Below are 48111 nucleotides of genomic sequence, written 5' to 3'. Positions count from 1 at the left end.
AATATTCATTAAATTTTGAAGTAGTTAAAGAAGTAAAAAAAGAAAAGAAGCAATATATTCCACCGATGAGTCATCCATGGAAACATGCTTCGTTTCAAAATTATTTACTAACGATGAAGCATCACAATGACTGTACTAATGTTTAACTATTTTTGAGACATTTTCAAAAACGGTTGACACTATGATGATTTACACCACTAGTTGTATATTATCTAGCTTTTTAAAGCATCTGCTGATTTTTTAGGAAAGGTATAGCTATCTTTTATATAACCTTCCTCACTAAGTTTTTTCAAGATTCTATTGTAGTTTTTATTAAACTGCGATGAAAAATGGATATTAGCAAATACATCTGCAATTTGCACAAAACGACAATTTTCCGATTGATAATACGTGGCTGTAATACGTTTATATAAACCTGCGCCTGTTGCTAGCTCTGTATTTAAATATTCTTCTAGCAAATAAATTGTATTTGTTCTAACATTTCTATTATCTAAATGTAAATTGATTTCATTTTCACATATCAGTTTTTCAGTTGCATACTTTTGTAATCCCAATTTCAATAAAAAAATTAAATGCTCTCGCTGTATTATCAAATAAATTCTCTGTCGCAGCGTTGTTATCTACTTTTATCAAATAGACTTCTATGCAATTACTAGAACACATATATCGTACAAATTTTTCTTTCAATTCAAAAGTCAATGCACTACCTTTTAGTTCTTTGAATTTCCCATTTATGAACATTTTATTTTCAACATCGATTTTCTTTAACTCCTCGATATTTTTAGAAATGAATCTTTTAAACCTTTTTTTAGCTATCTCTGATTTATTAACTTTTACCAAAGCAATAAAGAAATAATTGTTCTTTTTATTAATCGGATTTATACACATTGATCCTGATTCATCTATATAAATATTTGCCATCCTCATTAGATTGCTATTTAATATGATTGTACCACCTAAAGTAATTATTTCCAACATAAAAAAGAGGAAATATCTATAGAAATCCCTATAGTTTCAACCTCTTTTTTATTACCTAAATCAAATCCGCTAATTCACCGATATCTTGAATTATTATATCGGGTTTTATTTCACTTTTTTTAATGTCATCTTCTTGTGTTTCACCACTTAATACTAGAACACTAGTCACTTCACTGCCGTTCGCAACCGCAATATCCGTGTAAAGTCGATCGCCGATGATTGCGATTTGTTCTGGCTCATATCCGGTTTCTTCGATGATATATTCCAATGTTTTTGGACTTGGTTTCCCGAAGAATTCCGGATACTTTCCAGTACTAGCCTCAATCAGTTTTGCCATACTTCCACAATCTGGAATAAATGTGTTGTGTTCCATAGGGCAGTTCAAATCTGGATTGATGCCATAATACAGGGCACCTTCACGTATAAAAGTACAGGCTTTTGAAAGTTTCTCATAGGTTAGTGTTGTATCAAAACCTAAAATAACAATCTGTGGTTGTTCCTCATCTAACACCCAACCATGTGCTTCAAATTCCTTACGCAATGCAGGTGTCCCAACGACATACACGCGTTTTCCTTTATGATGTTTTTCTAACCAACGAAGTATCACATGTGTGGATACCATCATTTGATTACGTTCGATATGTATACCCATATGATCTAACTTTGTTATATAGGCATCTATATCACGAGAGGAATTATTGGTAAAGAAATAATAGTTCCTCTTTGTTTCCATTACCGTATTTAAGAAGCGATGGGTATATGGAAATAAATCTTTCCCTAAATATATCGTTCCATCCATATCAAGTACGAATACTTTTATAGATTTCATTCTTTCTCTAATCTTATCTTTTTCTATCATCATATCCCTAATTCCTATATGTTTTCATAGTAATCTACAAAGTAATCACTATACTCTTCCAATAGTCCTAAATCCCACAGTAACTGTAGTAATCCATAACGTACACGTACTTCTTTCGCCAATAATAGGCTATCTTTTACCATTTCCTTATCAATACCTACTTGATCAGGACGATAAGGGGCTTCTACAGATTTCAAGATTTCTACTACTTTATCTGGTTGTGGAAGTTCTTGTTCGATAAGTGTTTGAATGTCCTTCCAACGAGATGCGATAACATCCAAACGTTTACATGCCTCTTCGATGTTGTTTTTTCCTGCTTTTTTCTCTAACGCAAGAACACCCTCACTTGCGCCTTCAAAACAAGAGGTAACCTTTTCTTCCCAACGTGTATAATCAAATGCTTGTATACGTTTTTTACATGCTTCAAAATCAAGATCTTCCTGGATTAATTTTTTCCATAACGCAAGAATACCAGGTGTAGCTAAACCCACTTTAGCGCCATGAAATATCGGAGGTTTATGAGCGAATAGAAACTTCATTTCCCAATAGTGTGATACATGATGTTCACTACCAGAAGCTGGACGAGAATTTCCTACAAAACCCATTGCCATACCAGTTTCAATAAGTGCTTCACTGATTGCTTTTACCGCTTTTTTATCTCGTTTTAATACACCATCCGCGTTATCCACAACTTCTTGAATGGATTTGTACACCATATCAATAATTGTTTGACATACATATTCATCATTGATAATATTTGCTACTTTCCAATCGATTAAGCAATTGTATTTTCCTACAATATCACCTAATCCTGCTTTGATCATATCCAAAGGTGCATTTGCTAGTACATCCAAATCTCCAAAGATTGCCGTTGGCACATGACAATCAAACGTTGTTTTTAAATCATCAATGATAAGTGCAGATCCAATGGATGCATATCCATCCATACTTGGCGCAGTCGCAACAATTGCATAATCTAACACTAGTTTATAGGATACAAACTTACATAAATCATTTAAGGTTCCTGCACCAACACCGACTATAAAATCATATTTCTTCTGCATACCTGATAGTATTTTAAACACTGCTATTTCATCAGGAACAACATCTTTTTCTAATACAACATGATCACATACAATTCCACTCTTTGTAAGATATTCTTCTAGTAACTTTCCATAGGCAACGTATGTATTTTCATCTTCTACTATATAAATGCATTGATATTTATATTGGTTTAAATACATAAGAACATCTTTTTCAACATCCTCACATATAACCACTTTTTCAAGTCTTGTCGTATGTTCTCTATGACAATCACAATCAAATGTATGTCCTAGATAATCATTGATTTCAAAACTGTCTACCTTCATTTTCATAGGCGTTACCTAATCCATATTCGCAAAGCAACGCATTGCAGCTTCGATATCTTTCTGCATAGCATCTTGACCAGCTTTTGCCGCATCATGGAAGAATTTGAATGGTGCAGCTGCACTTACTCCTTCTCCCCCTGCTTTGTCCATATACGTGAAATAATTGATTTTACGTACCCCATTTGCGATTACTTTCTTATAGTCTTCATGAGAAACACCACTACCTCCATGCATTACGATAGGAAGACCTGTTGCCTCATGCAATTCTTTCACAAGTTCAAAATCAATGTTTGGTTCTGCGAAGTATTCTCCATGTACAGTACCAAAAGAACATGCCAAACAATCTACACCTGTTTTTTCTACGAAGTCTTTAGCTTCGAAAGGGTCTGTGTAATTCTTACGATCGCTTGCACGATTTTCTGTAACACCTTCGTTGTTTAGCGTAAGACCTGCCATTTTTCCAATCTCTGCCTCAATTGTAACACCATGTGCATGTGCCATATCTACAGCAATTTTTGTCTGTCGTACGTTTTCTTCATAAGATAAAGCAGAACCATCAAACATAACGGAGGTAAATCCCATTTCGATAGATCTTTCAATATACTCCAATTGCACACCATGATCTAGATGAACTACAACAGGTACTTTTGCACGTTGTGCCATCAGTACCATAACAGGCCCTATGGTATCTAAATCCATTACGTTGTTTTCTTCATGGGTTTGTGCAAACTCCATGATTACAGGTACATTTAATTTCTCAGCGCTCTCAATGACAGCTAAGATATTTTCAAAGTTTACGATATTAAACGCTCCAATCGCAATCTTCTTTTCATTTGCTATTTTATATACATCATTTAAATTTGCTAACATCTTTGTTTTCCTCCTTATTTAGAAAAACGTAACATAACTTTATACGTATCTGGACGACTTGCACACTCCATTGCTTCTACAACATCTGTGTAATCGTACACTTTTTCAATCAACGCTCTTACGTCAATAATGCCTTTTGAAATACAATCAATTGCTTGGGCAAATGTTTCAATGGTTCCATTTTGTGTTCCAGTCACAACAATTTCTTGAGAGTGTAAACGTCCCGCATCCACTAGGATTGCTTCATTTGGATGAATGGAACTAAACATATTACATAATCCACTCTTTGCGGTCATTTCAATTGCTTGAGCCGCAACTGCAGGAATAGCTGTTGTATTTTCCACAACGTTTGCTCCACGTCCTCCAGTAAGCTTCTTCACTTGTTCTACTGGATCAGATTCCAAAGGATCAATCGCATAATCTGCGCCTAATTTTAAACCAAATTCACGACGTTTTGCATCTGTTTCACTAAGGATAACACGCGCTCCTTGTTTCTTTGCACACAATACATGAAGGAGCCCCATTACACCTCCGCCGATGACAACTACATCATCTCCCATTTTGATATGGGAACGATTGATGCTATTTAATACACAAGCGAGTGGTTCTGCAAATGCTGCTTCTTCATCTGATGTTTCCTTTGAATACACATACAAATGACGTGCTTTTACTGCTGCATACTCACTAAAACCATAGAACCCAGAATAACCATCTGTATTATAGTAAGCAGTTCCTTTGGTAAAGTTAGCACAAATATTTTCATGATGATGTTTACAATCTGGACAGACTCCACAATCATCAATGATAAAGTTAATGACTTTATCTCCTACTTTAAACAGCTCTGGATCTACATCTTTTCCAAGTTTTTCTACGACTGCGCTATATTCATGCCCACCAATACGTGGATATGACCATTTACATCCTTGATAATCTCTTACATCATTCACGCAAATCCCCGATGTTAATATACGTACTAGTACTTCATCATCTTTTACTTCAGGAATATCAATATCTTTGATGTGATAATCCTTTGGCCCTTGTAATACACATGCTTTCATTGTGATTTCCTCCTATATTCACTCACCTTTAGAAATAAGAGACCAGTCGTAAGCTACTGGTCTCTTTGTTTTATGATACTAAGCTAAGACTCCAGTTAATCCACCGATAATACCAATCACTACAATCAATAGAATGATTCTGATGGATGTCCATCTTTTTTTCATTAACCAGTAAACTAACATGGTAAATCCGAATGGTAAGATACCCGGCATTACCGCATCAAATAATTGAGTCTGTACATTGAATTCAGAACCAGATGTAATAATCTGTAAACCACAGGCTACTTTTACATAGTTAGCGATAAGTCCACCCATAACCATACACCCCATGACTTGAGCACCTACCAATAACTTATCAAGCAGCCCCTTCTCGAGGAAGTCCATAATGGCTTCCGAACCTTGTTGGTATCCAAAGAAGAAGTTCACGAAACTAAATACATAACTGATAACTAACATTAAGACAAGATATACAACAGCACCCCAAACAGTTCCGGTAAGTGTGATGTCGATACAAATTGCTAATAGGATAGGGATCAATACACCCTGATAAATCGTATCACCAATACCTGCTAAAGGTCCCATTAAGGAAGTCTTTAAGGATGTAATGAATTCACCTGGAATTGGTTCTCCTAATGATCTTTGTTCCTCTAAAGCGATTGCCATACCAAGAATACAAGAACCAAACTCGATATGAACATTGAAGAATTCCATTTCTCGTTGCATGACTTCTTTACGTTTTGCAGCTCCATCTGGATCATCTTTATATAAATCATTGATAATCGGTACGAATGTGTGTCCACAAGCCATACCCATCATACGTTCATAGTTATAACAGCACTGTACCCAAGTCTCCCAGTTAAACGCTGCGTGGTACAGATGTTTCTTAGGAATGACGTGCTTTGCTTTTTGTTCTGCCATATTAGAAATCCTCCTCTAACTCAGCTTCTACAGAGATATTACCTTTACCACTACCCTCTCTGAAACGTACTTGTACATATACAATCGCAAACAATAACGCTAATACACCAAGAGGTAATAAGGCAAGTCCTGAATATACTGCAATTACAAATCCAATGAATAAGAATACACGACTTTCACCCTTGAAGATGTATTGTAAAGTGATCGCAATTCCTAGTGCAGGCATCAATCCACCAATAATCTGGAATATTTTCAATGGTGTTCCAGATAACATTTCAATGAAACCTTCGATATACGTTGCCCCAAAATAAGCCGCTAATGAACATGGAATGATACAAATGATAGCTGCCATAATCTGTGGACATAATACGTTTGAAATCCAAATTTTATTGTATTGTTCTTTTTCTACAAATCGATCTCCCATATGTACAAATATGGAGTCGAAGGTCATACGACAATACCAAATCAATGTTCCCAATAATCCAATCGGTACAGATAATGCTAAGGCTGTTTCTGCATCCAATTTCCCAGTAATCGCAAATGCAGCTCCTAGTGTTCCAGCTAATGCCATATCGGCTGGCATAGAACCTCCCGCAGAAATGAATCCAAGATAAACCAAGTTGATACTTGCACCAACCATGGCACCTTTCAATGGATCTCCTAAAATGATACCTGCTATCCACCCACAAACCAATGGTCTTTGAATCGTCCACAAACCAACAAATGGTAAGTTTGCTTCTCCAATCCAATACAGGATCCCCAATAGAATCGCTTGTACTAATGACATAAATTTTCTCCTCTCTTTTAAGTTTTATGTCTCAACAGAATCTGTCGCTATAACAAATTTGAAATATCGACTACCTTCTGTTCAGGTACTAATTGATAATACACATGTACGCCTTTTTCATTTTTCATGCGACGAATGGAATCTACTTCCGCAGGACTTGCGGATACGTTGTTCACAAATGGTTTACGATCTCCACGAATTCCCATTCCACCAAGACATACTTCGTTAATTTCTACTCCACCATCAACCAATTGTTCAAATACGATTGGTGTTTTCGTTAATACGATAACTCTTTCATTTCCTGGATCTGGTTTTAATAATGCTTTGGTTGCTCCTTCTACAGAAAGTACCGCAACCTTTGTTCCTTGTGGTGCTAATGCCATCAAGACACGACGATTGAAATTATCTGCCGCAACTTGATCATCCACAATTACAATTCGATTGGCGCTTAAACTTGGTGTCCAAGCGGTTACTACTTCGCCGTGGATCAAACGATCATCCACTCGTGCTAAAACGATGTTTCGCATTTTTCATCCTCCTCATTATCAAGTAAATCTGCTAGGTATTTCTTTACATCCTGTACGGTACTGCCAGCTAGCTTCATTGCTTCATCGCAAATTTCTGCAGCACTTTTTCCATTCCCTCTCATCAATAGAATTTCCATTAACAGTGGAACATTAATACCTGTTAAGTGATATACATCATAGGTATTCATTAGCTGTACAACTGCATTGAATGGACTTCCATAGAATAAATCGGTAAGCACCAGGATTTCTTCTCCTACTTCTGCTTTTTTAAACTCTATTTCAATATTTTCTATGAGGATATCCACTCCTTGATGTGGATATAATCCTACATATGATAAATCTTGCTGTTCACCCAATACCATTTCCATAGTTTCAAACAATCCTTTGGAAAAAGAACCATGAGATACTAAGATAACTTTCATAATATCTTCCTTTCTACATTCCCTCTGTGAGGAAGCACCTCTTTGGAAGCGTTTCCATCATCTGGTTATAGTTTACAATGTTTTGTTCGCGTGTTTTTATTTTAATCTTCGTAATGATTACGTAACCTAGACTCTACACAAGTTCATAATGATTACGAAATTCATCACATCATCCCTATTTATCGCTTATTTTAATGGTTCATTTTCCATGATTTCTTTCAAAGCCCCATACATACGCTGATATTTTCGGTATTGTTTTTCGTATATGTTTACTTGATTGTCACAAGGAACATATACCTTTCCTGTTGTCTTTTGTGATTCTTTTTTTTCTATCCCATCTACTTTCCCTGCCAGTAGTGCTACACCATATCCGGGAGAAGCATTCATGCTTACTTCCTCTAGTTCACAGTGTAAAATATTTGCCATGATGTTCATCCAAACATCACTTCTTGTACCTCCACCATTGATTTGCATACGCTTAGGCCACGCTTTCAAATGCATGTTTTCCATCACTTCCCGAAGTGCATATCCAACGCCTTCAAACACAGCCTGTAACATATCCTCTCGTTTGCTATTGGCACTTAATCCAATAAAAGCTCCTCTTGTATTAATATCCTGATAAATCATTTTATCCCCTGTGATATGTGGAAAGAATAAGATGTGATGTTCTTTCCCACAAGCATTCCTTAATCGATCTTGGTCAATTCCCATATCACTGCTTTCTACTATATTTTCCACCCACCATTTATGTGTGCCACCAGCAGAACGCACTGTTCCCTGTACAACATTTACAAAACGATCATGCTGCGCATTGAATACTACATTCTTTCCTAATCCTTCAAAATCCTTATCTTCTTTAGCCAAGATAATAACTCCGCTAGTTCCTAAAGATAGGACGGGTTGTTGTTGGTCCAATACACCCATTGCTACTGCATTGGCTGGATTATCCCCAGTACCAGCAATGACTTTGATGCGTTTATTTATACGCAACTGTTCACATAGCTCTTCACGAAGAGTCCCCACAACATCACAACTTGCGTAAATAGGACCTAAATAGTGATCATCAATTCCCAAGATATCCAACATATATCCAGACCATTGTTTCGACACAATATCGTACATGGAACTCGTAGACGCATCACAATAATCCGCACTATATTCTCCTGTTAAACGATATACGATATAGTCATAGGCAGTCATGATTTTACGAACTTTAAGAAATACTTCAGGCTCTTGTTCTTTTACCCAAAGCGTATTCATTGCGGGACTTCCAGTAGATAAAATCTTCGCAATATATTTGGTATCCTCTCGCTTCGCTAATCTCTCTTTTAAAGGAGCGACCATATCACTACTACGCAAGTCATTCCACATAATGGCCTTTCGAACACTTTTTCCTTGTGCATCTAGAAAGACCGTCGTATGCATTTGACCAGTTACTCCAATGGTAGAAATATTGGTACCATCAAATTTTTCATGGATATCTTGTAACGCATGCAGTACTGCTTGAAACCAAACATCTGGATCTATTTCTCGATATCCTTCCCTTGGTTCATCAAAGGCATAGGAATATCCATGTTCATATACAATATCGCAAGCCGTATCTATCACAACACATTTTAAAGAGGAAGTTCCAATATCAAGTCCTACATAATACACAAGATGCCTCCCTTCTGTCTTTTTATTTTAGACCATTGATAATTTGTACTAAATCACTTGCTGTTTTACTCACATTTTCAACTGCTTTCATACTCAATCCATAAAGGTTTGCTTCCATATGATTCACTTCATAGGCTTCTCCAAATGTCTGAATAAATGCTTTACGTAAATCAGATCCATAATTGATTTTAATCATATTGTATTTACGCATTTCTTGAATTTGTTCAAATGGAATGCCAGATCCCCCATGAAGTACAAGTGGCACTGGAGATACTTCCGCAATCTTTTTCAACAATTCTAAATCTACTTTTGGAGTCACATCCAATCCATGAACATTTCCAATAGAAACCGCAAGGATATCACATCCAGAACGTTCCACAAATTCTTTTACTTTCGCAGGATCCGTTTTACAATCTGCTTCACTTACATCATCATCTTCTTTTCCCATAATGGCACCAAGTTCTGCTTCTACTGGAACATTGTGCAAATGACAGTATTCCACCGTTCTTCTTACCTCTTTGATATTTCCTTCAAAATCTTGATCAGATGCATCCACCATAATAGAGGTGAATCCAGCATCTACACATGCTTTCACATCTTCAAAACTTTTCCCATGATCTAAATGAAGACCAATCGGTGTATCTGTATCCTTTAAAAAAGCACGCATCAAGTCAGCAATTACTTGTGGATCTGAAAGATGTAAGTTATTAGAAGAAATTTGTACCATTCCTGGAAGGTGTACATCATTTAATCCTTTGATAATCGCCTTTGTCATTTCTAGGTTTGTTGTATTAAATGCAGGTAATATCAATCCTCTTTCTTTTGCATACGCTATCAGATCATATCCATTTACTATTCTCATCCTTTTTCCTCCTTAATTTATTTTGAAAATCTGAGCATTACTTTAAATGTTTCAGGGCGCATTGCGACATCCATCGCATCGCTGATTTCCTGATAGTCGAATACTTTTTCAATCAATGGTGTTACATCGATAATTCCCTTCGCAATACAATCCACGGATTGCGCAAAAGATTCTACGGTTGGACTCACCGTCCCAGTGACTTTAATTTCTTGTGAATGAAGTCTACCCGCATCCACTAAGATTGGTTCATTGGGATGGATGGAACTAAACATATTGACCAAGCCGCTCTTCGCTGTCATTTCGATTGCTTGTCTTGCAACTGCAGGAATTGCGGTTGTGTTGTATACCACATGAGCGCCTCTACCATTAGTTAATTCTTTTACTTTTTCGACTACATCACCATCCATCGGATTGATGACTTCATCAGCCCCCATCTTCAAGGCAATGTCGCGACGTTCAGCACTGGTTTCACTTACAATGATATGAGCACCACGTTTTTTCGCACACAATACATGCAAGAGCCCCATAACGCCTCCACCGATGATAACCACTTCATCTCCCATACGAATATTGGTTTTGTTAATACTATTGATGACACATGCAAGAGGCTCCGCAAACGCTGCCAATTCATCCGGTGTATCATCTGGGAAGATATGTAAATGACGAGCCTTTACCGCAATATATTGTGCAAATCCAAAATATCCAGAAATACCTCCTTCGTTATAGAACGTCTTTCCTTGTTCTGCACTATCACAGATATTTTCATTTCCATGTTTACAGCTATAGCACACACCACACTCATCAATGATATAGTTCACTACCTTCTGCCCTACATGGAATAATCTAGGATCTACTTGACTTCCCAACTTCTCAATAATCCCAGCATACTCATGTCCACCTACTCTTGGATACGTATACTTAGATCCTTTATAATCCCTAATATCATTGGTACAAATCCCTGCAACTGTAATACGTAGTAATACTTCATCTTCCTTTGGTTCTGGCATTGGAAGATCTCTAATGCTGTACTCCATTGGTTTTTCTATTACGCAAGCTTTCATATTTCCTCCTTCGATTGATTGTGTTTTTCTATCAAACAAGCAATCTGTTATCCATTTTCATTATAGTAAAATTTCAATTGTGTATTTTCGAAGAATTGCACATTCATTATGAAGTAAACCTACCAATGTTCTTGCGTATCAATTACGAAAAAGTCAATTTTTTTCATAATTGATTTAAGATATGATATATGTGCATATGAATTAAAATAGTACGAACTTATGTTAAAATTAGATTCATATTTTTATTTTTACAAGACAAGAAAGGGGTAAATGAAATTCTTATTAATGGTAGAATTTCATAGGTAAAAAAGTATGCTCACAAAGAGACAATCAAGTATATTTTTAGAGTTATGCGAGAAAATCGGAGAGTATTATAAAGCAAATTATTTCTCTGATAAATTTAATGTAAGTTTGCGAACGATTCAAAACGATATTAAGGCAATTAAAGATGATACAGCTTCTTTATCAGATATCTTTGATATCGATTCAAAAGTACCTTTTGGGACTCGTATAAAAGTATTAGACAGTGATCGATTTGCCCAATATTTAGGTGAAATGAAGCTTCAAAGTGATGAGTTTAATATCAATTATCGCGATGATCGTATTTATAAGTTATTAAATTTTTTATTAAGTCAAAGAAAAAGCATTTCCTTAACGAAGTGCGCAGATTATATTTTCGTTTCAAAATCAACGTTAACAAGTGATTTAAAAGAGTTAGAAAAAATATTAAGCAAATTCTCTTTACGTTTGATTCAAACAAAAGGTTACATCTGGATTGATGGATTAGAAAGAGATAAAAGAACATGCTTAATGGATAATAGCTTTGCTATTCTTCCGATGATTTCTAGTAAGCTTATGGCAGATACTGAAGCAGTCCATGTGGAATTTATACGTAAGACTTTAATGAAAGAATTACTAGAACGTCAATATCCTATTTCTGATGTAGAATTTCAAAACATTATCATTTGGTTAAATGTTTCCATTAAACGAATTATGAATTTCTTCTATTTAAACGATGAAGATATTACGAGTGATGGACAATATGATGCGGAAATCCAAATAGCTGCGGATATATTTGAACGCATTGAAACCAAATACTTCATTCGTGTTCCACAAACAGAAATTAACTTTTTAGCAATGTATATCAACAACCATAGCAATTTTAGTAATACTGACTATATATCCGAAGACTTAAATACCTTTATTTTAGAAGCTTTAGAAAAGATACGTGAGTCTTATCCAACAGATTTCACACACGATGTAGACCTTCGTATTTCTTTGGCATTACACTGTGTTCCTTTGATTTCTAGAGCACGTAACAATGTACAAATAAAAAATGAAATGTTGGATTATATCAAACAAAGTTTCCCTTATGCCTTTGATATCGCAACGTTCTTCTCTTATTTATTATCGGAGCGCTATAAATGTAAAATCAAAGAGAGTGAAACTGCGTTTCTAGCAATTTACTTTAACAAAAGTATCAATGAATATTCCGTACTAAAAGGAAATAAACGCATTTGTATTATCACGAATCTAAAACGTTCCGAATACTTCCTTTTAGAACAATTCTTATATGATAAGTTTCAAAAATATATCGTTTCTATTACCTTTGTGACTGGAAATGATTTGGATACTTTAGACCTTGATCAATTTGACTTATTCTTCTCAACAGAAGACAATCGAGCAACAGAATCTGGTTTAGCAACCAAGTTTACGTTCTTCCCTGATTCTAAAGAACTAGAAAAGATTAAAGTTCGAATTGAAGGCTTCAAGAATGTAAAAGATATCATGAAGTTATTTGATCCAAAATTATTCTTCGTGAAGGACTTTACGAAAAAAGAAGAAATTCAAAAATGTTTAGTTGATGCGGCTTCACAACTGTATCAAGTAAGTAACCTTTCAGAAGAAATCGAACTGCGAGAAGAATTTGGTAGTACTTACTTTGGAAATAGCGTAGCGATTCTTCACCCGATGCATTTAATATCCGATGATTCCTTTATTGGAGAAATCATCTTAAAGAAACCTGCCGTTTGGGATAACGAAGGGAATCATGTAAATCTAATTTTCCTAGTATGTATCCAGAAAAACAACCTAGAAGCATTTAGAGCGTGGGATTATTTATCTCCACTATTATTCAATAATCAATTCAAACAAGAAATTTTATCAGTAGAAGATTATGATGATTTTAAGAGAGTCTGTGAAGAAAATCTGAAATCCCATATCTTATAAATAAAGGAGCGAACACCATATGACATTAACTGTGATTATAGTATCCCTTGCGATTATTATTTTGATTATTCTTCCACAAATCGCGAAACGTATAACGTATAAAAAACTTACGACGCATTTAGGAAAAAGAGAGTACGAACAGTTTGAAACGTTATTGGATGGATTTATATGTACCTTCTCCTTTCGACCTTATAATCGAGAATTCATGAGATTGAATGCGTACTTTATGCAAGCCGACACAAAAAAGATTGAGGCACAATTAGATACCATGTTTACTCGTCTAAAAATGAAAGAAGAACAAAAAGCAGCTGTCGCAAAACAGGGGTTCTATTTCTATCTTGAAAATAAGGATTATACGAAAGCTGAAAAGATGTTAAAGATTTGTAGAAAAGATGCGAAGAATGAAAATGAAGTACATGTTATGGATATGATGTACGATATTCTAGCTCTACAAAAAAGTGATCATATCCAAGAAATCAAAAGTCGTTTAGATTCTATAAAGAAACACCCTAACCTTGCGAACAATCCAGCGCAGCGTGTTCGCCTTGGTATCTTTGAATACCTATTAGGATTACAATACGCATATCAAAACAATAAGAAAACAAGTAAGAATTATTTAGAATCCGCATTAAAAAACTGTGTACATACTCCATATGAACCCCATATTCTTGCGTTGTTGAAACAAAAAGGATAAGTATGGAACTAGATACAACCAAGATATATGTGAATGCTTCATTATCTTGTATCGACTTAGGTCACATAGAAGAAGCAATGCATCAAATCAATCAAAGTACCATTCACAGTTTACATTATGATGTCGTGGATGGAACTTTCAACTCGTGCTTTATCTTTGGAGATATTATGTTAAAGGTATTTCGCAAGTATACAAGTCTACCAATCACAGCACACCTAGCGTGTGCTCATCCAACTCCATATTTAAAACCCATCATTACAAATGGTGCAGATTATGTTGCGATACATTATGAAGCTGATGTAGATCTTCTAGACACCTTCCAACAAATAAGAAAACTAGGCGCAAAACCAGTCCTTGCTTTTCGTTGTGATAGTGAAGTTCCTGATGATTTTATACAGATAGCCACACATGCAGAATGGATTTTAAAACTAACGGTACAACCAGGATTTGCTGGACAAAGTTTTCATAAAGATGCTCTACAACATATAAAAAAGATGCACAATCTTCTAAGAGAAGCGCATCTTGATAAAGTAATTGAAGTTGATGGTAACATACATACAGGTACAATTGCAGATTGTGCAATTGCAGGTGCCACTATGTTTACTGGTGGTACTTCTGGATTATTTAATGGACTACGTTCCATTGATGAAAACATAGCACTACTAAAGCAAACAATAGGAGGATAATTTATGGCGTTCACTATGAATAAAGAAAGCATGAACACAGAATTGAATGAGATGTTACAAGAGAATGAAAAGTATAAAGCACAAACATGGGCTTCCATTGTGACAAGTACACCCAAACTACTTTCTTATACAACCTCACAAGATAAACGTCCAAAGATTGGGTCTACTAATATCTATTGTTATGTAGGATTGACAAATAAAAATGTAAATATCGTGACTTTAAATTCGTTAGACGTTACAAGAGTTACAGGTAAATTCCGTATACCTATTAAAGATATCCAAAAGTTCACATATAAAAATGGTATCTTAAAGTGTAGTGCAGAAATCAACTTTGGTAAGGAAGAAATAAAAATCTTATGGGTAAACCAACCTGCTGGAACGGATATAAAGAACCAGAGGAAGAATGTGAAGGTTATTTGTGAATTCTTCTCTATTTACTGATCATCGATGCCCATACAACAACCTTTATGAAGCTTGTTTTGGTGATATATTTCGTAAGTGCCTCATTACACGAGATAACTCTGTGGTATTTTAGAATAAATATTAATTAAAAAGGGAACATATCTATTACTTGTCAAGATTATTCCCTTTTTGCAAAATATAATTTACATTAAATTAGAAAAAATACACTTTACATCAATAGTAAAAAAAACATTAGAGTGCACTATCTTATAGTAACCAGATATCATTAGTGCAATATCAGTTATTAATGTCCATTACTAGTTGCTAAAATCGAATATATATTTATCATTTAATTTTGAAACTTCTATATCATCCCTTCCGTATTCTTCAAGGTCACTTCTTGTAATCAGATGAGAATCATTAACTTTTAACCTATTCCGTAAGTATGAACCTAACACTGATTTATCTTTGTAAGATGAAATTTGCTTAAATGTAATTTGTCCATTTACTTCTTGAGTGCCTTCCAATAAACAAGTCATATTTGTGCCATCATCCCAGGTTACTTCGATACACTCACCATGTGCAGGAAAAAAATTTGGGTACTCCCTTAAAAATCTTTTTGGAATTGCTATGTAAGCATCTTGAGAATTCACATTGGCATCTGCAAAACACCAATTTAATCCACTTTTTTCGCCTACTTCTTTTAAACGATCACTATATAATTTTATTTTCGCCATAAAACTACCTCCATTTGAGTACATATTACACTTGAAGTATAGAATAATAAATAGCTATAGAATAAATCCTACCTATTTTCTTTAGAATTGTTTAAATTAGATGATTTAAGTCTAAAGTCATTCTGCATACTTGCTTAAAACTTCAGCACAAGGTAAATATATCTCTGAAATATAGAGACCATCAACTTCTTTTCGATCAATATGACAAACCTCATATATTCGCTCTTCTTCTGTAGGCATAATAAGACCATTATGAATAATTTTGCTTTTGTACAATGAATCAATGAAATAGTGATACGATACTTGTTTATAATTTAGCTCATGCATTTCCTTATAATACTTGGAATCAAAAATATAAACGTCATTAGGTGTTTCAGCAAAATGATCAATTGATATTGATTTAGGGCTATGTTGTTGATAATCAATTCTAAATGTTTCTTTTTTAAACTTAACTTTATTTACTCCATCAAACGAATAATTATTAGATACACAACCACTAAATTGCTCATTTAAATAATCTTCAACAGCGTCCTCCCATATATTCTCAAAATCTTTGGTGTAGGCTTTAAATGTAATACTAGAGGATGCTCTATATCTAAAAAAATCTATCAATGATTTTATTAACCTCTTGTTGATATCTTTGAACTCACTATGCAATAATTCCTTTAGTAATGATATAACCATGATATTATTCTCAAAGAGAGTTTCATTAAACATAAACTTTTTGTAATGATTTACATGATATAAAAATGAACAGTTATCAATTACATAATTCAATACTATCTTCATGCAATCACCAACAAAGCTATACTCTCGATTTTTTTTATATGTGAATAAAGGAAAAAAGACCAAGTTGTCATTTGATATGATTTTTGCAGACTTGATGATTGTTGACTTCCAATTAACTCTTCCATTATTTTCATTTGAACAGGTGTAGTATTCATTGAAGTGCAATCCAAAAGCATTAAAATAATTTACTATATAGTTTATAGATGAGAGAAGAGTCATATCTTCGTTTTTTTCATCGAATTCGTTGTATGACTTAGAGAGCGCATACTTTTTCAATACCTTCAAAATCAACATCATGCTTTCTTCGATTCCCATATTTTTTAAAAAATGCTTTGGAAATGATACAAGTTTTTCTCCTTTGAAAAATAAAACTCCAACAAAATTTGAATATACACCATTTGATGTTTCACTAATCAACTCAACTGGTATTTTAAATCCTTCTAAAATTTCACGATCAATAATCGAGCCATCAATAATATATTCTAACTTACCCATATTCCCATTAAAATTTGTCAAAAAAATCCTGAACAAAAATATTCTCCTTGTTTTTAAATTTTTTCAAAAGTTTTGAAAATGATTTTATAGAATCATCAATTATCGAAACTCCACTTAAACTAGCTAAATGAATATCATTCCATAAATAGTAAAGCAACTTATCTGAAAGTTTATTTAGAATTGCTTCTTCTGTTGAATCAGTTCTTATATAAAATTGACCAAGTTGTTTATCTTCCGCAAAACCTAATTTCTCTACTATATATGAATTAAAAACATCACAGAACCTCAACCATGATATTTCTTTGCCATTCAAAGTAAAGACAAAATCATTTAATCCATCTATTATGTCTGTTGAAATGTATTCAAAATCAAATCTTCGTTTAAAGGCAGTATCCATAACATAAACATTTTGATCAGAGGTATTAACAGTTCCCAATATACTTAAATTTTTAGGAAGCCTAATTTCATTATTGTCGACATCGAATATATAATTTGAAATCAAATCATTATATATTCCATATTCTGATATTCCTTCTTTACGATCCAATATTTGAAACAAATCTCCAAAAATGGCGGATATGTTACCTCTAGACATTTCCTCCATAACAAGAAAAACTGTATTTTGACTATTCTTTGGATCAAGGGCAATCTTTAATGCTTTTGTGAAAACGCCTGCTTTGAATGAATACTCTATGCTTTTATTATTATTTTCATCTACAGAAACAACAGGCATTATATTACCGATGAAATCATAGTACGTATACTCAGGATGAATAGTTACTCGAAAAACAAAAGGGGACCCTTCTTTTTCATATTCAGGATATTCTTTTAAAATTTCTTGAGTAACCTTATAACTCTTACCAGTTCCTGGTGCGCCATAATAAATCATCTGCATGTGTTCTTTTTGATAATTCGCATTTCTATAAACACCGGTTCCCTCAGATATGTCTTGCTCAATCGCTACAACATCATAAAGCGTAGATTGTGCTCCATTAGGAAATTGTACATCAAAAATCAATTCCTTTTTTTCTTGATCTAAAAAGAAAGATATGATAGATCCTACTACATTCTGATCATATAATTCTTTAAACCATGAGTATGGAGTATTTGAATTATCTTTTCTTTTTAATTGAAATTTAGTAGTTCCATCAGCTGCCTCTGTATGTGTAAAAATCAATTTGTTATTTTTATTATCAAAACTCTCTCCTATTAATTCGATCACCTTTGGGCTTAGAATGAGGGTATAATCATGACTCAAAACAAATTGACCTTCATATGTTCCGGAAGGAACTATTACGTTAGCCTCTTTCAATTTCTCTTCAAGCAATAAAGAAAGGTTGTATGAGGATTGTTGATTCCCACCTTTATAAACTATTTCCCTTTTAGCTTGAGTAACTTTTATCTCACCTTTATAAATTTCTTTTTTCATTTATATCGCCTCTTTTCTAATTGATTATATCATGTATTATATATTTTGGATATGAATCGATATACATAACGACAAAATAATATTTGAGCAATCACCCTATATGTTTTAGTAGCAAAATATTGATTTTTCACAATTATACCTTTTCCTACATATCATCGTCAACACTATCAAAATCATAATAAAAGGCCTATAAATGTAGTTCTACCATTCATAGGCACAAAGCAATTAATAATTTATATATCTTTTTTTTCATATAACATTCTACGAATCTCCATAGCAATTGCTTTCGCTAGTAATGGAGGTACTGCATTTCCTACTTGTGTATATTGGCTTGTTCTTGATCCAGTAAAGAAATATCTATCTGGAAAGCTTTGAATTCTTGCGGATTCTCGCACAGTCGGAACCCTGTTTTCTGTGTAATGAAAATAGTTTCTATGACCACAATCAATTGTATTACTAGGCAACTTGCTATCCATACGCCTAAACGCGTTATTATAATTACGTACTTTATAGAAATGTTCCGGCAAATCTTTGATAGAACCACCATCTGGCACCATAGAAATGATATCTATTGTCTGTTGAGTATGATTGGTTTTAACGTGATTAGATATGGTCTCACAATTTTCTCTCATAAGACATTGATACTCGTTTCTAGGTGTAGTTATATATTTAAAAGATTGCTCGACATCCCTTAGATTTGGTAAATCGCTTAACGCTTCATATGTTGACACTTTTTCTTTTCTTATTACTTTTTCAAAATCAAAAAATTGATTTTGAAATACCTCTTTTTTTAATCCAACAAAAAACACTCTAGATCGAGCTTGTGGGACACCATAATCTGCTGCTTTCAATAACTTAAAATTAACATTATACCCAAGTTCAGTAAACCTCTTTTCTATATCTTTTTTGTATTCACCTTTATTTAAACTGAGTAAACCATTCACATTTTCTAGAACAAAAAAATCTGGTTTTATCACACTTACAAACCTTACATATTCCATATATAATGAATTTCTTGGGTCATTAGTATCCCTTGTCCCAACTAGACTAAAACCTTGGCAAGGTGGTCCACCAATTATGCCACATACTCTTTGTTCATTATTCAATTTTAACAAATCAGCATTTCTAAATTCGTGTACATCCATTGTTGTTCCACATTTTTCATTTCTATTTTCGTTGTATGTATCAATGGCGTCTTTCCACTTATCTATGGCCAGAATGGATTTAAAACCTGCGAGTTCAAATCCTAAACTTAATCCACCTGCCCCACAAAACAAATCTATTATATTCATCTATTTTCACTCCTTTTAAGGATATTCAATATCTCTGTTGCTATAGCTTGCGCCAACAAAGGTGGCACAGCATTCCCAACCTGCCTATACTGCTCCGTTTTTGTTCCCTTAAAAATAAAAGCGTCTTTAAATGTTTGTATTCTGGCTGACTCACGAACAGTGGGAACTCTATGAAATACAGGATGGAAATAATTCATATGTCCTGTATCTATTGTTATTGAAGGTTTAGTAAAATCAAGGCGCTTATATGCTGAGGAATGCCTATTATTTCTTTGTCTATCCCATAGCTCTTCTGGCACATACTTCCAATTCCCCCCCTGCGGTACATGCTTTATACGCTCAACTACTCTGGCATCATGTACTGTTTTAACATGATTATATACAGTATTACTATCCTTATTATAATAATATTCTTGTAAATTGGTTCTTTTAATTCCTTTTAAGGTATTAATTCCATCTTCTTCTTCGATGGTCATTAAATCAGCAATTGCATCATATACTGTAGTTGTTTCATAGATTGGTTTTAATGTTTCAAAATCAAATTTTTCATTTAAATCCTTTCTAATTCCTATAAAAAATGCTCTAGTTCTTTTTTGAGGCACACCATAAACATCTGAAGAAAGAACTTTAACAGAAACTTCATAATTCAAATCGCTTGTGATTTTGATAATTTTATTTTTTGCATACCCATTGTCCCTTGTCAATATGCCTGGGACATTTTCAATAACAAAAATTTTAGGTTTAATATTTCTCACAAATCTAATATATTGAAAGAAAAGTTTATTTCGGGGATCATCTTCATCTTTTGCGTATCGATTTGCTGAACTAAACCCTTGACAAGGTGGGCCACCAACAATCACATCAATCTCTTTTAGTTTTTTCTGTATTGTTGCATCTGATACTTCACATATATCACCACAATGGTGAAATTTAGTGGTAAAATTACAACAATGTGTAGACATTGCAGCCCTATCAAAATCTATACCACCATAAATTCCAAATCCTGCATTTTGAAACCCTAGGCTCAAGCCTCCAGCACCGCAGAACAAATCTAAAACCTTATATCTCATATTAAATCTCCTCAATTGTATAATCTTCAAACTCTACATTATTTTCAAACAAATCTCTAATTAATGTTGTTTTTGTTTTACCAAATAGTTTACACAAATAGTTAATATCCCCTGTTCCTAATAAATAATGGTAAGCAAATGTATACTGACAAGACGTACAAGACAATATATCGCTTACCTTTAAATACTTTCCTGCTTCACGTATTTTTTTATAAAATTGACTTCTATCATATTTGTTGTTCAATGAATTATTCAAAAATACATACTCCGAGCCATTACATTCAGAACAAACTTTTTTCATAACCATTCTTGCTTGTTTAGTAAAATAAAATTTACGGTTTTTCACAATCAAAAACTCAACAATTTCATTCCCTTTTACAACATCTTTTTTACGAATTTTAACTAATTCAGATATTGGTAAACCTGTCGTTATTGCCAAAAAAAATAAATAGTTTTCTGTTTTTAAATTGTTATTTGAAAAATAATTCATGATTCTGAAGATGTCTTTTTTTTCTTTGATTATAAAAATAATTAAACCTCCTAGCAGCAAAAATGATAAAAACGCCAATATTTGCTGCTCTAATTATACAATAGGAATCATAATAATTCAATAGATTAACTATTATACTTCATCAAATTTTGTTAATATTTTTCATATGCTCTCATTAAAAACATCATGTAAAGATTCTTAAAATATGAATGTGCTATATAATATCTTAGCTTAGTTTTATGAGCCACAATACAAATCATATCAATTTAGCAACTATTCAATAAAATCACATATTTTAAATAATCCGAACCAAGAAAATCATTTATCTTATTTTACATACATAAAGGACATATTTATTAAAAATAGCTTACTGTTTTTACCAAAGATTACCAGGATTAATCACATTGAATTGTTTTGAATGTATTTATTATTTTAAGAAGATTGTTTGTAGAGGAAATTTTGTAAACGCTGCCAATATAATTAGAAGTTTGGTCTTTCCTTATAACATTATTCGCATTTTTTGAAACAATCATCGTCAAGCTTAACGAAAGTAAAAAAATAGAACATTTTCAATTATATCAAACATGTATAGTACTTCAAATTCGAGAAATGATCTTTCAAAACTACCAAGATGAAATCACAGATGCTATTTCTACAATTATACTAACGATCATGTTATCATTACTATATCTCAATAAAACTTGTTGTTCTTCCTTTTGAAAAAAATTGGAGCAATCATTCTAATTTAATAAGTTTTCTGATATCATAATAATGAAATGAAGCACTCCTACATAAAATACAAAAAATTTCATTTAAAAAAAATCGATAAAAGGCAGGAACAACATGACAAAAAACGAACTAGCAACAATCAAATCGAAGCACAAAGATTTATCCTTTTACACTGACTTATTCTCAAAACCCATTTGGGGAGATATGGGTGAGGATAGCGCATCAATTTATTTAAGTGTGGTTGATGATTCTTGGTATTTACATTTCATTCGTACACAAAGTGGTGAACCTTATCCATTGAGTGAAACTGTTTGTAATATCATCGATGAATATGAAAAAGATTTAACAGATGATGAAGTTTATGATTTTTTAATCTTGCATAAAAAAACGAAAGAGTTTGAAGACTTTTTAACAAACAGGGTGGACGCACGTGAACGATAAAAATATTATAAAATTCTCTAAATGTTGTGCACATCTTTATGGAGCAGTAACTTTGAAAGATATCAAAGATTCAATACATCATTACAATCATGAAGATGTTGATGAAACTACAATCAAAGAAGTTCTAGAAAAATTTATTTCAAAAAGGACAACGATTCAACTTTATAATATTTCGTATACAAGGCAAAGATCATCGATACGCCTACTACAATAGAACGCCTATACAACAAAGCTTCCAGCCATGAATTTTATTATCCTGATAGAAAGCCAGAATTTTATGCTTTTGTAGCTAGTGCGTATGCGGACATTACATATCCACATTTCAAGAATCTATTTAACTTTATAGAACAACATATTATGAAAGGTGATACGTATTGGATTGCGGATGACATAACAATGGAAATTGCAAATATCTTCATGTCAGGGTATGGTCCTGATCATGTCATGGATATCTTATTTACTGAGTATAAAAAAATATTGTCTATTACGGAAAATGAAATTAATAAGCTCCTTGAGGTACTTATAAATGCACATAATAATACACGCCGATATGATTTAAGAGGCTTTACTCCTGTCGAGGTACAAAACAACGTCAAATCAAAGCCTTATCTATATTAAACTAAAGAAATAATTCTCTATTCTTTTCTACTTCTTTACTAGCTGGTTTATATTGACCAGCTTTTTCATTGTATTCTTTTGCCTTATCTTTATCTCCTAATCTCCACCAACATACACACAACTGCAAACTAGGAATATATCCATAACAATCCCCTCTTACGAATGCTCCACTATGATCATTTCTTTTTGCGGTGAGTGCACATTCATACCAAAAGATAGCTTGTTTATAGTGTTCACGATCAAAGAAATGTTTTCCAATATCACAACACAATTCAGCTCTTGGTGTATCATAAAGAAAACTCTTAAAAAAGCATTCTAAGGCATGCTCTTCTTGCCCCATAAAATATGCACAATATCCCATCATTTGACATGCATCAATGATGTTTTCAATCCAACCTTGTTTCCCCTTTAAAAAGGTTTCAAACATAGCATAGGAGTCTTCATAACGTTGATGATAATATAGTTCTCTTGCATAATAAAATTGTTCTCTTGGACTTAATGCAACACCTTGTGCTATGAGATTTTCAAAGATTCGTATATTACGTTTTGGATCAGCGACATGCACTTTTCGATGGGTAATCGCAATTTCCTCATAACGAATATTTCCTCTTAATGAAATCACTTCATGAATGACACCTTCCCAAACATGTGTTCTATCATTCTTTATCAAACGTTCTCTATAATATGAAAATACCGGAATCCCTTGTTCATCAAATCCAGTATGATACTTCATCATCACAATATCCTCTGTTCCATTCATTGACTGTTTAAGTGCTTGAAATTTACGTATATCTTCATCTAGTATGATATCATCTGCATCCAACCACATACAGTAATCCTTAGTAGCTTTTGAAAAGGAATAGTTTCTAGCTTTAGAGAAATCTTCACACCATGAAAAATCATACACATTATCTGTGTACTCCTTTGCGATTTGTTTTGTAGTATCACTACTTCCCGTATCTACAATAATAATTTCATCTGCGATTTGTTTCGCACAATCCAAGCATCTAGCCAATACATCTTCCTCATTCTTTACAATCATACACACACTAATACTTATCATATGATCACCCCTTGTTATGTACAAAAGGATAGTTTCCACCATCCTTTTATGAATTGATTTGATAGATGATGAGATACGCATTGATTGTTTCATTCTCGTTGCATAGTACAAGTGGTTCTTCACTATCTGCCACAAGTCGAATGGTATCATTTGTATGAAGTGTCAAAATAATGGTTCCTTGAACAAAGCTTTGTCCAATTGCCAACATTCTTGATTCTTCAATAATCATGGTATTATTCAACTCTAAAGCAATCGCATTTCCACTCTCCATACAATTTGAAATTCTACAACCAAACTGTACTACATACGTACCTTGATGTGCTGCACACAAACTACGATAATCATCTACTACTGTAAATCCGCTTTGGATCTTACTGATATCAAATATCAGGGCCTCGGATGGACAGATGTTTTTATTGGTAAATGCAAATAAGGATGCGGAGGCAAACTGTAAATTCGACGCATCTTTTCCAGCAGGACCGGTATTTCCTTGAGGTCCTTGTGGGCCTTGAAGTCCTGTGGCACCTCTTGTGCCGGTTGCCCCAGTAGCTCCCTTTTCCCCTCTTGGTCCAGTTGCTCCAGTTGCGCCTTGAATTCCTGGCTCTCCTTGTGCTCCTGTAACACCTTGTGGTCCACGTGCTCCTTCGATTCCTTCTCTACCTTGTTGTCCTTGTAATCCTCTAGGTCCCTGTATTCCTCTTGCCCCTTGTGGTCCCATAGGTCCAGTAGGTCCAATCAACGGTTCACAGTTACACCCACATGAACACCCACACTGTTCACCACATGTAAAATCTTCTTCATCATATACATCGCACTCTTCTAAAGGACGGCAATCAAAATCAAGATTATCAAACTCATTCTCGCATTGATTTTGGAACATAACATTTCCCCTTTCGTTTCAATTCCATGCTCTTGTTTCAATCTATCTTATGCGAGAGTAGGCAAATGTGTTAGTATTTTCGCACATACTTTATGCAAAATGACCTAGACAATGAAATGTACATGCTGCTGTTTCATACCCATGTTTTAAAATACAATCAAAATCCTTCACAGGAACTCTTTCCAAAGATGTCTTATAATCTTTAACAAAGTTAACCTGTTCATCACTCAACGCAGATTGTACAATTCGTTTACTTTCTTCATCGGATAATTTACTACGTTTTACTATATCCACAACCCGTGTTCCTATATCTAAATACACTCCATTGTGTTGTTCTCTAAACATATCTTTGATACTTGTACTACGTAATGTATTCACTTGGTTCATATTAATATCTAGCAATCGTTTTAAATTGCTTATAGAAAAGCTCATTGTACGTGTTTTATGAGAAATACCAGTAGATGCATTACTTACAATCAAATAGTTCACAGGACGTATTAAAGAGTCCTCTCCGCGCATTCTAAACAATGGATCCAGTCCCATATTATCGTAGACTCCTCCATCCCATAAATGCAGTATCTCATCCCTAGGTTTAATAGTAATCGTACCTGTTTTATCGCACCACGTATAATCCTTCGTCTTTAATTTATATGGGCCAATCAGTACAGGAAATCCTGCACTTGCTGCCATTGCATGAGAAATACGAATATGAGGATTCTTCACATGAGCACCATCCGTTTGTCCCATTTTCACACTTGAGATTCGAAAATCTTTTCCTGTTTCAAAGCAAGTGGTATTAATAGTCCACAGTGGATGTGAAGCAATGCTATGCAAACAACCTTGAATATGCCATCGTTTTTCCATCACATTCCCTAATAAATTAACTTTCTTATCCCAATAATAAGGACTTACAATCAAACGAAAAAGTGCTGTCCATTGAATATCTTTTTCCGTGATATACTTTTTTACCTTGGGCAACACTTTCTTCAAAAAGGTCTCATCATCTGGCCATGTATTATCGTTACAACCATAGATGAGTCCCATACATATACTGGCACCTGAAACTGTTGAAATATGAGCAACACTCCCTAATAAGTGTTGCTCTGCCAGATACTTCAACACCCCTAAATGATATACAGCTGCTCGCATTCCCCCACCCGATAAGGCAAGTCCAATCTTCAGTTCATTCTTATTCAATCTATCCCCCTCACCATACTATTCCCTAATAGAAAAATGGTTCATGTAATAAAAATATAGTATACTTATGGTACAAACATTCAAATGATGTATTGATAAGATAAAGAAGGAGATCTCGATCTATGAAAGAAAGCACGCGTTCAACAGAGGAAATTATCAAGGATATCGTATCTCGTGATACTACAAGGGTTTGGGGAGCAAGTTGCGAGATTTGTTCATGGAGTCAAAACCATAATAAAATAATCCAACTCATTCCTTATTATGAGCAAATTATAAGTTCTTCAAGAGGATTGAATTTGGGAGGTGCGTTAGCACCTAATTCACGATTTTTGAAGAAGGCAATTGAAATCATATATTTTCATATGGGAGATAATGGGTGTCCTTGTTGTCTTTTATCGGAAGATTCTAATCCTTTACAGTTGATAGAGGATGGTTATTTCGCTCTTGATGACACTTACTATATTGGCGATAGCTCGTGTGTAGATTCCTATGATATTCATTGTAAAGCTTGTGGTTCTATGTACCAGGTAGCTCCACGTGAATATCATTATATATGGTGGGAATGGACGTTTCTTGGCAAACCATAAACAATAAAATTGAAATATTGTGATAAAATAATGAAAAACACATAATTTTCCACAGTTTAGACATTATAAAACCACAGCTTTCGGGTATAATTTAGACAAGCAAGTGATAATAAGACTTGCTTGGTATGATAATCCCCCAAATAAATCATACTTTTCTCCCTTTCAATTATAAAAATATAATGTAGTTAAAAAATGCACTGATCTCCCTCGGTGCATTTTTTTGTTATCTATTACAAATAGTTTATCTTCAAGTTTCATTGGACATCCAGTGTATTTATTTGCATGATAGCGAGTAAAAACTAATAGAAATCTTTGCACAAGAAGAGCAATTACAAAGTAGTGAAAATATGAACTCTAACTGAAAATTTAAATAACTGAAATAAATCCAACATTCTCGTACATCATCAAATTCCGTTTTCGTTATAGTGTAGTTTTTCATAAACACTAGACTAAATAATATAAATAGTATATTATTTAGAAAAAATGGAGAACAATTATGGATGAAAATTTCATTGAAATCAAATGCATTTATCAAAGAAAAAATATATTATTTTTTTATAAAAACTATTTAAGGTTAGTGCCTATTCCTATATTATCTATCATCGCAGTCCTATATCTTTATTCACCTATCATATATGATAGCCTTACAAATAATTTTTCTGATCGTAATCTTATGATTAGGCATATGTTTACAGTAGTATTTTTTGCATTAAACATTTTATTCTTTGCCAAATGTGTAAGTATACTTAAAAGGATAAATTCACTTCAATTCAAAGATGCTAAAGTATCAATAAATAAAAATGATTTTTGTACATTTGATAATCTTATAATTTCAAAAAATTATATATTCTTCAAATGTAGTGGTAAAGTCAAAGTTGCTGTTATCGATATCCAAGACAAAAATAAACTTGAAGAGTTCCTCAGGGAAAATGATATTGAATATCGAAGATTAGATTCACCTTTTCCATTGAAAAATTATGTAAAGAACAAATACTAAAATAAATCAGACGCAAACATTAGAGTTGAATACCTCGATTTCATAAGTGGAACATCCAACAATGAAATAGAATCCATCACTGTATTGGAAAAAAACATAATTTTCCACATTTTTAACGTTATAAAACCATAGCTTTTGGGTATAATTTAGACAAGCAAGTGATAATAAAACTTGCTTGGTATGATAATCCCCCAAATAAATCATACTTTTCTCCCTTTCAATTATAAATATAATGTAGTAGAAAAACACCGATCTCCCTCGGTGTTTTTTTTACTTTTCTATCTTTACTACTTTATATTCGCAATAAATACGTGTTTCAATTTCTTAGGGTTTATAGTCACATTTAATAAAACGTCTAATGTCTTCGTTTGTAATATTGTAAATAGGATACCTGTTATAATTGCTAACCAGCCATATGAGAGAAGTCCTAACAAGATTACAACAATATTGATTGCCCTCATCATTTTTGCAATTGATATTGTTTCATCTCGATGATGAAAAATAATCGCTAGAACATCAAACCCTACTGTTGTAGATTTGGCTTTAATACATAGCATATACCCACTTCCAACCATGATAGCTGCTATTATCACACACATTGCTTGTGGTAGTTGTATAACAAAATTCATAGCGTGGAAAATATTGAAGAATAACATATAACAAGCACTACTTAAAATTGATTTATAGAAATATTCTTTTCCTAACCACAAGTAACATGCTATTAAAAGAATGATCGTGATACCATTTGTAAAAATAGTAACATCCCATGAAGTTAGATTTTGAAGAACCATGGAGAAACTTGTAATTCCTCCATTGATAATTTCATGTGGTACAGTAATAAAAGCATAAGCAGTTGTAATCAATAGATTTCCTGCAATAATCATTAGTATTTCTTTGCAGGAACTTTTGTTTACCAATTAAAGTCCGCTCTTTTCTAAGTAATCTATAATATAGGATTTTGGTTCATCTGGTACCATAACAGATGTAACTTCAACACCACGTTCTATTAATGTATGGAATGCTTCTGCTTCTTCTTTTGTGACACTTACAGAACGTTTTATTTGTGTTGTATTTTCTCTTTTTGACATATTCCCTACATTGATAGAAGTAATATCAAGACCTAAATCCATCATCTTAATCGCATCCAAAGGAGATGTGATGATTAGAAGAACTCTTTGTCCTGCATATTTATTAGCTTTAATATTATTTGCTGCTGTTTCTAATGATATCAAAGAAGTACGCATACCAGAAGGAGCTACCATACGAAGAGCGCTCTTTGTAATTTCATCTTCTGCTACTGCATCATTTGCGACCATAATACGATTTACACGTAATGCATTACTCCAAAATGCCGCGACTTGTCCATGAATCATACGTGCATCAATACGCACATGTATAATACCTTCCATTTTATCCTCCTTATCCTAGAATTCCTAGGAAACTACATCCAATCGCAATCGCAATTAAAATAAGTACTGCCTTTGTTGTATTCATACTCTTCTTACCTAAAATCCAGTAAATCACACACACAATCAATACTGGTAATAAGGATGGCATTACTTTATCTAAAATACTTTGTATTTCTAAACTAACGCTACCACTTTTAAATACATAAGGAACGTTGGCTTTGATAACACTTGGAATTAACGCACCAATTACTGTTAATCCTAAAATGTTTGCACATTCTGTAATCTTTTTAAGTTGTGAACCCATGGTTGTAACTAGTTTTACCCCTTGTTTATATCCAACATGCATAAATTGGAAGGAGATTACTATCTTCACAATATTGGCAATGATCCATAACCAAATACCTACAGAGCTTCCTTCCATAGCCATATATGCTGCAATAGCGCCAAAAATAGTTTTGATAATAGCTTGGAAGAGGGTATCACTTACACCAGCAAGAGGACCCATTAAACCAGTTTTAATCGCTGTTACAACTTCTTCTCCATCTTGCTTCTTTTCTTCTTCAATTCCTATGGTAGCTCCCATAATAAGAGTAGCTGTATAAAATCCACAGTTAAAGAATTGCATATGGTTTTTTACTGCTTTTTGTAAACCGTCTTCATCATCTTTATAGATTTTTTTCAATGCAGGAATCATAGAATATGCATATCCTAATCCTTGCATTTTTTCATAGTTCCATGCATCTTGTCCATGCATCCACCAACGAACAAAGCTTTTATTAATATCCTTCTTCGTAATCACTTGTACATTATTCATCTTCGTCAAAACCTCCTGCTGTTGTTTGAGCCTGCATTGTTGTATTCGTAGAATTTCCTAATTGTTTATAACGAATTAATGCAAGAGCAAGACCAATCAGTGCAACACCTAACATTGGTATCTGTAAATAACTTGCTAGTACAAATCCTATGATGATATAACCATAGAAGTTTGAAATAGGTAGATAGCGTAACAACACTGCAATACCTAATGCAGGAAGTACTCCACCAGCAACTCCTAATCCATCCATTAACCATTGTGGTGCGATGTTAATTAAATTCTGTACTAAATCTGAACCAAAGTACAAGGCAATGAAGATTGGAATAAAACGAGATAATCCCCAAGAAAACATCCCAGCAAGATTACATAGTTCTACACCTTTATATTGTCTTTTTTCACAATAATGTTCAGCACGATGTTCAAAGAATGAATTTGCAAAACGAGCTACGATATCCAATTGCATTAATAGTAATCCAATAGGTACAGCAAGAGCTAGTGCAAATTCTGTTCCTTTTCCTCCTGCTATAGCAAACGCTGTAGAGATGATAGCAGCCGTCATATAATCTGGAATACTTGCTCCTCCATATGTACCTACTCCTAAAATCATTAATTGTAAAGTTCCACCAACAGCTAAACCTATTTTTGCATCCCCCATGATAATCCCAGCAATGAAACCAGCAACTACTGGTTCAAAAATCCCAATTTTCGTATTATTATCATCATAGATTCCAAAAAAGCCTAATAGTGATAATAATAGTACTTGCCATAACTGTATATCCACTTTATTTCCTCCTCTTTATTCATTGTCTTCATCCAATGAAATATTCATTTTGATAAAAGATGGTCTTCCTGCATCCAATATACTTTCTGCTACTTCTTTTATGGATTGTGTTCTTCTTATGTATGCTTCCAATAGCAAATGTAAATTCATTCCACAAATAACTTCCCCATCACACGCATGCTGTGATAAAACCTGTGCTGCTATTCTGGATGGCGTCCCATTCATCATATCTGCTAACACAAGCACTTCGTGGTCTTTCCATACATTTAGGATTTGATTCTCTACCTGCTCCTGCAAATACTCTACAGAAGAATTTTCATTTAGACATATATAGGATACATCTTCTTGAGTTCCTAAGATCATAGGCATTGAATCATAAAACCCTTTTGCGATCGTTCCATGTGATACAAGTAAAATTTTGTACATATCTGCTCACCACCTTCCACAACTATAGGAGCAATTCTTGTGCCAATACAGTGTCAAATCATTCTTTCATTAAGACCATATATAAAATCGTTACAATTTCTGCTTTTGGAATTACGATATTAAATTTTGATTCTATATCCTTAAAAGTTGATGATATTAAGCTTATTTCATGATTGTGTTCCGCTAACCATTCGTCACTTTGATAAATTTCTTCATCACAATTTTTTAATAATGCGCGTTCAATTAAAACAGCAACATGTAAAAACAACATCATTCTTGTATCAGTGTCAAATTTTTTCTTTAGTGCAAACTCAGTGTCAAATATCATTTTTTCTACATCATCGATTAAAATTGTTGGATTCAAAAATACGAGTCGATTGATTAAGTTTTCTAAAGAGAAGGCTTTGATTATTTTTTGTTGAATATGGTAAATATCTCCACCACCTTGATTTCCAATTACTTTACGCATAAAACAATCAATATCATCTTCTTTTTCATTGTCCATTAAATGGTTGATATTGATACTATCCACACCTGCAATCTTAATATCTGAAGTACCTACAAGACACTGTACATCATATTCTTTGAATACAGAACATGCATTTCCTTCTTTTAAGATACGCATATAATCATACGTTAGTAGCTCTACGTTATCTTGGATAAAATCTTGCATAATTGCTTTAATCTTTTCTGCTGTGCCCATTCCTGAAATACAAACACAAACGACTGCTTTCTTTCTTTTTCTTGGTGGTATATAGCGATATTTCATTTTTATATTCTCGCATAATCGCGGAAGCATATCACTGATATGCACACCTTGACGCAACTGGTTTCCTACTTCCAATGCCAAGGAAGTACTTACTTGATCCAGAATGCCGATTTCTTGACTATCATCTAAGTTCATATATTTATCTACTTCTAGTAAAGAGCCCATATCCACTAGAATTAAAGTGGGATAGTTTTTATTGATTCGATCTAAATATTTTTTTATCAGCGTTGAAAACAATTCAGTAGAAGTATACAATGGCATATCAAAAGCTTCGAAGATAAATTCTTCAAGTAGTTCATTTGCTGCGGAGGCAATTGAGGAAGCGGTCGCATTCCCATGTGCCATAATGAGCGCATTGCATTTAATAGCTTTGCTGTTTCGCATTGTGATAATAAAATAGAGAATGATATAAAATCTTACATGTAAGGCAAGCTCAATACTTAATATAGATTCAAGTTGATAAATCATGCGTTCCGCTAGGGAGTACATTTTAAAATTATAATCTTCAAGAATAGAGAGTACTTTGATAAACGCTGAGTCTTCTATAGGTTGACTTTGATTTTGATAAATCTCAATCACATATGTAAAAATCTGATTCGTATTCATTGCCAAATGAATACCATTATCCTTTTCAAAACTCTCTATAGCATAAGTAATCAATTGTCGATTAACATTGGCCTCTTGAATATGATGATGCTCTACAATATGATAAAGTTCTTTTTGTATCGCGCCTATGTTTTCAAATTCTTTTTTATCTGTTTGATAATTTCTTTCAAACTCATCCAAAAGATTACGTATAGCGTTTGTATCACTACATAATACATCGTTTTCTAATGTTATATTTTCATCAATCCACAAATCCTCTTTTACGTATTCTTTCATTTCTACTTTATGAAGTTTGCTATCGGTAGGTAGGGATGATAAATCTACAAAAATTTTATGGTCATTGTGATTCTTATGATACGCTGATGCACAACTATATTTGATCATATTTTGTAAGGAGCCTACATTCCCTTCTGCTTTTAGCGATAATAGTAAATTTAGCGCAGATGAACTTATTTCTAAAGGTTTTTGGAATACCCTACTCTCTTGATAAAAGAATCGTTGTATCAATTCCATCTTTTCTTTTACGGGTCTTTCTTGGAGTGGTGGAATATGAATCCACATAGGAATTCTTCTACGCAGTGTATGAATCAATACCTCTTCTGGATTTTCTGTAGTCGCAAAAATTAAACGTACATGTGCTTTACGAATGATGTCTGTTTCTCCAATGCGACGATATTCATCTTTATCCATTAATTGAAATAGCTTTTCTTGGCTTTCACTATTCAAACGATGCACTTCATCTAAAAATAAGTATCCATGATCTGCTTGTTTGATAAGTCCTTCTTTATCTTGGTCAGCACCTGTGAAAGATCCTTTTGCATACCCGAATAAAATAGCAGATAAAAGCTCAGGATTATTTGCATAATCGGCACAGTTTAATGTAACAAAAGGGGCATTCTTCTTGATTACATCGCACTCAAGTGCATATCGATAAATCAATTCTGCTAAATAGCTTTTTCCAACACCACTTGATCCATTTAATAAAATAGGTAGTCCTTTATCTGGATATTGGACAGCAGAACGACATTGATCAATTTCATGTTTCAAGCTACCATAGGCACCTACAAAGCTTTGAAATATATCCTTCTTAATTTTTACAGAAGTGACTATTTCTTGTTCCTTAAGCACACTGAAAAGAACGGGACGTGTAATTCCTTTAACAACTCTGTTTTCTCTTACCAATTCATTTAAATATTGAGAAACAAGATTTCTCTTCATTCCTAAAATTTCTGCTAATTCTAGTGCAGTGATTCCTTCCCCTCTTTCCCCACATGACTGCATCAGTTTCTGATAAATCATTTCTTTTACTTTCATTTCTTCACCTCAATGATTTGTATCATTTTCTTTCTCTTTCCATCATGATGTTGTTACTTAAATTAAATATACACTATTTATATAGCAATTTCCATGCCATAAAAATTTGACACTGTTTGGCACATTTTTTGCTACATTAAGGATGAGGTGATAAATATGCAACATCAACAATTCGATAAAAACAAAAAATGGTTTAAAGCAAACTTTCATTCACACTCTACACAATCCGATGGATTATTGACCCCTGCGCAATTGGTAGAGTTATACAAAAAAGAAGGATATTCTTTATTAATGCTATCAGAGCACGAGCTATATCAAGATACAAAAGAATTTGACACAGATGATTTTCTTTTATATCCCGGCATTGAAAGAAGCATTCAATTGCCAAATTATGAAACATTTCATATACAAGGAATTGCGAACTCCTTGGTACAAACTGATCGATACCATCATTTAGAACACATTCCAATTCCTAAATTTCATTCGTTGCAAGATGTACAACAAATGATCGATGAATTGAAAGATCATGGAAACTTCGTAATGATCAATCATCCATATTGGTCCTTTAATACGTGTGAACATCTATTAGCATTAGAAAACTATGATTTCTTAGAACTTTATAATCATAATTGCCATGTTGAAACAGATCTAGGAAATAATGAAATATTCTATGATGAACTATTAAGATATAAACCTATTGGTGCACTAGCGTGTGATGATAACCATAACTCTCATCGCTACGAGGAAGGAATCCATATGTGGGATAGCTTTGGTGGTTTTACAATGATTCAAGCAAGTGCACTAACAAGAGACTCTATCAGTGAAGCATTACAAAGTGGAACGTATTATGCTTCCACTGGACCTGAAATTTATCAATTTGAAATACGCGATCAACAAGTACATGTAACATGTAGTGAAGTAAAAGAAATTATATTCAAAGCTTGGCCAAGAAGAGGTTATAGCATACAAAGTAGAAATAACCTCCTAACAGAAGGAACGTATACATTACGTGGACAAGAACAATGGATACGCGTCAAATGTATAGATGAGGATGGAAACAGCGCATGGTCTAATCCCATTTACATAAAAGAATAAAAAAAGAAGTAGGTGAACTCATGAAGCTAGAAACTCGAACAAATTTAACTTATAAACAAACGCAAACATTTACTCAAAAACAACAATACGCACTTCATATCCTTTCTATGAATAACCAACAACTGCAAAGTGAAATAAGGAAAGCGATAGAAGAAAATCCTCTCCTTGAAATTGAAGAGGATAGTTATTGTTCATCTTCTAGTGAAGATATTTATGAAAAAGCTTGTGCTATATGTTACCAAGAAAAAAGTTTATTTGATTTGTTGGAAGAACAATTGCGTTATTATGAGGATGAGATACCATACAAACTAGGTCTTTATCTAATTGATTCCTTGGATTGTAACGGATACTTGCATATCGACAATGAAGAAGTTTTCACTTTGTTTTCTATAACTGAAGATATTTTAGAAGATGTGATTGAACGTATGCAAACATTTGAACCATATGGAGTCTTCTCTAGAAATCTTCAAGAGTGTTTACTTATTCAACTTAGCATGCAAAATCCACTTCCTAAAGTAGCTATAGAGATTGTAAATCAACACCTAGATGATCTAGCAAAAGGAAAATGGAATTCTATCTGTGAACATCTTTCTCTGCAAAAAGACGTACTACAAGATGCTGTTTCCTTGATTCGCAACCTAAATCCAAAACCTACTGCATCCTACTTCAATAATACAGAATATCTTACACCAGAGGCAAAGATTTCTATTGAACACAATACAATAAAAGTTACCTTTTTAGAGAATAATTTCTCCCCTCGTATAACGAGTCTGTCAAAATCCTATGAAGAAGCACCCTATTTCAAAGATTATTATAAATCTGCCAATCTTTTGATTTCTTCTATTGAAAAGCGTACATCTACATTACATTCTGTTATTTCATGTATTTGCTCCTTTCAAAATGACTATTTTCTCAAAGATGCTTTGATGAAACCATGTAACCTAAAGGATATCGCAAAAGAATTAAATGTTCATGAATCCACAATATCACGTGCAATTTCAAATAAGTCAATTGAATTCCAAAATCGATATATTTCATTGAAGCAATTTTTCCCAGCTAAATTGGAAAATGGTCAAAGTAACACATCCATTATTTCACGTATAGCAGAACTTATAAAACAGGAGTCTCCCTGCAATCCTTATAGTGATCAAAAACTTACAGAACTCCTCCAACAAGAAGGTATAAAGTCCTCGAGAAGAGCAATTACAAAATACCGTGAAATATTGAAAATACCTACATCGAAACTTAGAAAACAAATATAAAGGCGCTTTTTACATGGCGCTTTTTATTTACCTCATGGAAATTCTTTAGGATAGTCCTATATAGCATTAAAAAAAGCCCGTCATGATAGACAGGCATAATATATTAGATATCCATGTATTTCTGTGCTGCAGTTACGATTGCCATTTTGTAAACTTCTTCTGCATTACATCCACGTGACAAGTCATTGATTGGAGAGTTCAACCCTTGTAGGATTGGTCCAATTGCTTCATAATCACCTAAACGAGATGCGATTTTATAACCGATGTTTCCTGAATCGATATTAGGGAAGATAAAGGTATTGATCTTACCAGCGCATTTTGAATCTGGTGCTTTCAATTTCGCAACTTCTGGTGATACACAGCAGTCAAACTGAATTTCACCTTCAACTTCAAAATCTAAAGGCATACGTTTCAAACGAGTTGCAGCTTCTTTTACTTTAGAAACACTTTCCCCTTTTGCTGAACCAAGAGTTGAGTAAGATAATAAGCCTACTTTAGGTTCGATACCAAACTGACGGATAGTGTGTGCTGTTTGTAGTGTGATTTCTACTAAGTCATCAACCGTAGGGTCAATATTGATAGAACAGTCTCCCATAACTAATTGTTCTGCTCCCTCTTTCATAAGAATGAAGCAACTAGAAACGATAGAATTTCCAGGTTTTGTTTTTACCAACTGTAACGCAGGACGAATAGTATCAGCAGTAGAGTATGTTGCTCCACCTAATAATCCATCTGCACAACCAAGTTTTACATACATTGTACCAAAGAAGTTTCTGTGTAGACATGCTTCTCTAGCAGCTTCTTCGTCTAATTTACCTTTACGAAGTTCGACTACTTTTGTAATCATCATTTGCATATTTTTGTATTCGATTGGATCCAATGTCTCAAGACCTTCAATATCCCAACCATTTGCAGATGCAGCTCCCTGAATTTCTGCTCTATTTCCTAGTAGTACTGGAACTAGAATATTTTCTTTATGTAGACGAATTGCAGCTTCCAGGATACGTGGGTCAGAACCTTCTGTAAATACGATTCTTGTACCTTTTCCCTTAATTTTTTCGATTAATGTATTAATCATTGATAAATCCTCACTTTCCTTACCATTATTTATTATACACCGACCATTTGCATATAAAAAGGCTTTTTTCACAAATGAAAAATTTCACAAGATAAAATGTATAAAAAACTTGTATTTTTATACAATACCCTCTATAATTCTCTCATAAGCAGAGTAGGACCAGAGGCGTTAAGTACCACCTGAACGGGGAGTTGTCAGGCGGGCGAAAAGTTTATCTTGCGATTTCTGGTTCGCATCCCGCTGTTGCATATAAAGAGCAATCTCTTTTTCTATATGCAATATGGAAAAGGAGGTATTTTTTTATGAACTTTGCGAGTTTAGTTTCAAAGGCTTCACAAGACATGAAGGATAGTGCGAAAGAAATCAAAAAGGTTTCATCCATTTGTGGGTGTGCGATGTTCACCGCCATCGACATTATTCTAAAAGCAGTACGTATTGATTTTAGTGCATTTTTAAGTATTGGTTTTTCAAGTTTAGCAGTGGCGGTGTCCGCATTATATTATGGACCTATTTTAACAGGTTTAGCCGGAGTCATTGCGGATACTTTAGGATATCTTATACATCCTAATGGACCATACTTTCCAGGTTTCGCAATAAGTGCATTTATTACAGGACTTATTTATGGATGTTTTTTCTATAAACAAGAAGAGATTTCATGGAAACGTGTCATCTTAGCACGACTAAGCATCACCATCGTTATCAACCTTATCCTAACTCCATTATGGTTGAATATGATGTATGGTACTTTATTATTTGCAGTACCTAGAATCATCAAAAATATTGTGATGTTTCCTCTAGATGCATGGCTCTTATACATTGTGTTAAAGACAGCCAAACGAATACAACCCAAAAAACGTTAGAAATTATAACGTTTTTTTTGGTTGTATTCGCAACTCTTTCTTCATATCTTACTTACTCCTTTGTAGTAAAGTAAGGCTATAAAAGAAAAGAGGACATAGAAATGAGAGAATCTTTAACCGATCTAAATATTGAAAGAGGAAAAGTGCTCTATAAGAAGTGTCATTTATATTTATTATTAAGCTGTATCGCAATGATCTTTATCTTTAAAGTTTTGTTAATGTATTGTCTTTCTAATTTAGGTGGTATCTCATTCTTTGATTTTGAAGAAGCTATCAGTAGCCTATTCCCATATATTCTTGGTTTCGTTCCTGTAGCAATTGCGTACAAGTTGTCCAATAAAGCTTTTAAAACATCTTTGTTGCTTCGTATAGTATCCTATCTATATTCTTACCTATATATCTATTTTACGTTCAAAGGTTGTGAATGGATGTTTTATCCACTCACATCCCAACAATGCTATATCAATCTATTACAGATTACAATAGGCACTGTTTATCCTGCATATCTTATTATTTGTGGTATATAATTATGGAGACTATGTACGAATCAAGATATTAAGTCTTTTATAGAAGCAAGTAAGTAAACCGATGTGTATTGGTGCATTAAGACAACAAAAAGGCCCTTAAAGGGCCAATACGTATCACTACTTAATACTATTTTATTTTGCTTCTACTGTTTTTGCAGTTTCAACTCTTTCTTCTTTCGTTTGCATTTTACTTAATCCAGCACGTAACATAACTGTTGATGTATATACAGTAACTGCAACTACAATCCATTTCAATACATCAAGAGGCATTGATTTGATAACCAAGGATGCTATTAATGTAGCAATAGAACCAAAGATACACATGGATAAAGCAGATTTACGATTGTATGCATTTTCCTTAATAAATTTAACGGATGCAGGTGGCATTAAAAATGCACAAGAACCCATCATGATTGGAAATGCTACATCTGGAGACATTCCTAATAAGAAGATTAATACCATACAAGGGTTATATAATCCAACACCAGCTGTCATCAATGCTCCTAATATAAAGTTTACAGAAACAGCAATAACTAATTTAACACCAGATAAACCAATGGAATTTCCACCTACTGGGAACCATCCCATCAAAGATGAGAACATGATAAATGCAGTACAAGCAAGTGCAAATCCCATAACTAAACGAATTCTTTTTTCTGACATTCTAGAAACGATGCCCGCACCAAGTACGGCACCCGCCATTGCGGATATAAGCATAGCAACTAAGGTAATAGCTTCTACCTTAACAACAGTTGTAAAGATAATTGCTTGTAATAATACAGGAATACAGTTTGCAACATTCATCGTTCCTGGAATAAGTTTATCTCTTGTTTGCTTTGTAAATTTTAATAATGCAGTTTGAGGGGCAAAAGCACCGATACCTAGTGGATCAAAGAAGTTTACCAATGCTCCAATGGCACCCGTCTTAACCCAAGAAGTGTCTTTTTCAAACTCGTGTTTATGTTTGTAAATATCGATTGCAAAGTAAATTGTGTAACTAATTAACAAAACCCATAATACGGTAAGTATGATTGTAGTCGCATCCATTTTAATTATTTCTCCCTATTCTTATTCTGACATCATTTTTGATTTGTCAGCGCATGCTTTCATTGCTTGCATGATAGAAGAACGAAACCCAGTCTCCTCTAGCTTAGCAACTGCCGCTATTGTTGTTCCTCCTGGTGAACAAACCATATCTTTTAGTTCTCCAGGGTGTTTTCCTGTTTCCATTACCATTTTTGCAGAGCCATACACTGCTTGTGCAGCGAAAGCATATGCTTGTGGTCTAGGCATTCCTTCCACAACAGCAGCATCTGCCATAGCTTCAATTAGCATGTAAATATATGCAGGTGATGATCCACTTACCGCTGTCACGGCATCCATTAATTTTTCAGGTACAATTTCACTTTTACCAAAACTATTAAAGATGGCAACGATTTCTGCAGTTTCTTCTTTTGTAACATTGCTTGATGGTGAAATTGCAGCCATTCCCTCTCCTACTAATGCAGGAGTGTTTGGCATTGTTTTCACGATTTTTACATCTCTATCAAATAATTTTTGAACTGTAGCACTTGATTGTCCAGCCGCAATCACAACAATGATTACATTTTCTTTTACTACGTTTTTAATCTCATTGATAACGATTGGATACAAGAATGGTTTAACAGAAAGAACGATGATATCACATTCTTTTGCTAACTCCACATTGTCTGTCGTTACATTGACACCATAGGATGCCTTCATACTCTCTAAACTTTGTTCATTGATATCTGATACATAAATATTATTTTTAGAAACAATGTCTGCCTTGATAATACCGCCAATCATTGCTCCTCCCATATTCCCACTACCAATAAATCCAATTTTCTTATTCATCATAAGTTCCTTTCTAACTAATTAAAGCTTTGTTCTGTACGGTTGATAATTTCATCTTGTAATTCTTTGCTTAGGTTACGGAAATGATCAGAATATCCTGCAACACGTACAATTAAATCACGATATTCCGCTGGATTTTGTTGCGCTTTGATCAATGTATCACGATCAATGACATTGAATTGAATATGGTGTCCATCCAAGTTGAAGTATGAACGTACGAGATTTGCCATATTTGTTAAACCATCTTCACCAGCAACAACAGCAGGTGTAAATTTTTGATTTAATAGCGTTCCACCAGTTGATAAATGATCCATTTTACTTGCAGAGCGAATTACAGAAGTTGGTCCATGTGTGTCTGCTGCTTTTTCAGGAGAAATCCCTTCACTAACTGGTTTATGAGCTTTACGTCCATTTGGTGAAGCTAACATAACCTCTCCAAAATATACATGGCAAGTAGTAGGTAACATATTGATTCTCCATTCCCCATCACGCATGTTTGGACGTCCTGTAATGCTATCTTTATAGTACGTAAACACATCATTCATAATTGCATCTGCATAGTCATCATCATTTCCATATTTCGGAGTTTTACGTGAAACTAAACTATAAATACGTGCATACTCTTCACCTTCAAAATCATGCTCGATTGCTTTCATCATATCACTCATTGTAAATGTTTTTTGTTCAAACACATTGTATTTGATAGCTGCTAATGAATCTGTAATTGTACCAATACCTACACCTTGAAGATAGTTAGTATTATAACGTGCACCACCAGCATTGTAGTCTTTTCCAGCACTGATACAATCATCTGTAATTATAGATAAGAATGGAGCTGGCATATATTTTGCATAAATGCGAGTAATCATATTGCTACCAGTTACTTTGATATCCGCAAAATGAGTAATTTGTTTCTTATACGCATCAAATAATTCATCATAACTCTTAAAGTCTTCTGCATTTCCTAGTTTTAATCCAAGTTGTTTGTTCGCAACAGGATCAAACCCATTGTGTAATGTGATTTCTAAAATTTTTGGAAGATTGAAATATCCTTGAAGAATATATGCTTCACGTCCAAATGCACCAGTTTCAACACAACCAGAAGTACCTCCACGACGTGCATCTTCAATTGTTTTTCCAGCATTCAATAATTCTTGGATGATTGCTTCTGTATTATAGAATGCAGGTTGTCCCCAACCTTTACGACTGATTTCACAAGCACGTTTCAAAAATTTCATTGGTGTTTTCTTTGAAATTTGAACATTACTAGATGGTTGTAAAAGTTTCATTTCATCCATAACATCTAAGATTAAATAGGAAACATCATTTACTCCATCTTCTCCAGTTGCCGTAATACCACCAGTATTGATATTCGCAAAGTCTGTATACGTAGAAGACTCTTTTAAAGTAATTCCTACTTTAGGTGGAGCTGGTTGATTATTAAATTTCACCCAAAGACATTCTAATAGTTCTTTTGCCTTTGTATTATCTAAGATACCTTCTTCGATATCATGTAAATAGAATGGATTTAAATGTTGATCTAAACGTCCTGGTGTATATGCATCCCAAGGGTTTAATTCCGTTGTAACTCCCAAATGTACAAACCAATACATCTGAATTGCTTGCCAATACGTTTCTGGTTTATGTGCAGGAACAACATCACAGTTTGCAGCGATTTGTAATAGTTCTTCTTTACGAGTCGCATCACTTTCTTTTTCTGCCATTTCTCTTGCTAATGCAGCATAACGCTCACCTAGTACCATGATAGCATCACACATAATACTCATACCATTTAATTCATCGCGTTTTTCCATCGCTTGTGGATCATTTAAGAAATCTAATTTTTCTAATGCTACTTTGATATCATGTTGATAATCCAAGAATCCTTTTGCATATATTTTTTCAGATCCTACTGTATGACCAGGACCACGTTGTTCCATAAATTCTGTAAAAATACCTGCTTCATAACAATCTTTCCACTCTTGCGACATGGCGTTAATTACTTTGTTACGAATAGAACGCTTTTCCCAATAAGGGATGATAATCTCTTCTTGATCTTTCATGTCCTGTTCGCTTACTTTAAAGCAAATCAATTCACGACTATCCATAACTTTCATGTCTTCTAATGTATGACAGCATAGTTCTGGAAATGTTGGTGTTGATTGGGGACCAGCACCTTTATCACCAACAATCAATTCTCCATCTTCTATCGTAATTGTTTTACGAGAGAAGATTTCTTTCATTGTTAATGCACGTAGTTCTGGGATTGATACTTCACCTTCATATTTCTTATAGGCATCTGTCATAAGCAGTGCACGTTCCATAAATACATGTGGTGTTGTTTCTTCACTTTGTTTTCTTAACTTTTTGATACGATCATTCATTCCTCTGAGTTCCATTTGTTTATCCTCCTATTTTTACCTGTTTAAACCCTTGTTCCTCAAACATTGATTTTAATTTTTCCATATTCTCATTGCTTGGTACGCATAAATCTTTTGCTGGATACACACGTCCTAACTTATCGTATTTACTACTTCCCGTATTATGGTATGGTAATAAATTCACTTTTACGGCTCCCACTTTATCTTTTAAATATTGGATGATATCCTTCATTGTTGTTTCATCATTATTGACTGGTTCAACAACTGGAATTCTAATATTTATACAAGCTTTGTTCTTGGCTAAAAATTCTAGGTTCTCTAATATTACATCATTTGATTTACCCATGTACTTTTTATGTGTTTCATCATCCAATGTTTTAACATCATACAGCCATGTATCCACATAGGGTAATAATCTTTCATAATTATCTTTTGGTGCATAGCCACATGTATCCACTGCTACATTAAATCCTTTATCCTTTAACTGTTTACACAACTCTTCAAGGTACTCAATGTTTTGTGACATTACCTCACCACCAGATAATGTTACACCTCCACCACTTTCTTCATAAAAAGCAGCATCTCTTCTAACAATATCTATAAGTTCCTTGATGCTATACGTACGACCAACGATTTCTCGATTGTTATGCATACAATAATCTAAACAATCGGAACATAAAACGCATTTTGAAGCATCGGTATGTGCAGTTCCATCTGTTTCTACTTTGATTGCATCATGGGTACAAGCCTTGCTACAATAGCCACATCCCGTACATTTTTCACGATTGAACATCAGTTCTGGCATATATTTTTGACTTTCTGGATTATGGCACCACCAACAATTTAAATGACAACCCTTAAAAAATATGGTTGTACGAATACCATCACCATCGTGAACAGAGAATTTCTGGATATTTATAATGATTGGTTCTTTCATGCATTTTCTCCTGTTTTCGCAAATAGGTTCGGTGTATTAATGGTAATAAACTTCACCAATTTGTTCGTTTGATTACACCAGTTATGCGCTCTTGTGGATTTGTAATGCGCACTGTCACCTGGATATAAATCTATAATTTCATCTTCGATTTGTAGAGTTAATATTCCTTCTAACACATATACAAACTCTTCACCTTCATGTGGATAGGTTAAAGATTCTTCGATTTCTTTTTGAGGAAGTATTTCAACCAGCTTTGGAAGCATTTCAGCACAATCAGCCATATTTGTCATTGCATATTCAATGATAGAACTTCCTTCGATTCGAAGAATTTCTCGTTCATAGCTTCGAAGCACTGCCTTCTTTTTTATCTTTGGTTGTTCCATGAAGATGGACATCTCAACGTGTAATGCTTTCGCAATCTTCTTTAAAGTATCATGTGCAACAGAAGTTAAACCTCTTTCTAGTTGAGAAAGATATCCGATGGATAATCCAGTTTCTTGACTGACATCCTTTAACGTCATATTGTTATTGCTACGTGTTTCTTTAATTAATTCGCCTACGTTTTGATTCATTCTATCGCCCCTTTTTCAAGTAAATTATATATTTCACAAGTGAAACTGTCTAGCACTTTTACTATAATTTTAACAATTTTTAGTTAAATATAGGGCATATTAGTATACTTTTTAACTAAAATATGATATTGAGCAGTAAATTTTTAAGTAAACCATGACTTTTTATAGTAAAATCCTGTAAAATTGGAAAGCGCTTTCACAAGTGGTGCAATATTTGTCACACTATATTTCAAAGGAAATTGCAAAATGCCTTAATATATCATGTTTTTTCAAGCAATCACAATTGTTAAACTTATCCAAATTATCACAAGCATACTTTGTAAAATAGAGAATATTTAAAATATTCTTAAAATTACTAAAATTCTGTTTTGATTTAAACATAAAAAATGTGCATATATTCCTATCTTGTACAAAACGCACAATTGAAATACGCACATCTTTTATAATAACGAAACAAGTGTATTTGCATTTATACAACAAATACTCATTTAATAAATAGCTTTCGAACATCACTGATACAGAAAAGGAACCCGTTATAATAATTGGGCGTTGTAAGGCAATTGCTTGTTGATGTGCATCTTCCACCGTATAGATTAAGTGAATGACATCACTTTCCGTTATCACATATATACCCAAAGCTCTTTCATTATGGAATATTCATTTATGAATTCCATATTAGCAAATGTAATATTGAACAAAGTGCTTTATTGAGCAGATGTTGTTCAAAAAACGTCAGTCTTATTAATTATTACTGATTCTCTCTATCGTCGTCTGAAGGTACCACATTAAAATCCCTACATAAGGGGTCTTATCATTTGTTTCTTGTCGGAAGGCTTTCAATATACTCTCACAATATGGCAATATGTCATCATCTGTTACTGTTCCAATATCTGCGATTAAGCTATCAAGAGCAGACTTACGCTCAGCAATCAGTGGAGATGTAGAGCAATTTAAGTTTAAGGTATCTATTAAATCGGATTTTACATCTGGATCGGTTGCATCTATCGCACCAGTCATTTCATAAAATATGGTTGATAATGTTTCTGATCTACATGGATTTATCTTTTTAAACTCTTTATTTTCTTTATGTGCATCACAAGTTAAATTAATAAGCTTTCTAGTTCCATGTGGTGCACTATTTCCATGGCATGTTGCCACAAAATTGTTATAATCTAAACCTTGTCCCATATCAAGTCCACTGGATAAGTTACGAGCATTAATGTGTTCAATAATAATAGGTGTAATATTAGGATCAACATCATTACGTGGAATTTTACACATACAATAAGCACATAATCCTCCTTGCTCATCTATAAGACTTCTGCGTACGTCTTTTTTTAATGGATTTCGCAACCTTTTATATGCGGCATCTGGTGAACAGTTTTCATCTATGCATTTTTGTCTCAACTGTGCTAACGCTATAGGTTCCGCATTTTTCTGTATGGGAATCATACTTGACCGCCTCTAATGCGCTCTAGTTTTAGCTTCACTCTACAAGCGGCTACTTCCTGATCATGGCCACCTCTTATCTTATAGATTTCATTAAGTGTTTCATCTGCGGCGTCAAAGGCATTTTCTGAAAGTTGTTTATAAAAATCTTCGAAAAGTTTTGTCACTTCTAAAGGACGTTCTGATACTCCCATGATTTCATTCAAGACAGATTTCACATCTTTCCCATACACCTGATTATCAAGATACGCTATTTCTAAATCTTTTAATAGGATTAAATTATCACTTTTAATAGAGTTTATAACAGCAGGGGCATGCGTAGTAAGAATAAATTGAACTTTTGGAAAAATTGTTGTTAAATCCGTAATTATACGCTGTTGCCATGCAGGATGCAAGTGAAGATCTACTTCGTCAATCAAAACAACACCATCTGTTTCTTTTAACACATCTTCTAAAAGCCATGGATTTAAAACAGCCATTCTGTACGCAATATCTGCGATCAAACTAATCGTGCCTTTATATCCATCACTTAATTGATTTATCGCAATCTTAACGACTTCATTCGCATGATCACAATAAGATATCTCGATTTCCGTTGTTTCTGGATTAAATTCAACAGACACATCATCAAATCCTGTTATTGATGAAAAGCATTGCTCCATAGCCCCTCGCACAGCAACAAACTCAGGGCTATGTGCGTTCTTTGAATCATCATTCCATGCCATTTTTTTAAACCAATTCATCATTAGTTTTATATTAGCAGTTCCATCTAAACAATCGATATAACCATTAGCTCTATTGTTTTTTTTAAACGTGTCTACCTTTTTTTTGCGATGAAAATCCCACATACGTCCTGTTCCATAATAAGCAACAACAGGTAGAACTAGAGATGTATCACCACGCATGATTCTCTCTCGGTATAGTTTTGATATCACAATCATATTTTTGGCATCGATTATTGTTGTTTTTCCATTTTCCCCATTGAGTGAACGAGTCCATGTAACCACATCGTCACTTATTGATCCACTAGCAGTTATATCAATTGGATATTGTGGTTGTACATCGATACCACTCCCCATATTAAAATATTTATTATGTGCATCGGTCTTCTTAATCCCAGGATTTGCAATACTATCCATGGAATAAAGAAGCGTACCTATAGCAACTACTGCAGCTTCTAAAATCGATGTTTTGCCTGCACCATTCATACCAACGATGACATTTAAATTATCGTCAAATTCAATCATTCTATCTTCAAAACATCTGAAATTATGTAGCTCGAGTTTTTTTAATTTCATAATATCCTCCATTATTTAATCAACACATCGCTGAATACTTCATAATTATTCTTTGCACCATTAACAAAAATCATACTTATCAAATAATTGCCTAAGTGTTAATTTTCTTCTTAATACATGTAAATCTCTGTATCTTTTTCTGTATCTTTATTAGCTGTTTTGTCAACGCTATAAACCCTTCAATTTCATTATAAATTTATAATTTCTAATATCCATAATTTTTTGTTTCTTATGTCTATAAAAAAGTACCTCATTGACTATTCAAACAGTTTATAACAACAAATATATTATATCAAATATATACGACAAATCAAACACAATCATTCAACATCTTACAATTCCTCTCATTCGAAAATGATAATGTCTCAATGTATCAATATTGAAAATGTCCCAATGTAATTTAATAAAAGTATATAATATCTCCTTAAGGGAGGTCATTATGAGAAAGGTTGAATTAAGAATGAA

At 33.7% G+C, this 48111-nt stretch carries 50 protein-coding genes and 1 riboswitch; of the genes, 13 read left to right on the top strand and 37 right to left on the bottom strand.

What is annotated here, in order from left to right:
* Nucleotides 1-212 precede the first annotated feature (212 nt).
* The 13 genes from ACWG42_RS10990 to ACWG42_RS10930 form a co-directional block, all read right to left on the bottom strand.
* Nucleotides 213-554 carry a hypothetical protein gene (locus tag ACWG42_RS10990; protein ID WP_455792325.1) on the bottom strand — a complete coding sequence of 114 codons (342 nt, stop codon included), beginning with the start codon at nucleotides 552-554 and terminating at the stop codon, nucleotides 213-215.
* Nucleotides 529-978, bottom strand: a complete 450-nt coding sequence (locus ACWG42_RS10985; RefSeq protein WP_455792324.1) for a DUF3800 domain-containing protein — start codon at nucleotides 976-978, stop codon at nucleotides 529-531. Before ACWG42_RS10985 ends, ACWG42_RS10990 begins: the two co-directional genes overlap by 26 nt.
* Nucleotides 979-1033: 55 nt before the next feature.
* Nucleotides 1034-1840, bottom strand: coding sequence for an HAD-IIA family hydrolase (locus ACWG42_RS10980; protein WP_455792322.1), 807 nt, complete (start codon nucleotides 1838-1840; stop codon nucleotides 1034-1036).
* A gap of 11 nt (nucleotides 1841-1851) precedes the next feature.
* The gene (locus ACWG42_RS10975) at nucleotides 1852-3213 is read right to left on the bottom strand and encodes a sn-glycerol-1-phosphate dehydrogenase (RefSeq protein ID WP_455792321.1); all 1362 of its coding nucleotides are present in this window, start codon (nucleotides 3211-3213) and stop codon (nucleotides 1852-1854) included.
* Between the two features lie 9 nt (nucleotides 3214-3222).
* A complete protein-coding gene (locus tag ACWG42_RS10970) occupies nucleotides 3223-4077 on the bottom strand; it encodes a class II fructose-bisphosphate aldolase (RefSeq protein ID WP_455792319.1) in 855 nt (284 codons plus the stop codon).
* Between the two features lie 14 nt (nucleotides 4078-4091).
* Complete coding sequence (locus ACWG42_RS10965) at nucleotides 4092-5135, bottom strand: zinc-dependent alcohol dehydrogenase (RefSeq protein WP_455792317.1); 1044 nt, start codon at nucleotides 5133-5135, stop codon at nucleotides 4092-4094.
* A gap of 78 nt (nucleotides 5136-5213) precedes the next feature.
* Nucleotides 5214-6053 carry a PTS system mannose/fructose/sorbose family transporter subunit IID gene (locus ACWG42_RS10960; protein WP_455792315.1) on the bottom strand — a complete coding sequence of 280 codons (840 nt, stop codon included), beginning with the start codon at nucleotides 6051-6053 and terminating at the stop codon, nucleotides 5214-5216.
* Nucleotide 6054: 1 nt separating this feature from the next.
* A complete protein-coding gene (locus ACWG42_RS10955; protein ID WP_455792314.1) occupies nucleotides 6055-6840 on the bottom strand; it encodes a PTS mannose/fructose/sorbose/N-acetylgalactosamine transporter subunit IIC in 786 nt (261 codons plus the stop codon).
* A gap of 47 nt (nucleotides 6841-6887) precedes the next feature.
* Nucleotides 6888-7367, bottom strand: coding sequence for a PTS system mannose/fructose/N-acetylgalactosamine-transporter subunit IIB (locus ACWG42_RS10950; protein ID WP_455792312.1), 480 nt, complete (start codon nucleotides 7365-7367; stop codon nucleotides 6888-6890).
* A complete protein-coding gene (locus ACWG42_RS10945) occupies nucleotides 7349-7789 on the bottom strand; it encodes a PTS sugar transporter subunit IIA (protein ID WP_455792310.1) in 441 nt (146 codons plus the stop codon). Before ACWG42_RS10945 ends, ACWG42_RS10950 begins: the two co-directional genes overlap by 19 nt.
* A 186-nt stretch (nucleotides 7790-7975) precedes the next feature.
* Entirely contained in the window at nucleotides 7976-9445 is a 1470-nt protein-coding gene (locus ACWG42_RS10940; protein WP_455792308.1) for a xylulokinase, read from the bottom strand.
* A 22-nt stretch (nucleotides 9446-9467) separates the two neighbouring features.
* Nucleotides 9468-10307, bottom strand: a complete 840-nt coding sequence (locus ACWG42_RS10935; protein WP_455792306.1) for a class II aldolase — start codon at nucleotides 10305-10307, stop codon at nucleotides 9468-9470.
* A gap of 17 nt (nucleotides 10308-10324) precedes the next feature.
* Nucleotides 10325-11368, bottom strand: a complete 1044-nt coding sequence (locus tag ACWG42_RS10930; RefSeq protein ID WP_455792304.1) for a zinc-dependent alcohol dehydrogenase — start codon at nucleotides 11366-11368, stop codon at nucleotides 10325-10327.
* A 312-nt stretch (nucleotides 11369-11680) separates the two neighbouring features.
* Between ACWG42_RS10930 and ACWG42_RS10925 the strand changes: the two genes are divergently transcribed.
* Genes ACWG42_RS10925 through ACWG42_RS10910 form a run of 4 tightly spaced genes read left to right on the top strand, consistent with a single transcriptional unit; the run spans nucleotide 11681 to nucleotide 15418 of the window.
* Nucleotides 11681-13597, top strand: coding sequence for a BglG family transcription antiterminator (locus ACWG42_RS10925; protein ID WP_455792302.1), 1917 nt, complete (start codon nucleotides 11681-11683; stop codon nucleotides 13595-13597).
* Between the two features lie 19 nt (nucleotides 13598-13616).
* Nucleotides 13617-14291: a hypothetical protein gene (locus tag ACWG42_RS10920; RefSeq protein WP_455792300.1), complete on the top strand. Its 675-nt coding sequence runs from the start codon at nucleotides 13617-13619 to the stop codon at nucleotides 14289-14291.
* A 2-nt stretch (nucleotides 14292-14293) separates the two neighbouring features.
* Nucleotides 14294-14977, top strand: coding sequence for a ribulose-phosphate 3-epimerase (locus ACWG42_RS10915; protein WP_455792298.1), 684 nt, complete (start codon nucleotides 14294-14296; stop codon nucleotides 14975-14977).
* Between the two features lie 3 nt (nucleotides 14978-14980).
* Nucleotides 14981-15418 carry a hypothetical protein gene (locus ACWG42_RS10910; protein ID WP_455792297.1) on the top strand — a complete coding sequence of 146 codons (438 nt, stop codon included), beginning with the start codon at nucleotides 14981-14983 and terminating at the stop codon, nucleotides 15416-15418.
* A gap of 278 nt (nucleotides 15419-15696) precedes the next feature.
* On the opposite strand, the gene ACWG42_RS10905 is transcribed toward ACWG42_RS10910, so the two are convergent.
* The 6 genes from ACWG42_RS10905 to ACWG42_RS10880 form a co-directional block, all read right to left on the bottom strand.
* The gene (locus ACWG42_RS10905; protein WP_455792295.1) at nucleotides 15697-16116 is read right to left on the bottom strand and encodes a hypothetical protein; all 420 of its coding nucleotides are present in this window, start codon (nucleotides 16114-16116) and stop codon (nucleotides 15697-15699) included.
* 117 nt (nucleotides 16117-16233) lie between these two features.
* Nucleotides 16234-17400 (bottom strand): hypothetical protein, encoded by a 1167-nt coding sequence (locus ACWG42_RS10900; RefSeq protein WP_455792293.1) that lies wholly within the window; start codon nucleotides 17398-17400, stop codon nucleotides 16234-16236.
* A gap of 7 nt (nucleotides 17401-17407) precedes the next feature.
* Nucleotides 17408-18829 (bottom strand): AAA family ATPase, encoded by a 1422-nt coding sequence (locus tag ACWG42_RS10895; RefSeq protein ID WP_455792291.1) that lies wholly within the window; start codon nucleotides 18827-18829, stop codon nucleotides 17408-17410.
* Nucleotides 18830-19062: 233 nt separating this feature from the next.
* On the bottom strand, nucleotides 19063-20121 hold the full coding sequence (locus ACWG42_RS10890) for a DNA cytosine methyltransferase (protein ID WP_455792290.1): 1059 nt from the start codon (nucleotides 20119-20121) through the stop codon (nucleotides 19063-19065).
* A complete protein-coding gene (locus tag ACWG42_RS10885; protein ID WP_455792288.1) occupies nucleotides 20118-21191 on the bottom strand; it encodes a DNA cytosine methyltransferase in 1074 nt (357 codons plus the stop codon). Before ACWG42_RS10885 ends, ACWG42_RS10890 begins: the two co-directional genes overlap by 4 nt.
* A gap of 1 nt (nucleotide 21192) precedes the next feature.
* Entirely contained in the window at nucleotides 21193-21741 is a 549-nt protein-coding gene (locus ACWG42_RS10880) for a tyrosine-type recombinase/integrase (RefSeq protein ID WP_455792327.1), read from the bottom strand.
* 783 nt (nucleotides 21742-22524) lie between these two features.
* Here ACWG42_RS10880 and ACWG42_RS10875 point away from each other — a divergent pair.
* The 3 genes from ACWG42_RS10875 (at nucleotide 22525) to ACWG42_RS10865 (ending at nucleotide 23469) form a co-directional block, all read left to right on the top strand.
* Nucleotides 22525-22851 carry a hypothetical protein gene (locus ACWG42_RS10875; protein ID WP_455792286.1) on the top strand — a complete coding sequence of 109 codons (327 nt, stop codon included), beginning with the start codon at nucleotides 22525-22527 and terminating at the stop codon, nucleotides 22849-22851.
* Entirely contained in the window at nucleotides 22841-23065 is a 225-nt protein-coding gene (locus ACWG42_RS10870) for a hypothetical protein (protein ID WP_455792284.1), read from the top strand. Before ACWG42_RS10875 ends, ACWG42_RS10870 begins: the two co-directional genes overlap by 11 nt.
* A 143-nt stretch (nucleotides 23066-23208) precedes the next feature.
* Nucleotides 23209-23469 (top strand): hypothetical protein, encoded by a 261-nt coding sequence (locus ACWG42_RS10865; protein WP_455792282.1) that lies wholly within the window; start codon nucleotides 23209-23211, stop codon nucleotides 23467-23469.
* Nucleotide 23470: 1 nt separating this feature from the next.
* Here ACWG42_RS10865 and ACWG42_RS10860 read toward each other — a convergent pair whose 3' ends face one another.
* The 3 genes from ACWG42_RS10860 to ACWG42_RS10850 all read right to left on the bottom strand — a co-directional run bounded on the left by ACWG42_RS10860 (nucleotide 23471) and on the right by ACWG42_RS10850 (nucleotide 26609).
* Nucleotides 23471-24532 (bottom strand): tetratricopeptide repeat-containing glycosyltransferase family 2 protein, encoded by a 1062-nt coding sequence (locus ACWG42_RS10860; RefSeq protein WP_455792281.1) that lies wholly within the window; start codon nucleotides 24530-24532, stop codon nucleotides 23471-23473.
* Nucleotides 24533-24578: 46 nt separating this feature from the next.
* On the bottom strand, nucleotides 24579-25412 hold the full coding sequence (locus ACWG42_RS10855) for a collagen-like protein (protein ID WP_455792280.1): 834 nt from the start codon (nucleotides 25410-25412) through the stop codon (nucleotides 24579-24581).
* 90 nt (nucleotides 25413-25502) lie between these two features.
* On the bottom strand, nucleotides 25503-26609 hold the full coding sequence (locus tag ACWG42_RS10850) for a patatin-like phospholipase family protein (protein ID WP_455792279.1): 1107 nt from the start codon (nucleotides 26607-26609) through the stop codon (nucleotides 25503-25505).
* A 122-nt stretch (nucleotides 26610-26731) separates the two neighbouring features.
* Here ACWG42_RS10850 and ACWG42_RS10845 point away from each other — a divergent pair, with 122 nt between their 5' ends.
* The gene (locus tag ACWG42_RS10845) at nucleotides 26732-27196 is read left to right on the top strand and encodes a hypothetical protein (protein ID WP_455792277.1); all 465 of its coding nucleotides are present in this window, start codon (nucleotides 26732-26734) and stop codon (nucleotides 27194-27196) included.
* Nucleotides 27197-27692: 496 nt separating this feature from the next.
* Entirely contained in the window at nucleotides 27693-28193 is a 501-nt protein-coding gene (locus ACWG42_RS10840; protein ID WP_455792276.1) for a hypothetical protein, read from the top strand.
* Between the two features lie 287 nt (nucleotides 28194-28480).
* Here the strand turns inward: ACWG42_RS10840 and ACWG42_RS10835 are convergent, their stop codons facing one another.
* Genes ACWG42_RS10835 through ACWG42_RS10810 form a run of 6 tightly spaced genes read right to left on the bottom strand, consistent with a single transcriptional unit; the run spans nucleotide 28481 to nucleotide 34312 of the window.
* Complete coding sequence (locus ACWG42_RS10835) at nucleotides 28481-29077, bottom strand: YitT family protein (protein ID WP_455792274.1); 597 nt, start codon at nucleotides 29075-29077, stop codon at nucleotides 28481-28483.
* A gap of 33 nt (nucleotides 29078-29110) precedes the next feature.
* Nucleotides 29111-29602, bottom strand: a complete 492-nt coding sequence (locus tag ACWG42_RS10830) for a PTS system mannose/fructose/N-acetylgalactosamine-transporter subunit IIB (RefSeq protein ID WP_455792272.1) — start codon at nucleotides 29600-29602, stop codon at nucleotides 29111-29113.
* A 10-nt stretch (nucleotides 29603-29612) separates the two neighbouring features.
* Nucleotides 29613-30416, bottom strand: a complete 804-nt coding sequence (locus ACWG42_RS10825) for a PTS system mannose/fructose/sorbose family transporter subunit IID (protein ID WP_455792271.1) — start codon at nucleotides 30414-30416, stop codon at nucleotides 29613-29615.
* Entirely contained in the window at nucleotides 30409-31197 is a 789-nt protein-coding gene (locus tag ACWG42_RS10820) for a PTS mannose/fructose/sorbose/N-acetylgalactosamine transporter subunit IIC (protein WP_455792269.1), read from the bottom strand. Before ACWG42_RS10820 ends, ACWG42_RS10825 begins: the two co-directional genes overlap by 8 nt.
* Nucleotides 31198-31212: 15 nt before the next feature.
* Nucleotides 31213-31623, bottom strand: a complete 411-nt coding sequence (locus ACWG42_RS10815; RefSeq protein WP_455792267.1) for a PTS sugar transporter subunit IIA — start codon at nucleotides 31621-31623, stop codon at nucleotides 31213-31215.
* Nucleotides 31624-31681: 58 nt separating this feature from the next.
* A complete protein-coding gene (locus tag ACWG42_RS10810) occupies nucleotides 31682-34312 on the bottom strand; it encodes a sigma 54-interacting transcriptional regulator (RefSeq protein WP_455792265.1) in 2631 nt (876 codons plus the stop codon).
* Between the two features lie 156 nt (nucleotides 34313-34468).
* On the opposite strand from ACWG42_RS10810, the gene ACWG42_RS10805 reads away from it, so the two are divergent.
* Together ACWG42_RS10805 and rpoN are read left to right on the top strand one after the other, a co-directional pair.
* Nucleotides 34469-35407, top strand: coding sequence for a hypothetical protein (locus ACWG42_RS10805; RefSeq protein WP_455792263.1), 939 nt, complete (start codon nucleotides 34469-34471; stop codon nucleotides 35405-35407).
* Nucleotides 35408-35427: 20 nt separating this feature from the next.
* Nucleotides 35428-36669 (top strand): RNA polymerase factor sigma-54, encoded by a 1242-nt coding sequence (gene rpoN, locus ACWG42_RS10800; protein WP_455792262.1) that lies wholly within the window; start codon nucleotides 35428-35430, stop codon nucleotides 36667-36669.
* A gap of 103 nt (nucleotides 36670-36772) precedes the next feature.
* On the opposite strand, the gene pta is transcribed toward rpoN, so the two are convergent.
* The gene (pta, locus tag ACWG42_RS10795) at nucleotides 36773-37747 is read right to left on the bottom strand and encodes a phosphate acetyltransferase (protein WP_455792260.1); all 975 of its coding nucleotides are present in this window, start codon (nucleotides 37745-37747) and stop codon (nucleotides 36773-36775) included.
* 147 nt (nucleotides 37748-37894) lie between these two features.
* Nucleotides 37895-37992: riboswitch (THF riboswitch) on the top strand.
* A gap of 57 nt (nucleotides 37993-38049) precedes the next feature.
* On the opposite strand from pta, the gene ACWG42_RS10790 reads away from it, so the two are divergent.
* Nucleotides 38050-38607, top strand: coding sequence for a folate family ECF transporter S component (locus ACWG42_RS10790; protein ID WP_455792259.1), 558 nt, complete (start codon nucleotides 38050-38052; stop codon nucleotides 38605-38607).
* Between the two features lie 101 nt (nucleotides 38608-38708).
* Nucleotides 38709-39134 carry a hypothetical protein gene (locus tag ACWG42_RS10785; protein ID WP_455792257.1) on the top strand — a complete coding sequence of 142 codons (426 nt, stop codon included), beginning with the start codon at nucleotides 38709-38711 and terminating at the stop codon, nucleotides 39132-39134.
* Nucleotides 39135-39266: 132 nt separating this feature from the next.
* On the opposite strand, the gene ACWG42_RS10780 is transcribed toward ACWG42_RS10785, so the two are convergent.
* From ACWG42_RS10780 to ACWG42_RS10745, 8 genes are all read right to left on the bottom strand, one after another.
* Nucleotides 39267-40181 (bottom strand): sulfite exporter TauE/SafE family protein, encoded by a 915-nt coding sequence (locus tag ACWG42_RS10780; protein ID WP_455792255.1) that lies wholly within the window; start codon nucleotides 40179-40181, stop codon nucleotides 39267-39269.
* A gap of 21 nt (nucleotides 40182-40202) precedes the next feature.
* Nucleotides 40203-41012 carry a pyrroline-5-carboxylate reductase gene (gene proC, locus ACWG42_RS10775; protein WP_455792253.1) on the bottom strand — a complete coding sequence of 270 codons (810 nt, stop codon included), beginning with the start codon at nucleotides 41010-41012 and terminating at the stop codon, nucleotides 40203-40205.
* Nucleotides 41013-41026: 14 nt separating this feature from the next.
* Entirely contained in the window at nucleotides 41027-43408 is a 2382-nt protein-coding gene (hypD, locus tag ACWG42_RS10770; protein ID WP_455792251.1) for a trans-4-hydroxy-L-proline dehydratase, read from the bottom strand.
* 4 nt (nucleotides 43409-43412) lie between these two features.
* Nucleotides 43413-44327, bottom strand: coding sequence for a trans-4-hydroxy-L-proline dehydratase activase (locus tag ACWG42_RS10765; RefSeq protein ID WP_455792249.1), 915 nt, complete (start codon nucleotides 44325-44327; stop codon nucleotides 43413-43415).
* On the bottom strand, nucleotides 44324-44899 hold the full coding sequence (locus ACWG42_RS10760) for a helix-turn-helix domain-containing protein (protein WP_455792247.1): 576 nt from the start codon (nucleotides 44897-44899) through the stop codon (nucleotides 44324-44326). The genes ACWG42_RS10765 and ACWG42_RS10760 overlap by 4 nt, the downstream gene beginning before the upstream one ends.
* 222 nt (nucleotides 44900-45121) lie before the next feature.
* On the bottom strand, nucleotides 45122-45523 hold the full coding sequence (locus tag ACWG42_RS10755; protein WP_455792245.1) for a hypothetical protein: 402 nt from the start codon (nucleotides 45521-45523) through the stop codon (nucleotides 45122-45124).
* A gap of 117 nt (nucleotides 45524-45640) precedes the next feature.
* On the bottom strand, nucleotides 45641-46351 hold the full coding sequence (locus ACWG42_RS10750) for a retron system putative HNH endonuclease (protein WP_455792244.1): 711 nt from the start codon (nucleotides 46349-46351) through the stop codon (nucleotides 45641-45643).
* Nucleotides 46348-47646: an AAA family ATPase gene (locus tag ACWG42_RS10745; protein WP_455792243.1), complete on the bottom strand. Its 1299-nt coding sequence runs from the start codon at nucleotides 47644-47646 to the stop codon at nucleotides 46348-46350. The genes ACWG42_RS10750 and ACWG42_RS10745 overlap by 4 nt, the downstream gene beginning before the upstream one ends.
* Nucleotides 47647-48111 lie beyond the last annotated feature (465 nt).

Source organism: Amedibacillus sp. YH-ame10, from assembly GCF_053848885.1.
Note: the sequence above shows the minus strand (reverse complement) of the source record. Positions and strands in the feature narration are given on the sequence as shown.

Bases quoted from the DNA above. Each gene is read 5' to 3' on its own strand.
- ACWG42_RS10985 (WP_455792324.1), bottom strand. From the start codon at position 978: ATGTTGGAAATAATTACTTTAGGTGGTACAATCATATTAAATAGCAAT.
- ACWG42_RS10980 (WP_455792322.1), bottom strand. From the start codon at position 1,840: ATGATGATAGAAAAAGATAAGATTAGAGAAAGAATGAAATCTATAAAA.
- ACWG42_RS10975 (WP_455792321.1), bottom strand. From the start codon at position 3,213: ATGAAAATGAAGGTAGACAGTTTTGAAATCAATGATTATCTAGGACAT.
- ACWG42_RS10970 (WP_455792319.1), bottom strand. From the start codon at position 4,077: ATGTTAGCAAATTTAAATGATGTATATAAAATAGCAAATGAAAAGAAG.
- ACWG42_RS10965 (WP_455792317.1), bottom strand. From the start codon at position 5,135: ATGAAAGCATGTGTATTACAAGGGCCAAAGGATTATCACATCAAAGAT.
- ACWG42_RS10960 (WP_455792315.1), bottom strand. From the start codon at position 6,053: ATGGCAGAACAAAAAGCAAAGCACGTCATTCCTAAGAAACATCTGTAC.
- ACWG42_RS10955 (WP_455792314.1), bottom strand. From the start codon at position 6,840: ATGTCATTAGTACAAGCGATTCTATTGGGGATCCTGTATTGGATTGGA.
- ACWG42_RS10950 (WP_455792312.1), bottom strand. From the start codon at position 7,367: ATGCGAAACATCGTTTTAGCACGAGTGGATGATCGTTTGATCCACGGC.
- ACWG42_RS10945 (WP_455792310.1), bottom strand. From the start codon at position 7,789: ATGAAAGTTATCTTAGTATCTCATGGTTCTTTTTCCAAAGGATTGTTT.
- ACWG42_RS10935 (WP_455792306.1), bottom strand. From the start codon at position 10,307: ATGAGAATAGTAAATGGATATGATCTGATAGCGTATGCAAAAGAAAGA.
- ACWG42_RS10930 (WP_455792304.1), bottom strand. From the start codon at position 11,368: ATGAAAGCTTGCGTAATAGAAAAACCAATGGAGTACAGCATTAGAGAT.
- ACWG42_RS10925 (WP_455792302.1), top strand. From the start codon at position 11,681: ATGCTCACAAAGAGACAATCAAGTATATTTTTAGAGTTATGCGAGAAA.
- ACWG42_RS10920 (WP_455792300.1), top strand. From the start codon at position 13,617: ATGACATTAACTGTGATTATAGTATCCCTTGCGATTATTATTTTGATT.
- ACWG42_RS10915 (WP_455792298.1), top strand. From the start codon at position 14,294: ATGGAACTAGATACAACCAAGATATATGTGAATGCTTCATTATCTTGT.
- ACWG42_RS10910 (WP_455792297.1), top strand. From the start codon at position 14,981: ATGGCGTTCACTATGAATAAAGAAAGCATGAACACAGAATTGAATGAG.
- ACWG42_RS10905 (WP_455792295.1), bottom strand. From the start codon at position 16,116: ATGGCGAAAATAAAATTATATAGTGATCGTTTAAAAGAAGTAGGCGAA.
- ACWG42_RS10900 (WP_455792293.1), bottom strand. From the start codon at position 17,400: ATGGGTAAGTTAGAATATATTATTGATGGCTCGATTATTGATCGTGAA.
- ACWG42_RS10895 (WP_455792291.1), bottom strand. From the start codon at position 18,829: ATGAAAAAAGAAATTTATAAAGGTGAGATAAAAGTTACTCAAGCTAAA.
- ACWG42_RS10890 (WP_455792290.1), bottom strand. From the start codon at position 20,121: ATGAATATAATAGATTTGTTTTGTGGGGCAGGTGGATTAAGTTTAGGA.
- ACWG42_RS10885 (WP_455792288.1), bottom strand. From the start codon at position 21,191: ATGAGATATAAGGTTTTAGATTTGTTCTGCGGTGCTGGAGGCTTGAGC.
- ACWG42_RS10875 (WP_455792286.1), top strand. From the start codon at position 22,525: ATGACAAAAAACGAACTAGCAACAATCAAATCGAAGCACAAAGATTTA.
- ACWG42_RS10865 (WP_455792282.1), top strand. From the start codon at position 23,209: ATGAAAGGTGATACGTATTGGATTGCGGATGACATAACAATGGAAATT.
- ACWG42_RS10860 (WP_455792281.1), bottom strand. From the start codon at position 24,532: ATGATAAGTATTAGTGTGTGTATGATTGTAAAGAATGAGGAAGATGTA.
- ACWG42_RS10855 (WP_455792280.1), bottom strand. From the start codon at position 25,412: ATGTTCCAAAATCAATGCGAGAATGAGTTTGATAATCTTGATTTTGAT.
- ACWG42_RS10845 (WP_455792277.1), top strand. From the start codon at position 26,732: ATGAAAGAAAGCACGCGTTCAACAGAGGAAATTATCAAGGATATCGTA.
- ACWG42_RS10840 (WP_455792276.1), top strand. From the start codon at position 27,693: ATGGATGAAAATTTCATTGAAATCAAATGCATTTATCAAAGAAAAAAT.
- ACWG42_RS10835 (WP_455792274.1), bottom strand. From the start codon at position 29,077: ATGATTATTGCAGGAAATCTATTGATTACAACTGCTTATGCTTTTATT.
- ACWG42_RS10830 (WP_455792272.1), bottom strand. From the start codon at position 29,602: ATGGAAGGTATTATACATGTGCGTATTGATGCACGTATGATTCATGGA.
- ACWG42_RS10825 (WP_455792271.1), bottom strand. From the start codon at position 30,416: ATGAATAATGTACAAGTGATTACGAAGAAGGATATTAATAAAAGCTTT.
- ACWG42_RS10815 (WP_455792267.1), bottom strand. From the start codon at position 31,623: ATGTACAAAATTTTACTTGTATCACATGGAACGATCGCAAAAGGGTTT.
- ACWG42_RS10810 (WP_455792265.1), bottom strand. From the start codon at position 34,312: ATGAAAGTAAAAGAAATGATTTATCAGAAACTGATGCAGTCATGTGGG.
- ACWG42_RS10805 (WP_455792263.1), top strand. From the start codon at position 34,469: ATGCAACATCAACAATTCGATAAAAACAAAAAATGGTTTAAAGCAAAC.
- rpoN (WP_455792262.1), top strand. From the start codon at position 35,428: ATGAAGCTAGAAACTCGAACAAATTTAACTTATAAACAAACGCAAACA.
- pta (WP_455792260.1), bottom strand. From the start codon at position 37,747: ATGATTAATACATTAATCGAAAAAATTAAGGGAAAAGGTACAAGAATC.
- ACWG42_RS10790 (WP_455792259.1), top strand. From the start codon at position 38,050: ATGAACTTTGCGAGTTTAGTTTCAAAGGCTTCACAAGACATGAAGGAT.
- ACWG42_RS10785 (WP_455792257.1), top strand. From the start codon at position 38,709: ATGAGAGAATCTTTAACCGATCTAAATATTGAAAGAGGAAAAGTGCTC.
- ACWG42_RS10780 (WP_455792255.1), bottom strand. From the start codon at position 40,181: ATGGATGCGACTACAATCATACTTACCGTATTATGGGTTTTGTTAATT.
- proC (WP_455792253.1), bottom strand. From the start codon at position 41,012: ATGATGAATAAGAAAATTGGATTTATTGGTAGTGGGAATATGGGAGGA.
- hypD (WP_455792251.1), bottom strand. From the start codon at position 43,408: ATGGAACTCAGAGGAATGAATGATCGTATCAAAAAGTTAAGAAAACAA.
- ACWG42_RS10765 (WP_455792249.1), bottom strand. From the start codon at position 44,327: ATGAAAGAACCAATCATTATAAATATCCAGAAATTCTCTGTTCACGAT.
- ACWG42_RS10760 (WP_455792247.1), bottom strand. From the start codon at position 44,899: ATGAATCAAAACGTAGGCGAATTAATTAAAGAAACACGTAGCAATAAC.
- ACWG42_RS10750 (WP_455792244.1), bottom strand. From the start codon at position 46,351: ATGATTCCCATACAGAAAAATGCGGAACCTATAGCGTTAGCACAGTTG.
- ACWG42_RS10745 (WP_455792243.1), bottom strand. From the start codon at position 47,646: ATGAAATTAAAAAAACTCGAGCTACATAATTTCAGATGTTTTGAAGAT.